The organism is Lachnoclostridium sp. An14, assembly GCF_002160755.1.
Taxonomy (GTDB): Bacteria; Bacillota; Clostridia; order Lachnospirales; family Lachnospiraceae; genus Lachnoclostridium_A.
The window spans coordinates 1-57,671 of the sequence record NZ_NFLE01000015.1; the positions used below are offsets into that span (position 1 = coordinate 1).

At 56.5% G+C, this 57,671-nt stretch carries 48 protein-coding genes and 1 pseudogene (1 of these 49 running past the window's edge); 41 read left to right on the forward strand and 8 right to left on the reverse strand.

The features are described from left to right. Window positions 1-68 precede the first annotated feature (68 nt). From B5E84_RS10045 to glf, 16 genes are all read left to right on the forward strand, one after another. Window positions 69-1,460: a vWA domain-containing protein gene (locus tag B5E84_RS10045; protein WP_087222288.1), complete on the forward strand. Its 1,392-nt coding sequence runs from the start codon at window positions 69-71 to the stop codon at window positions 1,458-1,460. Further along, window positions 1,457-2,956 (forward strand): ATP-binding protein, encoded by a 1,500-nt coding sequence (locus tag B5E84_RS10050; RefSeq protein WP_087222290.1) that lies wholly within the window; start codon window positions 1,457-1,459, stop codon window positions 2,954-2,956. Before B5E84_RS10045 ends, B5E84_RS10050 begins: the two co-directional genes overlap by 4 nt. A gap of 28 nt (window positions 2,957-2,984) precedes the next feature. Beyond that, a complete protein-coding gene (locus tag B5E84_RS10055) occupies window positions 2,985-3,728 on the forward strand; it encodes a zinc ribbon domain-containing protein (protein ID WP_087222292.1) in 744 nt (247 codons plus the stop codon). After that, entirely contained in the window at window positions 3,725-4,507 is a 783-nt protein-coding gene (locus tag B5E84_RS10060; RefSeq protein WP_087222294.1) for an MBL fold metallo-hydrolase, read from the forward strand. Before B5E84_RS10055 ends, B5E84_RS10060 begins: the two co-directional genes overlap by 4 nt. Before the next feature lie 112 nt (window positions 4,508-4,619). Next, the gene (locus tag B5E84_RS10065; RefSeq protein ID WP_087222296.1) at window positions 4,620-5,900 is read left to right on the forward strand and encodes a dihydroorotase; all 1,281 of its coding nucleotides are present in this window, start codon (window positions 4,620-4,622) and stop codon (window positions 5,898-5,900) included. Next, entirely contained in the window at window positions 5,875-6,564 is a 690-nt protein-coding gene (locus B5E84_RS10070; RefSeq protein WP_087222298.1) for a YjjG family noncanonical pyrimidine nucleotidase, read from the forward strand. The genes B5E84_RS10065 and B5E84_RS10070 overlap by 26 nt, the downstream gene beginning before the upstream one ends. A gap of 131 nt (window positions 6,565-6,695) precedes the next feature. After that, entirely contained in the window at window positions 6,696-7,580 is an 885-nt protein-coding gene (locus B5E84_RS10075) for an amino acid ABC transporter substrate-binding protein (RefSeq protein ID WP_087222300.1), read from the forward strand. A gap of 113 nt (window positions 7,581-7,693) precedes the next feature. Continuing rightward, window positions 7,694-8,338, forward strand: coding sequence for an amino acid ABC transporter permease (locus B5E84_RS10080; protein WP_204248572.1), 645 nt, complete (start codon window positions 7,694-7,696; stop codon window positions 8,336-8,338). A 10-nt stretch (window positions 8,339-8,348) separates the two neighbouring features. After that, window positions 8,349-9,122, forward strand: coding sequence for an amino acid ABC transporter ATP-binding protein (locus B5E84_RS10085; protein WP_087222302.1), 774 nt, complete (start codon window positions 8,349-8,351; stop codon window positions 9,120-9,122). Window positions 9,123-9,551: 429 nt separating this feature from the next. Then, window positions 9,552-11,534, forward strand: a complete 1,983-nt coding sequence (locus B5E84_RS10090) for a sodium-translocating pyrophosphatase (protein ID WP_087222304.1) — start codon at window positions 9,552-9,554, stop codon at window positions 11,532-11,534. A gap of 440 nt (window positions 11,535-11,974) precedes the next feature. After that, a complete protein-coding gene (locus B5E84_RS10095; protein WP_087222306.1) occupies window positions 11,975-12,151 on the forward strand; it encodes a ribbon-helix-helix domain-containing protein in 177 nt (58 codons plus the stop codon). A gap of 335 nt (window positions 12,152-12,486) precedes the next feature. Then, window positions 12,487-13,380 (forward strand): glucose-1-phosphate thymidylyltransferase RfbA, encoded by an 894-nt coding sequence (rfbA, locus tag B5E84_RS10100; RefSeq protein ID WP_087222308.1) that lies wholly within the window; start codon window positions 12,487-12,489, stop codon window positions 13,378-13,380. A 69-nt stretch (window positions 13,381-13,449) separates the two neighbouring features. After that, window positions 13,450-14,472, forward strand: coding sequence for a dTDP-glucose 4,6-dehydratase (gene rfbB, locus B5E84_RS10105; RefSeq protein WP_087222311.1), 1,023 nt, complete (start codon window positions 13,450-13,452; stop codon window positions 14,470-14,472). Further along, a complete protein-coding gene (rfbD, locus tag B5E84_RS10110; RefSeq protein ID WP_087222313.1) occupies window positions 14,472-15,314 on the forward strand; it encodes a dTDP-4-dehydrorhamnose reductase in 843 nt (280 codons plus the stop codon). Before rfbB ends, rfbD begins: the two co-directional genes overlap by 1 nt. A gap of 16 nt (window positions 15,315-15,330) precedes the next feature. Further along, window positions 15,331-16,689 carry a phosphoglucosamine mutase gene (gene glmM / locus B5E84_RS10115; RefSeq protein ID WP_087222315.1) on the forward strand — a complete coding sequence of 453 codons (1,359 nt, stop codon included), beginning with the start codon at window positions 15,331-15,333 and terminating at the stop codon, window positions 16,687-16,689. 111 nt (window positions 16,690-16,800) lie between these two features. Continuing rightward, window positions 16,801-17,901: a UDP-galactopyranose mutase gene (glf, locus tag B5E84_RS10120; protein WP_087222317.1), complete on the forward strand. Its 1,101-nt coding sequence runs from the start codon at window positions 16,801-16,803 to the stop codon at window positions 17,899-17,901. A 321-nt stretch (window positions 17,902-18,222) separates the two neighbouring features. Here glf and B5E84_RS10125 read toward each other — a convergent pair whose 3' ends face one another. Together B5E84_RS10125 and B5E84_RS10130 are read right to left on the reverse strand one after the other, a co-directional pair. Continuing rightward, window positions 18,223-20,037 (reverse strand): aminotransferase class I/II-fold pyridoxal phosphate-dependent enzyme, encoded by a 1,815-nt coding sequence (locus B5E84_RS10125; protein ID WP_087222319.1) that lies wholly within the window; start codon window positions 20,035-20,037, stop codon window positions 18,223-18,225. 92 nt (window positions 20,038-20,129) lie between these two features. Next, window positions 20,130-21,050, reverse strand: a complete 921-nt coding sequence (locus tag B5E84_RS10130; RefSeq protein WP_087222321.1) for a glycosyltransferase — start codon at window positions 21,048-21,050, stop codon at window positions 20,130-20,132. A 277-nt stretch (window positions 21,051-21,327) separates the two neighbouring features. Between B5E84_RS10130 and B5E84_RS10135 the strand changes: the two genes are divergently transcribed. Then, window positions 21,328-22,812, forward strand: a complete 1,485-nt coding sequence (locus tag B5E84_RS10135; protein ID WP_087222323.1) for an oligosaccharide flippase family protein — start codon at window positions 21,328-21,330, stop codon at window positions 22,810-22,812. A gap of 1 nt (window position 22,813) precedes the next feature. Next, window positions 22,814-23,710 carry a LicD family protein gene (locus B5E84_RS10140; RefSeq protein ID WP_162612843.1) on the forward strand — a complete coding sequence of 299 codons (897 nt, stop codon included), beginning with the start codon at window positions 22,814-22,816 and terminating at the stop codon, window positions 23,708-23,710. A 67-nt stretch (window positions 23,711-23,777) separates the two neighbouring features. Here B5E84_RS10140 and B5E84_RS10145 read toward each other — a convergent pair whose 3' ends face one another. Further along, window positions 23,778-25,337: a BCCT family transporter gene (locus tag B5E84_RS10145; RefSeq protein WP_204248570.1), complete on the reverse strand. Its 1,560-nt coding sequence runs from the start codon at window positions 25,335-25,337 to the stop codon at window positions 23,778-23,780. 128 nt (window positions 25,338-25,465) lie between these two features. Here B5E84_RS10145 and B5E84_RS10150 point away from each other — a divergent pair, with 128 nt between their 5' ends. Further along, window positions 25,466-26,068: a hypothetical protein gene (locus tag B5E84_RS10150; RefSeq protein ID WP_087222327.1), complete on the forward strand. Its 603-nt coding sequence runs from the start codon at window positions 25,466-25,468 to the stop codon at window positions 26,066-26,068. Window positions 26,069-26,079: 11 nt separating this feature from the next. Continuing rightward, entirely contained in the window at window positions 26,080-27,081 is a 1,002-nt protein-coding gene (locus B5E84_RS10155) for a ComEC/Rec2 family competence protein (RefSeq protein WP_087222328.1), read from the forward strand. 173 nt (window positions 27,082-27,254) lie between these two features. On the opposite strand, the gene B5E84_RS10160 is transcribed toward B5E84_RS10155, so the two are convergent. Next, entirely contained in the window at window positions 27,255-28,235 is a 981-nt protein-coding gene (locus B5E84_RS10160; protein ID WP_087222330.1) for a zinc dependent phospholipase C family protein, read from the reverse strand. Window positions 28,236-28,330: 95 nt separating this feature from the next. Here B5E84_RS10160 and B5E84_RS10165 point away from each other — a divergent pair, with 95 nt between their 5' ends. From B5E84_RS10165 to B5E84_RS21400, 6 genes and pseudogenes are all read left to right on the forward strand, one after another. Then, window positions 28,331-29,737, forward strand: coding sequence for an alanine/glycine:cation symporter family protein (locus tag B5E84_RS10165; RefSeq protein ID WP_087222332.1), 1,407 nt, complete (start codon window positions 28,331-28,333; stop codon window positions 29,735-29,737). A 262-nt stretch (window positions 29,738-29,999) separates the two neighbouring features. Next, window positions 30,000-30,926: a calcium/sodium antiporter gene (locus B5E84_RS10170; RefSeq protein WP_087222441.1), complete on the forward strand. Its 927-nt coding sequence runs from the start codon at window positions 30,000-30,002 to the stop codon at window positions 30,924-30,926. A 429-nt stretch (window positions 30,927-31,355) separates the two neighbouring features. Beyond that, entirely contained in the window at window positions 31,356-31,784 is a 429-nt protein-coding gene (locus B5E84_RS10175) for a protease complex subunit PrcB family protein (RefSeq protein WP_087222334.1), read from the forward strand. Window positions 31,785-32,039: 255 nt separating this feature from the next. Then, entirely contained in the window at window positions 32,040-32,915 is an 876-nt protein-coding gene (locus B5E84_RS10180) for a tRNA 2-thiocytidine biosynthesis TtcA family protein (protein WP_087222336.1), read from the forward strand. Between the two features lie 57 nt (window positions 32,916-32,972). Then, a complete protein-coding gene (locus B5E84_RS10185) occupies window positions 32,973-34,538 on the forward strand; it encodes a DUF3794 and LysM peptidoglycan-binding domain-containing protein (RefSeq protein WP_087222338.1) in 1,566 nt (521 codons plus the stop codon). 299 nt (window positions 34,539-34,837) lie between these two features. Next, window positions 34,838-35,074: pseudogene (locus B5E84_RS21400) on the forward strand (GIY-YIG nuclease family protein); the annotation flags it as partial. An 887-nt stretch (window positions 35,075-35,961) separates the two neighbouring features. Here the strand turns inward: B5E84_RS21400 and trhA are convergent. After that, window positions 35,962-36,612, reverse strand: coding sequence for a PAQR family membrane homeostasis protein TrhA (gene trhA, locus B5E84_RS10195; RefSeq protein WP_087222340.1), 651 nt, complete (start codon window positions 36,610-36,612; stop codon window positions 35,962-35,964). Window positions 36,613-36,724: 112 nt separating this feature from the next. On the opposite strand from trhA, the gene B5E84_RS10200 reads away from it, so the two are divergent. From B5E84_RS10200 to B5E84_RS10255, 12 genes are all read left to right on the forward strand, one after another. Continuing rightward, a complete protein-coding gene (locus tag B5E84_RS10200; protein ID WP_087222342.1) occupies window positions 36,725-37,495 on the forward strand; it encodes an RluA family pseudouridine synthase in 771 nt (256 codons plus the stop codon). 133 nt (window positions 37,496-37,628) lie between these two features. Further along, a complete protein-coding gene (locus B5E84_RS10205; protein WP_087222344.1) occupies window positions 37,629-38,729 on the forward strand; it encodes an AI-2E family transporter in 1,101 nt (366 codons plus the stop codon). A 199-nt stretch (window positions 38,730-38,928) separates the two neighbouring features. Continuing rightward, complete coding sequence (locus B5E84_RS10210; RefSeq protein WP_087222346.1) at window positions 38,929-39,447, forward strand: peptidylprolyl isomerase; 519 nt, start codon at window positions 38,929-38,931, stop codon at window positions 39,445-39,447. Between the two features lie 11 nt (window positions 39,448-39,458). After that, window positions 39,459-40,169, forward strand: coding sequence for a GNAT family N-acetyltransferase (locus B5E84_RS10215; protein WP_087222348.1), 711 nt, complete (start codon window positions 39,459-39,461; stop codon window positions 40,167-40,169). Window positions 40,170-40,345: 176 nt separating this feature from the next. Next, on the forward strand, window positions 40,346-41,251 hold the full coding sequence (ispE, locus tag B5E84_RS10220) for a 4-(cytidine 5'-diphospho)-2-C-methyl-D-erythritol kinase (protein ID WP_087222350.1): 906 nt from the start codon (window positions 40,346-40,348) through the stop codon (window positions 41,249-41,251). After that, window positions 41,241-41,921 carry a GntR family transcriptional regulator gene (locus B5E84_RS10225; RefSeq protein ID WP_087222352.1) on the forward strand — a complete coding sequence of 227 codons (681 nt, stop codon included), beginning with the start codon at window positions 41,241-41,243 and terminating at the stop codon, window positions 41,919-41,921. Before ispE ends, B5E84_RS10225 begins: the two co-directional genes overlap by 11 nt. Beyond that, on the forward strand, window positions 41,918-42,115 hold the full coding sequence (locus tag B5E84_RS10230) for a hypothetical protein (protein ID WP_087222354.1): 198 nt from the start codon (window positions 41,918-41,920) through the stop codon (window positions 42,113-42,115). Before B5E84_RS10225 ends, B5E84_RS10230 begins: the two co-directional genes overlap by 4 nt. A 307-nt stretch (window positions 42,116-42,422) precedes the next feature. Then, window positions 42,423-43,043, forward strand: coding sequence for a TetR/AcrR family transcriptional regulator (locus B5E84_RS10235; protein WP_087222356.1), 621 nt, complete (start codon window positions 42,423-42,425; stop codon window positions 43,041-43,043). Window positions 43,044-43,054: 11 nt separating this feature from the next. Further along, complete coding sequence (locus tag B5E84_RS10240) at window positions 43,055-44,152, forward strand: efflux RND transporter periplasmic adaptor subunit (RefSeq protein WP_087222358.1); 1,098 nt, start codon at window positions 43,055-43,057, stop codon at window positions 44,150-44,152. 15 nt (window positions 44,153-44,167) lie between these two features. Next, entirely contained in the window at window positions 44,168-47,209 is a 3,042-nt protein-coding gene (locus B5E84_RS10245) for an efflux RND transporter permease subunit (protein ID WP_087222360.1), read from the forward strand. Window positions 47,210-47,221: 12 nt separating this feature from the next. After that, on the forward strand, window positions 47,222-48,394 hold the full coding sequence (locus tag B5E84_RS10250; protein WP_087222362.1) for a TolC family protein: 1,173 nt from the start codon (window positions 47,222-47,224) through the stop codon (window positions 48,392-48,394). 14 nt (window positions 48,395-48,408) lie between these two features. Further along, on the forward strand, window positions 48,409-49,584 hold the full coding sequence (locus tag B5E84_RS10255) for a TolC family protein (RefSeq protein WP_087222364.1): 1,176 nt from the start codon (window positions 48,409-48,411) through the stop codon (window positions 49,582-49,584). 276 nt (window positions 49,585-49,860) lie between these two features. Here the strand turns inward: B5E84_RS10255 and B5E84_RS10260 are convergent, their stop codons facing one another. Next, entirely contained in the window at window positions 49,861-50,340 is a 480-nt protein-coding gene (locus B5E84_RS10260; RefSeq protein ID WP_087222366.1) for a flavodoxin, read from the reverse strand. Window positions 50,341-50,951: 611 nt separating this feature from the next. On the opposite strand from B5E84_RS10260, the gene adhE reads away from it, so the two are divergent. From adhE to nhaC, 3 genes are all read left to right on the forward strand, one after another. Then, on the forward strand, window positions 50,952-53,564 hold the full coding sequence (adhE, locus tag B5E84_RS10270) for a bifunctional acetaldehyde-CoA/alcohol dehydrogenase (protein ID WP_087222370.1): 2,613 nt from the start codon (window positions 50,952-50,954) through the stop codon (window positions 53,562-53,564). A 27-nt stretch (window positions 53,565-53,591) separates the two neighbouring features. Next, the gene (locus B5E84_RS10275; RefSeq protein ID WP_087222372.1) at window positions 53,592-54,344 is read left to right on the forward strand and encodes a phosphotransferase family protein; all 753 of its coding nucleotides are present in this window, start codon (window positions 53,592-53,594) and stop codon (window positions 54,342-54,344) included. A gap of 381 nt (window positions 54,345-54,725) precedes the next feature. Then, window positions 54,726-56,126, forward strand: coding sequence for a Na+/H+ antiporter NhaC (nhaC, locus tag B5E84_RS10285; protein ID WP_087222376.1), 1,401 nt, complete (start codon window positions 54,726-54,728; stop codon window positions 56,124-56,126). A gap of 93 nt (window positions 56,127-56,219) precedes the next feature. On the opposite strand, the gene B5E84_RS10290 is transcribed toward nhaC, so the two are convergent. Then, window positions 56,220-57,407, reverse strand: a complete 1,188-nt coding sequence (locus B5E84_RS10290) for a M20 family metallopeptidase (protein WP_087222378.1) — start codon at window positions 57,405-57,407, stop codon at window positions 56,220-56,222. 34 nt (window positions 57,408-57,441) lie between these two features. Beyond that, window positions 57,442-57,671: the end of a YfcC family protein gene (locus B5E84_RS10295; RefSeq protein ID WP_242963342.1), read on the reverse strand. 1,168 nt of this gene lie beyond the right edge of the window; the window shows 230 of its 1,398 coding nt (coding positions 1,169-1,398); its start codon lies off the right edge, out of view — the gene reads right to left on this strand; the stop codon is at window positions 57,442-57,444.

Consider the following 57,671-nt stretch of genomic DNA (forward strand, 5'->3'; position numbering starts at 1 on the left):
ACCCCTCAGCGGGCCCACAGAGCCGCCCCCATTTTACGGCCCTCACCACCCCAAAAAGGAGCATCAACATGATCGACCCAACAAGACACCGCCAGCTGGAGGAGCTGGATGTCGTTTCCATCTGTGTGGAGATTCTCTCCGACGCGAGAAACGAATTATATATGAATATGAGATTTCTGGACGTGGCGTTAAGCAGCCTCTATTTTCAGGCGGATCCGGCCTGCGCCGGCGTGGGAACGGACGGATATGGCATTTATTACCATCCGGAGTACCTGATGGGATTGTACCGTCGCGGCCGGGTACACGTAAACAGGGCGTATCTTCACATGGTCCTTCACTGCCTGTTCTGCCACATGGACACCAGAGGAAAGCGGGCGGAGGACTACTGGAACCTGGCCTGTGACATTGCCATGGAGTCCATCATAGATGGAATGTATCAGAAGTGCGTCCACATCTCGCCCACACCTTTCCGCCGGGAAATCTATCTGCGGCTGGGAAAGCGGCTGAAGGTGCTGACGGCAGAGGGCATTTACCGGGAACTCCAGGCCATGGAGTTAAACGAGCAGCAGTATATGAGACTAGCGTCCGAGTTTATCGTGGACGACCACCGCTATTGGAAAGAAGAAAAGCGCAGCCCTAACCAGCAGCCCAGGAAAAATAAATGGGACAAGAACCGGGAGCAGATGCAGACCAATATGGAGACCTTTGCCAAGGAAAATTCTAACGACAACGGAGACCTTCTGGAGCAGGTCCGGGCAGAAAACCGCCAGCGATACGACTACAAACGGTTTCTTCGCAAGTTTGCGGTGCTGAAGGAGGAACTCCAGGCAGATCCCGATTCCTTTGACTACGTGTTCTACACCTACGGATTAGAGCTGTACGGAAATATGCCCCTCATTGAACCCCAGGAGACCAGGGAAGTTTACCGGGTAGAGGATTTTGTGGTGGTGATCGACACCTCCATGTCCTGCTCCGGCGAGCTGGTGCGGCGTTTCCTGGAGGAAACCTACTCCGTTCTCTGCGAATCGGAGAGCTATTTTACGAAAATAAACGTCCACATCATCCAGTGCGACGAAAAGATACAGGACGACCATGTGGTGACCAGCCGGGAGGAAATGGCGGAGTACATGGAGCATTTCACCATCCGCGGCTTTGGCGGGACAGATTTCCGTCCGGCGTTTGAGTATGTGAACGCCCTGATCCACATGGGGCGGTTCCACAAGCTGAAGGGCCTCATCTATTTCACCGACGGAGAGGGAATTTTCCCGGTGAAACGGCCGCCCTACGACACTGCATTTGTGTTTATCAAGGATAATTATACAGATATTTCCGTTCCACCCTGGGCCATCAAGCTGATTCTGGAGCCTGGGGATCTGGAACCGGAGCCGGAGGATGCCCTGGGCGAGGATTGGGGCGGACAGACGCTCTGGACAGAGGGCGGAGAAAGGGAAATGACATGAATATCAAACGAGCGAAACAGGAAATCAAAAATACCATTCAGGCCTATCTGCTGAAGGATGAATTTGGCCGCTACGTGATTCCGGCCATCCGCCAGCGCCCGGTGCTGCTCATCGGCGCTCCCGGCATCGGAAAGACCCAGGTGATGGAGCAGATTGCCAGAGAATGCGGCGTAGGGCTGGTGGCTTACACCATCACCCATCACACCCGGCAAAGCGCCGTGGGCCTGCCCTTCATCTCCAAAAAGAAATACGGCGGCCGGGAGTATTCTGTGACCGAGTACACCATGAGCGAGATTGTGGCCTCCATTTACAATAAAATCGAGGAGACCGGCTTAAAGGAGGGCATCCTTTTCATCGACGAAATCAACTGCGTGTCGGAGACCCTGGCGCCCACCATGCTCCAGTTTCTCCAGTGCAAAACCTTCGGAAACCACAAAATCCCGGAGGGCTGGCTCATCGCCGCCGCCGGAAACCCGCCGGAGTACAACAAATCCGTCCGGGAATTCGACATCGTCACCCTGGACCGTCTGAAACTCATCCAGGTGGAGCCGGATTTTGCCGTGTGGAAAGAATATGCCCTGGAGGAGTCCATTCACCCCGCCATCGTCTCCTACTTAAGCGTCAAGGAGCAGAATTTCTGCCGCATTGAGACTACGGTGGACGGAAAGCTGTTTGCCACCCCCAGAGGCTGGGAGGATTTATCCAGGCTCATCGAGGTCTACGAGCGCCTGGGAATGACGGTGGACCGGGACGTGATCGTCCAGTACATCCAGTTTCCGGCCATTGCCAAGGACTTTGCCAACTATCTGGAGCTCTACTATAAATATGAGAACGATTACCAGGTGGACGCCATTCTCCGGGGGCAGATCCGGGAGGAGCTGTGCGAAAAGGTGGCCCGCGCCCCCTTTGACGAGAAACTGAGCGTAATCAGCCTTCTGCTCACCCGCCTGGGAAATGAGTTTAAGGACGTGTCCGCCCAGGAAAGACATCTGGAGCTGCTCTTAGAAAACTTAAAAACCTACTCCCAGCAGGATGGAAACGGGCCGGAGCGCTTGGCGACTGTGTTAGACCATCTGACGGCGGAGCGGGAGGAGAAAAAGAGGGCGGAGCTTTTGAGCCGCCGGGAGGACGAGCGGTATCTGCGGGCCATAGCCGTTTTGGAGGGCTACGGAAAGGAAATCCGAAACCGGGGCTTGCGGGAAACAGAGGAAACCTGGGACGCCGTAAAGGAGCTGTTTGCCGCGGAGCGGGAGCGCTATGAGAATCTGTGGGACGAGGCCGGGGAAATGCTGGAACACGGCTTTGACTTCATGGAGGCGGCCTTCGGGGACGGACAGGAAATGGTTATCTTCGTCACCAATTTAAACACCAGCTACCACTGCGTTCGGTTTTTACAGGAATACGAATGCGAGCGGTATTATCAGTACAATAAGAAGCTCCTCTTTGAGGATCGGGAGGGAGAGCTTCGGAAACGGATCTCCGCGGTGCTAGACTGACCTGCGGCGAACCGGAAGGAGGAGGACTATGATATTTATTGGAGGAATTGGCCACGGACAGAAGGAAATCCCCTACGGCCAGCCGGCGGCGCTCTGCGCCATCTGCGGCGGCTACGGGAGATACCAGGTGATCATGGCCTATACGTATTTCAGCTTTTTCTTTATCCCGCTGTTTAAATGGAACCGGCGGTATTACGTGAAAACCACCTGCTGCGGCTCCCTCTACGAGCTGGACCCGGAGGTGGGAAAGGCGCTGGCGAGGGGAGAACAGATGGAGATCCGCCAGGAGCATCTCCACCTGCTGCAGCGCAGCGGCCAGAATTTCCGCGGAGAGTACGGCTACGGCGGAAATACCGGCAGCCCCTACGCCGGAACTGCGGGAACCGCCGGAGCAGGAAACAGCACAAATGAAACTGGCGGCTCCGTCATCTCCGCCCAGTACCCGGATCCCAATGGGGAAAATGGAGGGGAAATGCCTCCGGCGGCATTTGGCGGCGGCGTCCCTGACGGAACCGCTCCGAACGAAACCGGTGTCCCCGGCGCCCGCGACAATGTTCCCACACCCCAGGCCGGCCCGGCGCCCCAGGGAAATTCCCCTGTGTTCCCCGGCGCCCCTGACGCCCGCGCCCTGAAAGCCATCTACGGCGAAAATTTCCGGATGCGTTCCTGCCCCAGCTGCGGCTACCAGTTCATTGACCAGGAAAAAGAGTTTGTATTCTGTCCGAAGTGCGGAAACTCCCTGGAGAGGAAAAAACAGGAGGAGGAATCATGACCATCACTTACATCCACCACAGCGGCTTTCTGGCAGAACTGCCCCAGGCCAGCCTGCTGTTTGACTATTACACCGGTGACCTGCCCCAGGCGGACGGGGAAAAGCCCCTGTTTGTCTTCGCCAGCCACCGCCACGGAGACCATTTTTCCGAGGCCATTTTCCACCTTCCGGATCGTTTTAAAGACGTCCGCTACGTGATTTCCAATGACATCTGGGAGCGGCGGGTGCCCGCGGAAAAGCGGCAGAAGGCCTTATTTCTGGCTCCTGGCGAGGAGCGGGACATCGAGCTTTCCGGAAAACCGGAGGCCGCGGGCATTTCCGGCCAGCCGGAGACAGAGCCGGCCGCCGTTTCTCCCGTCCTTCGCGTCCACACCTTCCGCTCCACCGACGAGGGCGTGGCCTTTCTCGTGGACTGCGGCGGGACGGTGATCTACCACGCGGGAGATTTAAACAACTGGACCTGGAAAGGGGAACCGGATTCCTGGAACCATTCCATGGCGGCAAATTACCACCGGGAGCTGAAAAAAATCCGGGAGGTTTTGGACGGCTGGGGGAAGGAGATCGACATCGCCTTCGTGCCTTTGGACGGCCGCCTGGAAGAAAATTTTTACCTGGGACTGGATGATTTCATGAGACAGGTGGGGGCGAAACGCGTATTTCCCATGCACTGCTGGGACGATTACAGTGTGATTGGAGCATTAAAATCCATGCCGGAGAGCGAGCCTTACCGGGAGCGGATTGTGAGGATAACGGGAGACGGGGACAGCTTTGAGCTGTGACGCCGCCGGCGCTGCCGGAACCCCCGTTTATCATACAGGAAAAACCATAGCTAAAATCATAGCCAGGAAACGTGAAAACGGCCAAGGGCCGTCTGCGGAAAGGAGAATTCACATGATTTTAATCAAAGGAAGTAAAGCGGTAGACCCGAAAACGGGGACGGAGCGGATTGCGGACGTTCTCATCAAGGATGGAAAGATCGCGAAAATCGCCGGTCACATCGAGCCGGAAGGGGAGATGACCGTCATCCGCGCCGCCGGGCTCACGCTCGCCCCCGGACTCATTGACGTGCACGTACATTTCCGGGATCCCGGCCTCACCTACAAAGAGGACATCCAGACCGGCGCCGCCGCTGCCAAACGGGGCGGCTACACCACCGTGATCACCATGGCGAACACCAAACCGGCGGCGGACACCCCGGAGACGGTGTCCTACATCCTGGAGGAGGGAAAAAAGACCGGCATCCACGTACTCCCCGCCGCCGCTGTGAGCAAGGGCTTAAAGGGAGAGGAAATGACCGACATGGAGGCATTAAAGGAGGCAGGAGCCGTGGGGTTCACCGATGACGGAATCCCGCTGATGGACGGAAAGCTGGTGATGGAGGCTATGGAGACGGCCGCCCGCCTGGACGTTCCCTTAAGCTTCCACGAGGAAGACCCCTGTTTCATCCGGGAAAACGGCATTAACCACGGCAAAGTTTCCGAGAAACTGGGGATCTACGGCTCCCCGGCGGTGGCAGAGGACAGCCTGGTGGCCAGAGACTGCATGATCGCCCTCCACACGGGAGCCTCCGTAAACATCCAGCACATCAGCTCTGCCAAATCCGTGGCCATGGTGCGGGCCGCCAAAAAGATGGGGGCCGACGTGTGGGCGGAGGTGACGCCCCACCATTTCACCCTGACGGAGGACGCCGTGACGGAGTACGGCACCCTGGCGAAGATGAATCCGCCCCTGCGCACGGAGGCAGACCGGAGAGCGCTCATCGAGGGCTTAAAGGACGGCACCATTGACATGATCGCCACGGATCACGCCCCACACAGCGCGGAGGAAAAGGAAAAGCCTTTGACGCAGGCCCCCAGCGGCATTATCGGACTGGAGACGGCCCTGGCCTTAGGGATCACCCAGCTGGTGAGAACGGGCGAGCTGACCATCGCCCAGCTCATGGAAAAAATGAGTTTCAACCCCGCCTGCCTCTACCGCCTGGATAAGGGCTGGCTGACGGAGGGCGAGGACGCCGACCTGGTGCTGTTTGACGAGAACGAGGAGTGGACCGTGGGAAACTACGCCTCCAAGGCCTCCAACTGTCCCTTTACCGGCTGGAAACTCTATGGAAAGGTGAAATACACTATCTGTGACGGGGAGATTGTATATGAAGATGAAAGCGCTGCTCATTGACATTGACGGCACGCTGTTGGATTTCCGGCAGGCGGAAATCCGGGGGATCAGCGCCGTTCTGGAGCACTACGGAATCGCGCCTGACGGGGAAAAAACGAAACGGTATCACGACTTAAACCAGCGTTTCTGGCAGAAGTATGAGCGGGGAGAGATCACCAGGAGGGAGATCGGCATTCTGCGCTATCCGGCGTACTTTGAGGAGCTGGGCCTGGATGTGAAGGTGGATCCGGCAGTCTGCGAGCGCCTTTATGAGGGGGCGGTGGAAGGCCTTCTGATCGTCATCGACGGGGCGGAGGAAATGCTTCGCTACTTGTCGTCCAGATACCTTCTCTACGCCGCCTCCAACGGCTACTCCAAGATGCAGCGGGACCGGCTTGAGAGGGCCGGCCTGCTCCCCTATTTTCGGGATCTGTTCATCTCCGAGGACACAGGCAGCCAGAAACCTCAGAAGGAGTATTTTGACTACTGCTTTGCCAGGATGCCCCAGGACATCCACCGGGACGAGGTGATGATCATCGGCGACGGGCTGAGCTCCGATATGGCCGGAGGAAACCGCGCCGGCATCCATACCTGCTGGTACAACGCCTACGGCGAAACCAACGAGGCGGGAGTTTCCATTGACGTGGAAATCCACTCCCTGGAGGAGATTCCAAAAATTTTATAATTCTCATGAATTTCTGCTTTACAAAAACACTTTAGTATGCTACCATGGTAACACAAAAACAAAAAGGAAAGCAGCGGCCTGGTGGGGGAAACTGATTTTCAGTCCAGGCCATTTATGAGGAGGATAAGATTATGAAGAAAAAAGTGGTTGCAGCAGCGGTGATGATGGCGGCAGTGATGGCCGCGGCGGGCTGCGGAAATGGTTCCACAGGTAGCACGACGGCGGCGGACACCACGGCAGCCGACACGGCGGCGGATACGGAGGCCGCAGAGGAGGAGAGCTCCGAGGAGACGGACGGCCAGGAGGCGGAGGCCGCGGCGGACGGCACCTTTGTGGTAGGCTTTGACGCGGATCTTCCGCCTATGGGATTTAAGGCTGAGGACGGCTCCTACACCGGCTTTGACCTGGATCTGGCAAAGGAAGTGGCAAATCGTCTGGGGCTGGAGTTTGTGGCCCAGCCGATTCTGTGGGACGCCAAGGATATGGAGTTGGACAACGGCACCATCGACTGCGTATGGAATGGCTTTACCATCACCGGCCGTGAGGATCAGTACACCTGGACAGACCCGTATATGGATAACGCTCAGGTATTTGTAGTGATGGCGGATTCGGGCATTTCCAGCCTGGAGGATCTGGCGGGAAAGGTCGTGGAGGTGCAGGTGGATTCCGCGGCGGAGACGGCGTTAAATGAGATGACGGACTTAAAGGCCAGCCTTGGCAGCGTGGAGACGACGCCGAACTATAACCAGGCCATCATGGATCTGGAGATGGGCGCCGTGGACGCGGTGGGAATGGACAGCGTGGTAGCGAACTACCTGCTGACTCAGAGAGGAACGGACGCGGTGATTTTAGACGACGCCCTTTCTTCCGAGGAGTACGCCGTAGGCTTTAAATTAGGAAACACGGAGCTGCGGGACCAGGTACAGGCAGCTTTGGAGGAGATGGCCGCCGACGGCACCATGGCAGAGATTTCTGAGGAGTGGTTCGGCAGCGACATCACCACCATCGGAAAATAATCTGGAACCTGACAATAAAAGAAAAAGCAGACAGATAGGCGGCCCATGGAGCCGCCTGTCCGTGTGACAGGGAGATTTAATTTATGGAACAGACAATGAACTGGTTTGCGGAGATGGCCGCCATGCTGCCCCAGCTGTTTGACGGAATGATGGTGACGGTGCAGATATTTGTGGTGACGCTGGTATTCTCCCTGCCTCTGGGGCTGTTGGTATCCTTTGGAAGAATGGCGAAAAATCCGGTGATCCGCTGGATTACCAAGGCGTACATTTCCGTTATGCGGGGAACGCCGCTCATGCTTCAGCTCTTTATCGTATATTTTGGGCCGTACTACATTTTCGGCATCCGCGTTACGAACGACTACCGGCTTTGGGCTGTATTTATCGGCTTTGTGGTCAATTACGCGGCGTATTTCGCGGAAATCTACCGCAGCGGCATCCAGTCCATGCCCGCCGGGCAGTACGAGGCGGCAAAGCTTTTGGGCTACAGCCGTTTTCAGACCTTTTTCAAGATCATTTTCCCTCAGGTGGTGAAACGCATTCTGCCGTCCGTCACCAACGAGGTGATCACTCTTGTAAAAGACACGTCGCTGGCGTTTACCATCAGCGTGATTGAAATGTTCACCGTCGCCAAGCAGCTGGCGTCCGCTCAGGCGGCAATGACGCCGTTCGTGGCCGCGGGGATTTTCTATTATGTGTTCAACCTGCTGGTGGCCCTGGTGATGGAGCATTTTGAAAAGAAACTGTCATACTATCAATAGGAGGCCGGATATGTATCTGCTGGAAATGAAACACATTCAGAAAAAATTTGAGAATCTTCCGGTGTTGAAGGACATTTCCCTGTCCGTGTCAGAGGGGGAAATCGTCTCCATCATCGGCCCGTCCGGCTCCGGAAAATCCACGCTGCTGCGGTGCGCCACCATGCTGGAGACCATTGACAGCGGCGAGATCGCGTATCTGGGGGAAAAAGCCGCCTGGACAGACGCAGGAAACGGCCGCGCCGTCTACGCCAAACGGGATAAACTGAAGGAGATTCAGAAAAGCTATGGCCTGGTGTTCCAGAGCTTTAACCTGTTCCCCCATTTTTCCGTGATTAAGAACATCACCGACGCGCCCATACACGTACAGAAAAAGAGCAGAGAGGACGCGTACCGGGAAGGCATGGAGCTGTTGAAAAAGATGGGGCTGGAGGATAAGGCGGACGCCTATCCCTGTCAGCTGTCCGGCGGCCAGTGCCAGAGAGTGGCCATCGCCCGTGCCCTGGCCTTAAGCCCCAAGGTGCTGTTTTTTGACGAGCCCACCTCCGCCCTGGATCCTGAGCTCACCGGTGAGGTGCTGAAGGTGATCCGCTCTTTGGCGGATCTGGACATCACCATGGTGATTGTGACCCACGAGATGGCCTTTGCCAGGGACATCTCCGACCGGGTGATTTTCATGGCGGACGGCGTCATCGTGGAGGAAGGGGCGCCGGAGGCGGTATTTTCCTCTGCCAACGAGAGAACCCAGGCGTTTCTTGGACGGTATGGGGAGATGTTGGGGAAGTAAACGATCTGGAAATGAAGGTTTGTGTGCCGGCCCGGCGGGGCCGGCTTATTCTTATTTAACAGGAAACTGCGTTTCCTGTTAAATAAGAATGCTCCGTAAGGAGGTGCACTCCGCGGGGAGGAATATAGCTGCTGACGCAGCCCCGCTCCGGCGCGAGTGTGCGCCAAGCGCACACTTTTTATGTAGAAAACTGGCTGTTTTCCCATCCGTCCTCCAGCCTGTGAGGCCGCTCCAGCTCCCATTCTTACACTATAAACCCCGCCATTCTTTCCTCCCGTCCCCCCTCAAATCTTTCCGCCATCTTTTGCATAAAAATCTAATTTTCAAAAAATAATACACAATATTGACGAATAGATAGAAAAAGGAGTAATATAACCTTATAGAGATACCGCCGCAGGCCGGCGGTTGGATTTCAGGAGGTGAGCATTTATGAGGACACTGATGTGGCTTGCTCCGGCAGCGGGGGCGGCGGCTCTGCTCTTTGCTCTCACTCTTGCCATGAGCGTGAGACGGCAGGCTGTTGGCAATGACCGGATGAAAGAGATTTCCGGGGCGATCAAGGAGGGGGCGCAGGCGTTTCTGCGGGCGGAGTACCGCCTTCTGGTATTTTTTGTGCTCATTTTGTTCGTGCTGATTGGGGTGGGCATCGGAAACTGGGTGACGGCGGTGTGCTTTCTCGTGGGAGCGGCATTTTCCACCCTGGCCGGGTATATCGGGATGCAGGTGGCCACGGATGCCAACGTGCGCACGGCAAACGGCGCCATGGAAGGCGGAATGGCCCGCGCCCTGGGCATCGCCTATAAAGGCGGAGCCGTCATGGGAATGTGCGTGGTCGGCCTGGGGCTTTTAGGCGCCAGCGTCATTTACCTGGTGACGGGAAGTGTGGATGTGCTCACAGGCTACAGCCTGGGCGCGTCGTCCATCGCCCTCTTTGCCCGTGTGGGCGGAGGCATTTACACCAAGGCCGCCGATGTGGGAGCGGACCTGGTGGGAAAGGTGGAGGCGGGAATCCCGGAGGACGATCCCAGAAACCCGGCCGTCATTGCGGACAACGTGGGGGACAACGTAGGCGATGTGGCCGGTATGGGCGCCGACCTGTTTGAGTCCTACGTGGGCTCCATCGTGTCGGCGGTGACTCTGGGCGTGGTGGCCTGGCAGGCGGAGGGCGCGTTCTTCCCCCTGCTGCTGGCAGCGGCCGGAATCGCCGCGTCCATGGTGGGAACCATGTTTGTTCGCGGAAAAGAGGGAGGCGACCCCCAGAAGGCGCTGAATCTGGGCAGCTACGTGGCCTACGTGATCGTAATTATCGTGTCCTTTGGATTGAGCGGCCTGCTGTTTGGAAGGATGCAGGAGGCGTTGGCAGTGGTGTCCGGCCTGGCGGTGGGATTTATCATCGGGCAGCTGACGGAAATCTACACCTCCGACAAATACGGCTCCGTAAAACGGATTGCTGAGCAGTCGGAAACCGGCTCCGCCACCAATATTATTTCCGGTCTGGCGGTGGGCATGAAATCCACGGTAGCCCCCATTTTATTTATCGCGGCAGGCATTTTGGCGGCCTACACGGCGGCCGGCCTGTACGGGATTGCCCTGGCGGCGGTGGGAATGCTGGCCACCACCGGTAGCACCATCGCGGTGGACGCCTACGGCCCCATCGCGGACAACGCGGGAGGAATCGCGGAGATGTCCGGCCTGGATGAACGGGTCCGCGCCGTCACGGATAAGCTGGACAGTGTGGGGAACACCACAGCCGCGGTAGGAAAAGGCTTTGCCATCGGTTCCGCGGCCCTGACAGCATTGGCCCTGTTTGTGTCCTATGCCCAGGCGGTGGGCCTGACCTCCATTGACATCCTAAATCCTAAGGTGATCATCGGTTTGTTTATCGGAGGAATGCTGCCGTTTCTGTTTTCTGCCATCACCATGGAATCCGTGTCCAAGGCGGCTTACCGCATGATTGAGGAGGTGCGGAGACAGTTCCGGGAGAATCCCGGCATCTTAAAGGGGGAGAGCCGTCCGGACTACACCTCCTGTGTGGACATTTCCACCACAGCGGCCCTGCGGGAAATGCTGGTGCCGGGAGTGATTGCTGTGGCGGCGCCTATTGTCATGGGCGTGGTTCTGGGGACGGACGCCCTGGGCGGCCTGCTGGCGGGGGCTCTGGTGACGGGAGTGCTCATGGCTATTTTCATGGCAAACGCAGGCGGCGCCTGGGACAACGCGAAGAAATATATTGAAGGCGGAACCCACGGAGGAAAAGGCAGCCCGTCCCACAAGGCGGCTGTGGTGGGCGATACGGTGGGAGATCCCTTTAAGGATACCTCCGGCCCGTCCATCAATATTCTGATCAAACTGATGACCATTGTGTCCCTGGTGTTCGCGCCCCTGTTTCTGGCGGTGGGCCCGCTGTTTTAGACGGGGAAAGCGGCCGTGACAGATGAAAAGCGGCTGGGAATCAAACGCCGCCGGAGAGGACAAAGCAGCCTTGACCGGCGGCGTTTTCTGCGCCGGAGTGCGGGAAAGGGAAAACCGCCGGCGGAAGAAACCGGGACAGTGCAGGGACAATCTGTTCAAAACGAAAATTAGGGCTTGATTTCATGTAATACACAAAGTATAATGGTAAAAACAGAGTAAATGGACATGACCGCTAACGCGGTCATCACAAATCATGAAAGCCAGATGGTTTCACGCCTGCGGCGTTCCCGCCATCTGCCGACGGTATTCGAAATCCGGGCTATCGCCCTACTTTCTCATACCGTCTTGCCCGTCTGATGCCGATATATCTGTGCGCGCGAGCGCGCCCATCTATATCGCCGCCATCCGGGGCTTTCAAAGTAAAAGAGGGAGGTGCTGAGGTGGCAAAGACGGGACGGCCCAAGGGCACGAATAACAAAGAGGTGACCTGTTCCCTTCGGATGGACGTGGAGACGAAGAAACGTCTGGAGGCGTATTGCAGGAAGAAGAATATTCTGAAATCAGAGGCCATGCGCCGGGCGATCAATCTGCTGACCATGGGAGCGGAGGAGATCTGACCAGAGCAGGCCGGGAACCCTTATTTTCCTTGAATTTTCGCGGGTTCTATAGTATAGTCTATTTGTTGTTGTGACGTTTTTCGCTGAAATTCCTTCGGGATGCAATTAACAGATACCAGGGTCAAAAGGTCGGAAATCCGATGCAAGCTTGCTTGCAAGAGGGTTTTGACCTTGGGTATCAAAGGGGTCAAAATACCTTTTGCCCCCAACATCTTAATAATAAAATAATAGATAATTAAAGTATATCCTGAACGGATGCGGTATGATAATAGGAAAAACGGGAATTTTACCAAAAAAGCCATATTTATCAAGATAACCATACGGAGGTACACAATATGAAGGGAATCATTCTGGCCGGAGGATCCGGAACGAGACTTTACCCGCTGACGAAGGTGACGTCCAAGCAGCTTCTCCCCATCTATGACAAACCCATGATCTACTACCCCCTGTCCGTGCTGATGGACGCGGGGATCCGGGAGATACTGATTATTTCCACGCCGGAGGATACGCCCCGGTTTGAGGCGCTTTTGGGAGACGGCAGCCAGTTTGGCATCCAGCTCTCTTACGCCGTGCAGCCCAGCCCCGACGGCCTGGCCCAGGCGTTCATCATCGGCGAGGAGTTTATCGGCGATGACCACGTGGCCATGATCCTGGGGGACAATATTTTCCAGGGCCAGGGCTTAAAGAAACGGCTGCGGGCCGCCGCTGCCAAGGAAGTAGGCGCCACGGTGTTCGGCTACTACGTGGACGATCCGGAGCGGTTCGGAATCGTGGAGTTTGACAAGGACGGAAAGGCCATTTCCATCGAGGAAAAGCCGGAGCATCCCAAGTCCAACTACTGCGTCACCGGCCTCTATTTCTATGACAATAAGGTAGTGGAGTACGCCAAGGCGTTAAAGCCCTCTGCCAGAGGAGAGCTGGAGATCACCGACTTAAACCGGATCTATCTGGAAAACGGCGAGCTGGACGTGACCCTTTTAGGCCAGGGCTTTACCTGGCTGGATACAGGCACCCACGAGTCCCTGGTGGAAGCCACTAATTTCGTAAAGACCGTGGAGACCCACCAGCACAGAAAGATTGCCTGCCTGGAGGAAATCGGCTACTTAAACGGCTGGATTACGAAGGAACAGGTGATGGAGGCCTACGAGGTACTGAAAAAGAACCAGTACGGAAAGTACTTAAAGGACGTGCTGGACGGAAAATACGTGGACAAGCTGGCCAAGGACTGATCCCGGAGCCGGAAGAATAATGAGAGAAATGCCGGCCGAACGGGCGGCAGAGACATTAGGAGGAAAATAATGAAGATCGTAGTGACAGGCGGAGCCGGTTTCATCGGCGCGAATTTTGTGATTCACATGGTAAAGAAGTACCCGGAGCACCAGATCATCAATCTGGACCTGCTGACGTACGCGGGAAACCTGGAGAACCTGACCGAGGTGGAGAACGCCCCCAATTATAAGTTCATTAAAGGAGACATCGCCGACCGGAAATTCATTTTCAACTTATTTGAGACGGAGAAACCGGACATCATCGTAAACTTCGCGGCGGAGAGCCACGTGGACCGCTCCATCGAGGATCCGGAGAGCTTTGTGCGTACCAACGTGATGGGAACGACCACCCTCTTAGACGCCTGCAAGGAGTTTGGAATTAAGAGATTCCACCAGGTATCCACCGACGAGGTGTACGGAGACCTGCCCTTAGACCGTCCGGACTTATTCTTCACGGAGGAGACGCCGCTGCACACGTCCAGCCCCTATTCTTCCTCCAAGGCCAGCGCCGATTTATTTGTGATGGCGTACCACCGCACCTTTGGAATCCCGGTGACCATTTCCCGCTGTTCCAATAACTACGGCCCCTACCAGTTCCCGGAGAAACTGATTCCCCTGATCATCAGCCGCGCCCTGGCAGACGAGGAGCTGCCGGTATACGGAACGGGAGAGAATGTGCGTGACTGGCTGCACGTATCCGACCACTGCGTGGCCATCGACTTAATCCTGGAGAAGGGAAAAGTGGGCGAGGTGTACAACATCGGCGGCCACAATGAGAGGACGAACCTGGAGGTGGTAAAGACCATCCTCCGCGCCCTGGACAAGCCGGAGAGCTTAATCAAGTTTGTAAAGGACCGTCCCGGCCACGACAGACGCTACGCCATCGACCCGACGAAGATGGAGACGGAGCTGGGGTGGAAACCGCAGTACGTGTTTGACACGGGCATGAAACAGACGATCCAGTGGTATCTGGACAACAAGGAGTGGTGGGAGCACATCATCAACGGTGAGTACACCAACTATTTTGAGAAGATGTATGGAGAGCGGTTATAATGAAAATTCTGGTAACGGGAGTCAATGGCCAGCTGGGTCATGACGTGATGAATGAGCTGGCAAAGCGCGGCATTGAGGGCGTGGGCACGGACGTGGACAACATGGATGTGACCGACGCGGCCGCCTGCCAGCGGGTAATAAAAGAAGTGGGACCTGATGCGGTGATGCACTGCGCCGCATATACTGCAGTAGACGCAGCGGAGGAGAATGTGGACCTATGCCGCCGGATCAACGCCGACGGCACCAGAAACATCGCGGCGGTGTGCAAGGAACTGGACATTCCCATGATGTACATCAGCACGGACTACGTGTTTGACGGACAGGGGACCAGGCCCTGGGAGCCGGATGACGAGCGCCATCCCCTGAACGTGTACGGCCAGACCAAGTACGAGGGCGAGCTGGCGGTGGAGGAGCTTTTGGAGAAGTATTTCACCATCCGCATTGCCTGGGTATTCGGCGTAAACGGAAAGAACTTTATCAAGACCATGCTGCGTCTGGGCAAGGAGAGAGGAAAGGTCAGCGTGGTAAACGACCAGATCGGCTCTCCCACCTATACCTATGACCTGGCAAGGCTTTTGGTGGATATGATCCTCACGGACAAATACGGCCGCTACCACGCCACCAACGAGGGGCTGTGCAGCTGGTACGAGTTTGCCTGCGAGATCTTTAAAAAAGCAGGTATGGACGACGTGCAGGTGACCCCGGTGACCAGCGCGGAGTTTCCCGCCAAGGCGGCCAGACCCAGCAACAGCCGTATGAGCAAGGAAAAGCTGACGGAGAACGGCTTTGAGCGCCTGCCGTCCTGGCAGGACGCGCTGGAGCGGTACTTGAAACTGATTTAAAAGGAGTGACAGGAGCATGGGCAAGTATTTTGGAACAGATGGTTTCCGCGGGGAAGCCAATGTGGATCTGACGGTGGAGCACGCCTACAAGGTAGGCCGTTTCCTGGGATGGTACTACGGAAAGCGGAATCCGGATGAAAAATGCCGCATTGTGATCGGCAAGGATACGAGGCGGAGCAGCTATATGTTTGAGTATTCCCTGGTGGCCGGGCTGACGGCATCGGGGGCGGACGCGTATCTGCTCCATGTGACCACGACCCCCAGCGTGTCCTACGTGGTGCGCACGGAAGGGTTCCACTGCGGCATCATGATTTCCGCCAGCCACAACCCCTACTATGACAACGGCATCAAGGTGATCAACGAGAGGGGAGAAAAGCTGGAGGAAAGCGTGATCGAGGAGATCGAGCGGTATCTGGATGGGGAGACGGAGGAAATCCCCTTCGCCACGAAAGATGCCATCGGAAAGACCGTGGATTTTGCCGCCGGCAGAAACCGCTACATCGGCTATCTGATCTCCATTGCCACCCGCTCCTTTAAAAACCGGAAGGTGGCCTTGGACTGCGCCAACGGCAGCGCCTCGGCCATCGCCAAGAGCGTGTTCGACGCCCTGGGGGCAGAGACCCACGTGATCAACAACGAGCCCAACGGCTTAAATATCAATACGGACTGCGGCTCCACCCACATCGGCGGATTACAGAAGTACGTGGTGGAGCAGGGCTGCGACGTGGGCTTTGCCTACGACGGAGACGCGGACCGTTGCTTGGCCGTAGACCGGAACGGAAACCTGGTGGACGGCGACCTGATCATGTACATATGCGGAAAGTACATGAAGGCCCAGGGCGCCCTGGTGGGAAACAAGATCGTGACTACGGTGATGTCCAACTTCGGCCTTTACAAAGCCCTTGACCGGGAAGGCATCGGCTACGAGAAAACGGCGGTGGGCGACAAATACGTCTACGAGAACATGGCCCAGAACGGCTACTGCCTGGGCGGAGAACAGTCCGGCCACATCATTTTCAGCAAGAATGCCACCACGGGAGACGGAATCCTCACCTCCATCAAGGTGATGGAAGTGATGCTGGAGAAGAAACAGCCCTTAGACCAGCTGGCGTCAGAGGTGGAGATCTATCCTCAGGTGCTTAAAAATGTGCGGGTGAAGGATAAGAAGGAGGCCCAGGACGACGCCGATGTGCAGGCAGAGGTGGCAAAGGTGACGGAGTCCCTGGGGGACAACGGCCGGATCCTTCTGCGCCAGTCCGGAACGGAGCCGGTGGTGCGGGTGATGGTGGAGGCCCCGGATCACGAGACCTGTGAAAGGTATGTGGATCAGGTGATCGAGGTCATGAGGAAAAACGGCCATATTATAGAAAAATAAAGGAAATGCAGACAGGCGGCCAGGTAGCTTTCATATCCGGCCGCCATAGCTTTACAGAATATACTTGGAAGGACCGGACGGCCAGGCCGTTCGGGAAAGGAATCAGTGACAATGAAGAAGTATGATTACGTGCTGGTGGGAGCCGGGCTCTACAGCGGCGTATTTGCCTATCTGGCGGGAAAACAGGGGAAGAAGTGCCTGGTGGTGGAGCGCCGGGACCACATGGGCGGAAATGTGTACTGCGAGGACATCGAGGGCATCCATGTGCACAAGTACGGGGCCCACATTTTCCACACCAGCAACCGCAAAGTGTGGGATTTCGTAAACAGCCTGGCGGATTTCAACCGCTATACCAACAGTCCCGTGGCCAATTTCAAAGGGCAGATGTACAATATGCCCTTCAATATGAATACCTTCAGCAAAATGTGGGGCATTTCCACCCCGGCGCAGGCGAAGGCCATCATCGAGCAGCAGCGCAGCGGAATCCAGGGAGAGCCGAAAAACCTGGAGGAGCAGGCCATTAGCCTGGTGGGCATCGACATTTACCGGAAACTGGTGAAGGGCTACACGGAGAAACAGTGGGGCCGGGAGTGCCGCGACCTGCCGGCCTTTATCATCAAGCGCCTGCCGGTGCGCTACACCTACGACAACAACTATTTCAACGACCTCTACCAGGGAATCCCCATCGGCGGCTACAATGTGATTGTGGACAAGCTCTTTGAGGGCTGCGACGTGGAGCTGGGAAAGGATTACCTGAAGGATAAGGAATATTACGACAGCCTGGGAGAAAAGGTGGTGTATACCGGAACCATCGACGAGTATTTCGGGTTCTGCTTTGGGAAACTGGAGTACCGGAGCCTGCGGTTTGAGACGGAGGTGAAGGACACGGACAACTACCAGGGCGTGGCCGTGGTGAACTACACGGACCGGGAGACGCCTTATACCAGAATCATCGAGCACAAGCACTTCGAGTTCGGCACCCAGGAGAAAACGGTGATCACCAGGGAGTATCCTGTGGACTGGAAAGAGGGCATGGAGCCTTATTATCCGGTAAACGACGAGAAAAACCAGGAGCTTTACCGGCAGTACGAGGAGCTGGCGAAAAAGGAAAGCCAGGTGATCTTCGGCGGCCGCCTGGGAGAGTACCGGTACTACGATATGGACAAGGTGATTGAGTCGGCAATGAACGCGGCGGAGCGGGAGCTGGTGTAAGAGAAAATCGGTGTAAGAAAACCAAAAGACGCGAAAAACGAGCGGATGGGAAATGCCGCTCGTTTTTTGTATAGTTGTGTCACAGAAAAAATACCCCCCCTGCTATGCAGGGGGGCTGCTTGACCTTTTGACACCCTAGTCATTGCCTCAAAAACTCCCTTATTGAAATTAATCTGCTGTTTTATAGTATTTTAAATATTAGTAAATCGTAACCAAGTAAATTTGTAAAAATTATTGACCATTGCTTGTATGTCTGGGGCATCCCCAGTGCAAGCCACCGACTAAGCCGGTGGTCTTGACTACGTCATATAGTCACTTGAATTACTGCTGCGCCAAAAGTTCCCTCAAGGCAGCGCACAGAAGGGCGTCGTCCTCCCGGTTGCGGACGGCGACGCGCACGTACTGGCAGTCTCCGGGGAGCTTGGAGGAGAGATCCTTGATAAACAGGTTGTAGCGGTTTAACAGCAGTTCCGTGAGCTGCCGGGAGGTCATGCCTGTGATCTCCGCCATAAGGTAGTCCGCCTGGGAGGGGATGACCCGGATGCCGGGGATTTTCGCCAGCTCATTGGCGAACCATTCCCGTTCTTCCTTCAGCCGGATCAGGGATGCGGCGTAGTCCTTGCGGTATTTTTCCTCAATCTGGAGGTAGAACTCCGCCAGGGAGTTGATATTCCAGATGGAAACCTCCTTTTTGATTTCCGAGATCAGATCACGGTCCCCGCTGGCGGCGATGCCGAGGCGCAGGCCGGGAACGCCGTAGGACTTGGAGATGCTCTTGATCACGATCAGGTGGGGATTGGCGTCTAAGAGCTCCTCGCAGAGGATGGTGGCGTTCTCCTCAGACGCGAAATCCACAAAGGATTCGTCCACAATCAGCCGGATTCCCGCCGATTTTGTCCACTGGATCAGCCGGAGAATGTCCTCTCTGGGGATGTAGTTTCCAGTGGGGTTGTCCGGGTTTATAATTACCAGATGTTTGATGCCCTTGTCTTCAAAGAAACGGATGATGTCACCGGCCCCGTACCGGAAGTCCGGGTGCTGGGTCTGGAAGACCACCAGGTCCTCCGCCCGGTAGCGGTTGGAATATTCCTCGAAGGTGGGGCGGATGACGCCCATTTTTCCGTCCGTCTGCTCCAGAATGACTTTTATCAGCTCCGCGGCGCCGTTTCCGGGGACGATCTGATCCTGGCGCAGGCCGAAGTTTCTGGCGGCCAGGAGGGAGTTTACGTACATTCCCGACGGGTACTGGCATACCAGGCTGTCAAAATTGGCCTTCATCTCGTCCAGCATTTTCCGGGGCGGGTAGTAGCAGTTGATCAGATAGCAGAAATCCACCATTTTCGGATAGCGCCAGTAGCCGCCGTACCGTCTCTGAATCAGGGGCAGACGGGCATTGTCCTCCGCAAAGAGGGATTCGGCGATGTCCAGATCCTGAATGTCGTCGATCTCATACCATTTTTGGCTGTCGTCCAGGCGCTTGGCCTTGATGCCGGGATGGTCCAGCATGACGATCACCTTTAACACCTGCTCATAGTATTCGTTGTTCCCCAGGGCCTTGGTATAGGCTTCTAAGAAGGGGACGTAGTGGGTGACGGAAAAATCTTTGCTGAATTTATATAAGTTCACGGTTTTATAGTAGTCGGCTGTGTCGGTGAAGGAGAACTTGCTCCCGGGAATCATGGCCTCAATGTCGTCGTTTTCCGACAGTTTCACGCAGGTGCCGTCCATCCAGGACTCGTATTTTGCCACCAGGGCCAGGCTTTCCCGCGGATCCTCCACCAGGCAGCGGATCACGGAATCCTCAAAGATGATGTCGGACTCTAAAAGCAGGGTGTCCTCCGCCGTCAGGTATTCGCTGGCCAGGGCCAGGGAGTAAATGTTGTTGGTCTTATCGTAAATAGGGTTGTCGATGAAACAGATGGGAGTCTTTACGTCCAGGGACGCGATGTGATCCCGCAGTTTCTGCCCCTCGTATCCGGTCACAATGACGATTCTGGAAAGGTTCAGACCGTCTAACTGCCCCAGAGTGCGGTTGATGAGGGGGACGCCGTTTACCTTTACCATACATTTGGTGTTGTTCTGGGTGAGCTGCTTTAAGCGTTTGCCCATGCCCGCGGCTAAGATGATTGCTTGCATTGCTTGGTTCTCCTTTATGGGAATACTTTATGGAAATACAGTTTTTGTGGAAAATACGGTCTTTATGGAGATAATGGGATCGTCGCGTCCGTTTATGAAAATCCCGATCCCGGCGGATAGCGCCGGTCCATGCCCCCCAGCGGTTTGCCGGTTTCTCCCAACACGTCCAGATAAATCCGCCTGCGGTAGCGCCGTTCCGCCCTGCGGCTGCCGGTGAGCAGGAGAACGGAGTCGATGACAATGTGGGCCCAGTGGTTCAGACGGATGTAGGCCATATAGATGGCGGGGGCGGAGGAATAGGTGCGCCCGATGTCCATGGCGTTGCGGAACCCGTAGAAATTTTTCCAGCAGGTGACCGGAGCCTTGGAGGGCGGCGTGGTCTTGTGGTTTAACTCCGCCCGGCAAACGTTTAAAATCCGGGACCGTTTTCGGAAACGAAGGCAGTATTCCGTGTCGTCAAACCAGATGAAATAGTCCGCTCTCGGAAGGCCGATTTCCCGGATCAGCCCGCAGTTTAGCACCAGCCCGCAGAAGGTGCTCACGTCGTAGAGGAACGTCTCGTCCCGGTAAGTCTCCTCCGGCACAGGGGCATAGGTCATCAGGCACCGGTTTTTCAGGATACGCCGGTGGGAGGTGTCGATGGCCCCCGCCGTCCGCACCGTCCCGGAGTAGGCCAGGTACGAATGGGAGCCGATGGCCTTTCCGATTTCTTCCATATAGGTGGGGGCGATCATGGCGTCGTCGTCGATGATCAGCACCCAGTCGCAGTCCCCCGCGGACAGTACCTCAAGCCCCTTGGAAAAGCCGCCGGCCCCGCCGATGTTTTCCGGCAGGTGCAGGACGGAGAGGGCGGGGTTTTCCAGGCTGTCTAAGTATTCCCCGGTGCCGTCGGTGCTGTGGTTGTCTACCACCAGGACGCGGTGGAAGGGCACAGTCTGGGAAAAGACGCATTCCAGGCATTCCTTTAACAGGGACAGACGGTTGTAGGTCACGATAATTGCTCCGAATTTCACGGCAGTTCCTCCTGATTTTGTCTATCCAGATTATAAGCGATTTGAATTTAGATGTCAAACGGGACGGCGGGAGCGGATGGATCGGGATGGCGGGAGAGAAGAACCGGGACGGCGGAAACGAGGGAACCGAGATGGCGGGAGCGAAAGAACCGGAACGGCGGAAACGAAAGACCTGCGGACGCCGCTGAAGGGGCGTGCTTCCCGTTGCGCCCAGGTATGAATTATGATAAAATCGACGTTGACAAAATGAAGGAAAATAAAGAAACGGGAGACAGAGATGTTTGCCAGAAAGAAACGCAACGAAACCGGCGTGGAAACGCCCAGCATACGGGAAAATTACACATACAACCTGATCTACCAGGTGCTGACGCTGCTGACCCCCTTTGTGACGACGCCCTATATCGCCAGAGTGCTGGGGAGCGAGGGCGTGGGGATTCAGAGCTATACGGCCTCGGTGGTGCAGTATTTCTCCATTCTGGCGGCCCTGGGGACGGCCTCCTACGGGCAGCGGGAGATCGCCAGGCACCGGGACAGCAGGGAGGAGAGAAGTCAGGTATTCTGGGAGATCGAGCTGCTCTGCGCATCGACCACGGCCCTGTGCCTGGTGGTGTGGATGGGCGTGATCGCCTTTTCCAGGGAATACGCGCCCTACTACGGGGCCCTGACCATGACCCTCGCGGCAGTGGCCTTTGACGTCTCCTGGTTTTTCGGGGGGATGGAGCAATACCGCCTGATCGTGATCCGCAACACGGCGATCAAGCTGGCGGGGATCGCCCTCATGTTCCTGTTTGTAAAGGACAGCGGCGACCTGCTTTTGTACATCGCCCTGCTGGCGGCCACCGGCCTTTTGGGAAATATTTCCATGTGGGGATACCTGCGGAAATTTGTAAGCCCCGTTTCCCTCTCGAAGCTGCGGGTGCGCAGGCATTTAAAGGAAGTGCTGGTGTATTTTATCCCCACCATCGCCACGTCGGTGTACACCATTCTGGACAAGACCATGATCGGCTGGTTTTCCGGCAGCAGCAAATCCCAGAACGGGTACTACGAGTACGCCACCGGCTTTGTCAATATGGCAAAGATCCTGATCATTTCCTTCAACGCGGTGATGTCCGCCAGAATGTCCTATCTGTTTGCCAGGGACAAGGGAGAGGAAATCCGGGAGCGGATCGGCGGATCCGTGGATTTTGTGCTCCTTTTGGGACTTCCCATCACCTTCGGGCTGGCGGGGATCGCTGACAAGTTTGTGCCCTGGTTTCTGGGAGATCAGTACGGGCCGGTGGCCTGGCTTTTAAAGCTGTGCAGCCCGCTGGTGCTCATTGTGGGGTTCAGCGACTGCATGGGGAGCCAGATTCTCACCCCCAGCGGGCAGCGGGCCAGGAGCGCGAAGGTGATCGTGGCCGGTGCCTGCGTCAACGCCTGTCTTAATCTGGTGCTGATCCCCCATTTCCAGGCCGCCGGGGCCGCCGCCGCGTCCATTTTGGCGGAAACGCTGATCACCGGCCTCTATTTCCGGCTCTGCCGGGGCTATATCCGTCCGGCGATGCTGGTTCGTTACGGCTGGAAACGGCTGGCGGCTGCCGTGGTGATGTTGGGGGCGGTGCTGGCGTTGGGAAATGGGATGGGCGCCGGGCCGCTCACCACCTTCACCCAGATCGGCGCCGGCGGGCTGGTGTATTTCGCGGTGCTGCTTTTGCTGCGGGACGGGACGGTTCTGGGACAGCTGCGGATGGCAGTGATCAAATTTATGGGGTATGGTGGTTGATATGGAGGAGAGAGAGTTTTACCGGGAGGAAGTGCGCTGCGGCTACACTGTGACGGAAAAAATGAAGAAGGTGTGGGCGGTGCAGCTGGCCATGCTGGACGAGGTGGAGCGGATCTGCGGGAAATACGGCCTCAAATATTTCGCCGACAGCGGCACCCTCATCGGGGCCGTCCGGGACAGGGGCTACATTCCCTGGGACGACGACATCGACCTGGTGATGCTGCGGGAGGACTATAACCGGTTTATGAGCGTGGCCCCTGCGGAGCTGAAAGAAGGGCTGGCGCTCCAGACGGCTTACACGGAAAAAAATTACCTGCGGGGCCATGCCCAGATCCGGGACAGCCGGACGACGGGGTTTAACAGCGAGGACGAAAAGGCCGGGTATAACTGCGGGATTTTCATAGACATTTTCCCCCTGGACGGGATGCCGGACGGGAAACTGGCGGCGAAATGGTGGGCGTTCCAGGTGAAATTTGCCTGGACGGTGCTCTACACCTGGTACCGCTATGACTATTATGAGAATAAAACGGCCGCCGGGCGGCTGATCTACGGAATCGGGAGAATGCTAAAGATTCCTATGAAACGGGCGTACCGCGGCTATGAGCGCCTGTGCAGCCGGTATTCCGGAAAGGCCACCAGACGGGTCTGCGATACGGTGTTTATCCGCCAGTTGGAGAAGAATACGTGGGAACGGAACTGGTTTGACCGGGCGGTGTATCTGCCCTTTGAAAATAGGAGGATCCCGGCGCCGGAAGGCTACGACGGCAGGCTGCGGGCGGAATACGGGGACTACATGAAACCGGCCCAGGCGCCCACGCTCCACGGCGGGCTGGTGTTGGAGCCGGAGATCCGGTATGAGGAGTATTTTGCCGGGAAAAGAGGCAGGGGGAATACGTAATAGGAAGAAGAACGGGAATGAAGAAGGGCACAGCCGGTTTTGGCTGTGCCCCTGTCTGTTCCAATTTCTATTTCTCCCCTTCCTCCAAATACCTCCCCGCGTCCCGGAAGAAACTGGCGATGATTAGCACGATCACAAACCCGATGGGGAAGGCGGCGATGATGGATACCGTCTGCAGGTTTGCCATGGAGCTGTCGGAGAAAATCAGGGCTACCGGCAGCAGCATGAGCAGCAGGGACCAGAACAGCTTTACCCGCCGGTCCGGCTCCTCCTCCCCGTCCAGCTTTTTGTAGGAATAGGCGGAGGCCACTACCGCCAGAGCGTCGAAGGACGTGGCGTAGAAGGTAATCATGGTCAGGGCCAGCAAAATCAGCACGAAAGCCGGAAACGGCAGGGTCTCCAGGATGGCCAGAATGGACTGGTACAGATCCCCGGAGGCGGCGTACTGGGCCAATATGTTCAGTTTCCCCTTCATTTCCAGGGCCAGGCCGTAGTTTCCCAGCACGATGAAGGAAGTAAAGGTGCCTGCCAGCCCCCAGAAATACCCGCCGAGGATGGTCTGGCGGATGGTCCGCCCCTTGCTGATGGAGCCGATGAAAAATGGGGCGGCCACGCACCACACCATCCAGTAGGCCCAGTAGAAAATAGTCCAGTTCTGGGGGAAGGACGAGGTGCGCAGGGCGTCCGTCCAGGTGGACATGGTTAAGAAGTTCTGGGCCAGGGAACCGAGGGCGGAAAAGCCCGTTTCCACAATGTATTTGGCCTCGCCGCCGCCTAAGAACACATAGAGCAGCAGGATGAAAAACAGGTAAACGCAGGAGGCCGCCAGTTTTGCGATTCCGTGCATCCCGAAGTAAATGGCCGTGGTGTAGGTGATACAGGTCACCAGCAGGATGACCACTGTCAGCAGGTTGCTCTGAGGAATGTGGAGCACGTGGCTGATGGCCAGGGAGAGCAGGGGCGTCGCCAGGGAAAAGGTGGTGGCCGTCCCGGCTAACAGGGCAAACAGCGCCAGCAGGTCAATGAGGCGTCCGGCCAGCCCGTCGGTGTGAGCGCCTAAAATAGGGCGGCAGGCCTCAGAGTATTTCTGGCGGTTCCGTTTCCGCACGTGGAGCATGAACCCGAAGGCCACTGCCAGGGTCACGTAAAAACTCCAGGGAATGGGCCCCCAGTGAAACAAAGGGAACACAGATGCCCAGTCCTGGGCACCGCCCAGCTCCTCAATGTGAGGCTCGGAGGCGTAGAGCATCCACTCGCAGAGGGAGTAAAACAGGATGTCAGCCGCCAACCCGGAGGTAAACATCATGGAACCCCATTTAAAATTGGAGTAGAGGGGCTTTTCTAAATTTCCCAGGCGGATGGCGCCGTATTTGGAAAAGGCGATATAAAGGGAGCAGAAAAACACTCCCAGGCCAATCATCAGATAGTAGACCCCAAAGGTGTCCCCCAGGAAGAACCGGATGGATTCCAGGGTGCGGGATGACGCCTCCGGTGTGATTAAAAACAGGGCGCACAGCAGCAGCACGCAGGCGAAAGGGATCAGCGTGGCTGGCCAGTCCAGACGTTTTGACAGCATAACAGCCTCCTTTTTGTTCAAAAAAGTAATTTTATAAAATATATTGAACATATTAACACCGGATACTGGAAAAATCAAGGGGCAAATGTGAAGATTTTCTGACTTTTTTTGAAAACCCCTATAAAAAAAACGGGACATCCGATATAATACTAGAGCAGAAAAAAGGAGGAACAGATAAAATGAAGAAAGTACTGATTGCCATAGGATGTGCAGCACTCTTAAGCGGATGTACGCAGAGCAATATCGTGAAACCGGAAAACGGTTCCGTCGTTCCGGAGACAGGAGTAATCGAGGGAATCCAGATCGACTGGGCGCAGGTGCAGGAAGAACTGGACGATCAGTTTGTAGGCTCTGAGGATTATCCCTATGGAGTGAATATAGATTTCTACGTGGAGGACGAGAATGCCTACGTCATGACCACCGTAGAGGACGGCGTGAGCAAGGAGGAGGCGGCCAGATACGCGTCCGCTGTAATCCGGGGCATTAATGACAGCGTCGCCATGCAGGATTTTTCCTATAAGAATGACGGCAGCAGCTTTTATGGAAAATTTTCCGATGAGAATGTGGTGTGGATCTATGTGATGCCGGAGAGCACCGTGGACGACGAGAGCACCTGGCTGGTGGACGACGCCATCATTCCCGGAAGACAGCGTCTGGTAGAGCCGAATTATACCTCCGCGGAATGGGAGACGGCCTCCTGGGACGACGGCACCGCTGATTTCGCTGCCGGCCTGTCCATGGATGATATGACGGAAGATTCCGCGGACGCGGCAGCAGAGTAAGGAGAACCGCGATGAAGGGATGCAGGATTTACGGGGCAATTCTGGCCACGCTGTGCCTGCTGCTCCTGACCGGGATCCGCGGGGGAGAGAGCTATAACCTCCCTGACGGGCTGGAAATACGAAAAAGTGGAATCGAGCTGGTGGACATCGAAGGGGAAACCGGGGCGGCGGAGACGGCAGAGCCTGAGGAAGAACCGTTTTTAGGCGGGGCAAAGCTGATGCTTTTGGCCAACCAGAGCGCCAGCCAGATGCTCTCCTCCGTCATTCAGACAAAAGACGGGGGCGTGATCGTAGTGGACGGCGGCACACCGGCGGATGCCCCCCATCTCATTGAGGTGGTGCAGTCCATGGGCGGCCGGGTAAATGCGTGGCTCATCACCCACCTTCACAATGACCACGTGGGGGCCCTGACCACCATTCTTAACATGGAGCAGCCGCCTCTGGAGATCGACGGAATCTACTATTCCATCGTCACCGAGGACTGGTACTATGAAAATGACCCCACCAGGGCAGATACGGCGGCCGCCTTCATAGCGGCCATCCAGAGAGTGCCGGAGGAGAAACGCCACGACGACATCCGCAAGGGAACCACGATCCAGGTGGCTGACGCCACCGTGACGGTGATGAACAAGCGGTATCTGTTTCAAAACGACAGCGGGAACAATGCCTCTGTGGCCTACACCGTCTGTGTAAACGGCAGATACATCGTATTTTTAGGAGATATGGGACAGGAAGCCGGCGCCCGGCTTTTAAAGGACTGGAACCCCCAGGATTTGAAATGTGACATCATCCAGATGGCCCACCACGGCCAGGGCGGAGTGGACGAGGATTTCTACCGGGTGATGAGGCCGAAGATCTGTCTCTGGCCCACCCCTCAGTGGCTCTGGGACAATGACAACGGAGGCGGCCCCGGCAGCGGGAAGTGGCAGACGGCCACCACCAGGAAGTGGATGGAGGATCTGGGCGTGACGGAACACTACTGCATCAAGGACGGCGACCAGACCATACTGTGACCGGGTGAAATGGAAAAATAAGAATCAGGACCATAAAGACAGGGCAGACGGCCGGGAAAACCGTCTGCCCTGTTTTGCGCACTCCGCGCGGAAAAAATGTCTGCTGGCGCAGCCGCGCTCCGGCGCCCCACTTTTTGTATGTTCCGCACATTTTCCGGCAGCGCCTGGAAAAATCAGTCTTTTACGATCAGCCCGCTGTGGTAGGAATGGTTTCCCAGCTCCTTTAACAGCAGATGGAAATCCTGCTCCTCCAGGGGTACCTGGGAGGTGAGGGATTTGTTTAGCAGGTAGTACACCAGGTCGCATTTTCCCAGGGCCTGGTAAAACAGGTCGGGGAAGGTGGCTTTGGAGGCTAAGGACTTGTCCCAGGGGTTGCACCAGGTCTCTCGGTCCAGGTTCAGGCATTTCCGGGGATTGGACACCTCGTCCGTCACCAGCTTGGTGGAGGCGATGGGGTTTTTCAGGAAAATAGACTCCACAAACTCAATGCTATTCTTTTTCCGGCCGGACTTGTCCGCCAGGGTGCGGCAACCAAACCGCAGGGCCAGGATGGAGCGGTGGACCATGCGGGGCGTCACCTGGAAATTGTTCCGGTAGGTGATGGGATAGTAGGTCTCGTTGATGCAGGCGGACAGGAAACGAGAGATAAACTGGATCTCCTGACCGTTTAAACAGATAGTGGCCGCCTGGTTAAACTGGGACGGTTTCTTTTTTTTGTACTTTTTCAGCAGCAGGGCGTCAATGTCGTTTTCCAGGGAGGCGTGCTGGCCGTGGTGGTGGGTGGACGGGTTATTCACGTCGTAGCCGATCCGCCCGTACACGTAGGGATGGCAGATGGAGTCCCCCACATAGTGGCAGATGTAACCGGCCAGGTAGGAAAGCCCCTGCTCCCGCTGCTGCCGGGAGGTAAGCCTGGAAAGGTGAGTCAGATAGCAACGGAAAAAATCATTTACGTGGTGCTCGTGCATATAGGAGCCCACATTCCGGTAGTCCCGGTGACGGAGAATGGGGATGTTGTAAAAAAACATATCCGGTCCCTGAAGACCCAGCTGATAGAGCCAGCGGTATTTGGCAATGATGTGCTTGAGCGGCTGGTACTTCATATCGTTGTAAGCTTTCATACCCATTATGTAGTGAGTGGTAAAGCCTGGCATAAGATCCCTCGTTTCTGATATTTGTTCTTAGGAATAAGTATACCACACCCATTCATAAAATGCGATAGAAAAGCGATGGAAAGAAGGGCGCGGAAATGATGGAGAGGCTGCAGGAGCTGGTCTGGGGGCCGTGGATGCTGGCGGCGTTTCTGGGGATCGGAGTGTACCTGACGGTGAGGAGCGGGCTGTTCCAGCTGCGGAGGTTTCCCCTGTGGTGGAGAGCGACGGGAGGCAGCCTCTGGAACGGGACAAACCGGAATCAAACGGCGGAAACCGGCGGGATCACCACCTTTCAGACGGCCTGCACGGCCCTGGCGGCCACCATCGGCACCGGAAACATCGTGGGGGTGGCCACTGCCCTGACCGCCGGAGGGCCGGGAGCTATTTTCTGGATGTGGGTGTCGGCGGCCATCGGGATGATGACGGCTTACGGGGAAACCTACCTGGGCGTCCGCTACCGCAGGCGGGAGGGGAAAATGTGGGTCAGCGGCCCCATGGTGTATTTGGAGGACCGGCTGCACCTTCCGGCTCTGGGGCTTTTATACAGCTTTCTCTGCATGATGTCTTCCCTGGGGATGGGCAGCATGGTACAGGCCAATTCCGTGTCGGAGACGGCGGCGTACAGCTTTTCCGTGCCCCCCTTTTTGTCGGCGGTGGCGGTCACAGTTCTGGTGGGATTGGTGGTTTCCGGGGGGACAAAGCGGATTGCCGCCGTTTCCGGAAAGCTGATGCCGGCGGCATCCGGTATTTATATTCTGTTCTCCCTGATGGTGATTTTCTCCTGCTTTGACCGTCTGCCGCAGGTGTTTGCGGCCATCTGGAGCTCGGCCTTTGAACCGGCAGCGGCAGCCGGGGGAGCGGCGGGGTATCTGGTGAGCCGCAGCGTGCGCTACGGCGTTTCCAGAGGCGTATTTTCCAACGAGGCGGGGCTGGGGACGCTGGCCATTCTTCACGGGGCGGCGGACGAGGAGGAGAGCGGGGGTGGGGTGGAACCGCGGAAACGGCCTCCCGCCGTCTCTCTCGCCCAAAAACAGGGGATGTGGGCCATGTTTGAGGTGTTTTTTGACACCATTGTGATCTGTACCCTGACGGCCCTGGTGATCCTGCTGGTGACGGCGGAGTACGGCGGTGGCGGCTACGACGGGGCGGCCCTGACGGCCTACTGTTTCTCCAGACGGCTGGGGGCGGCCGGGGAGTACCTGGTGTCCGCCTCCATGATCGTGTTCGCCTTTGCCACCATGGTGGCCTGGTCTTACATGGGAAAGCAGGCGTTTCTCTATCTGTTTTCCAGGACGCCTTTTTCCGGCAGGGCGGGGGAGCGGATTTACCTGATTTTATATCTGAACGCCATCTTTCTGGGATGTCTGGCCAGGCTGGAAACGGTGTGGCAGCTTTCTGACATCTGGAACGGGCTGATGGCCCTGCCGAATCTGGCGGCCTTGTATCTGCTGCGGCGGGAGGTGGCAGCCAGCATTCCTGAAAAATTTAAAACCATTCCTTGACAGGCGGCTGGTTTTTCAGTATACTTTTTCTTTGATGAAAGGGAGTAGCTTCCATTGAAAAATGTCATGTATTGCCGTCATCACAGTTAGAGATAACTCGGTGTACATATAATAAGCGAGACTTTGATCACACTTTTTGTGTGGCGGAGGCTCGCTTTTTGTGTCATAGGAAACGCAGTTTCCTATGACGCAAAGGCCTCCGGCGGTGTCCTCCGCCGGATAACGAGGGGAAAATACCAAGGGAGGAAGAAGAAACATGGGAATGGTGTATCTGTGGCTGATTGTAGGTTTTGTGCTTCTGATTAAGGGAGCGGATTTCTTTGTGGAGGGCAGCTCGTCTGTGGCGAAACTGCTGCGGGTGCCCAGCGTGATCATCGGGCTGACGGTGGTGGCCTTCGGAACCAGCGCGCCGGAGCTGGCGGTGAGCGTGACCGCCGCCCTGAACCACAACAACGGGATCGCTGTGGGAAACGTGATCGGCTCCAATATTTTCAATCTGCTGGTGGTGACCGGCTTAAGCTGCATGGTGATGGCCCTGCCGGCAGATAAGAAGATCATGAACTGGGATTTCCTGTATTCCATTGTCATCGCCGTGGCGCTGCTGGCCATGATCGCCTTTGACCGGAGTATGGGAAGAATCGACGGAGTGATTCTGATGGTTCTGTTTGCCTATTTCCTTTACGTGACCATCCGAGCCGCTTTGAGCGGGCGGGCGGGGGCTGAGGAGGAGATCGAGGTGCTGTCGCCCCTGAAAAGCGCGGTGTTTATCATCGGAGGGCTGATCGCCATTGTGATGGGGGGAGATCTGGTGGTGGACAGCGCCAGCAGCATCGCGGCGGCCTTCGGACTGACGGAAAACCTGATCGGCCTCACCATCGTAGCTATGGGAACCTCCCTTCCGGAGCTGGTGACCAGCATGGTGGCGGCTAAAAAGGGAGAAAACGGCCTGGCCCTGGGAAATGTGATCGGCTCCAATATCTTCAATATCCTGCTGATCTTAGGCGTTTCCTCCGTGCTCAGCCCCATCCGGGTGACGGTGTTCTCCTCCTATGACCTGATCTGCCTGATTTTGTTCAGCTGCGTGTGCTGGGTGATGGGAAAGAGAAAGATGAAATACACCAGATTTCACGGGATTTTGATGGTGGCAATGTATGCGGGGTATATGATTTATATTATTATGCGGGCGTAATTGTGCCGGCGCGGGTATCGGCGTCCGGAGAACAGACGGTGTGAGAAATATGCGGGCGTGCGTCAGGCACGCCCGTTTTGCGGCAGTATAGGAAACACCGTAAATCAGAAAAATGGGAAACGTCCCCAAGCGCTGCGAAACGACGAAAAAATCCGGGAGGCTCGCGCCGCCCGGATTCATATTATAAAAAAGGGAGGAGAGCTGATAAAATCAGCTCAAGTATTATGAAAAAAATCTTGTAATTCATAGCAGCTCTCGCTGTCTATGGTTGTAGTATAGACAGTAAACATGAAGAAAAAATGTTGATTGTGTAAATGGTTTTTAAATATATTTTGAACAAAATATGAACAACCGCTCGACAAAAGGGGCGGTCATATCCATCCTGCGGCCTGCATAGAATAGTAGTAATCTGAAAATGGGAGGTTGCGGATGAGACGGATATGGAACGGGAAACTGGCGCTGGTGGCCGTCCTTGCGCTGTGGGTGCTGCTGGCGCGGTTTGTCACCGGCTGCACACAGAACACGGCCCCGGAAAAGCTGCGGGATCTGGATTTCACGGTGGTGGGGGACAGTGAAGTGCCGGCGGAGCTGCAGGGGATCATCGCGGAGAAAAAGGCGGCGCCCTTTAAACTGACCTACACGGACGGGCAGAATCTCTATATTGTGCAGGGATACGGAGAGCAGGAGACAGGGGGCTACAGCATCGCGGTGCATCAGCTGTACCTGACGGAGGGCTCCATCGTGTTCCAGGCGGAGCTTATGGGCCCGCAGAAGGGAGAGGACGGCGGCACGGAAACATCCTATCCCTACATTGTGATCAAAACAGAATTTCTGGAGGAACCGGTGGTATTCCAGTAGCGGCATAAGGGGCGCAGACCCGGAGGAGGAGCTTCGGATCTGCGCGTTTTTTATGCTCACTCCGCGCAGAGGAAACTGGCTGTCACCGCAGCCGCGCTCCGGCGCGAGTGTGCGCTGTTGCGCACACTTTTCCATGCCCACTCCGCCCCCTGTCCCCATTCCCGCAACTTCCCTCTGGCGCAATCATCGAATATGATATATGATAGGAAACAGACAGAAAACCAGAAAAACTGAACCAATAGGAGAGAACAAGCGATGAAGACCCCCTGTCAGAGAATCGAGAGCAGCATTATCAAGAAGTTTCGCAAGGAAATCTGGAGGCCCTTCGTCCGGGGGATGCAGGAGTTTCAGATGGTGAAGGCCGGGGACCGGGTGGCCGTGTGCATTTCCGGGGGAAAGGATTCCATGCTGTTAGCCAAGTGTATGCAGGAAATCCTGCGCCACGGGAACGTGGAGTTTGAGCTGAAATTCCTGGTGATGGACCCGGGCTACCATCCGGACAACCGGCGGATGATCGAGGAAAACGCCAGGCTGATGGAGATTCCCATCGAGATAATGGAATCCGACATTTTTGACGCGGTAGTGGACGTGGAGGACAACCCCTGCTACCTCTGCGCCAGGATGCGCCGCGGGTTCCTCTACGCCAACGCCAAACGCTTAGGCTGCAACAAGATCGCCCTGGGCCACCACTTCAACGACGTGGTGGAGACCACCCTCATGGGAATTTTATACGGCGGCCAGTTCAACACCATGATGCCAAAGCTCCACAGCACCAATTTTCCGGGGATGGAGCTGATCCGCCCCCTGTACTACGTGCGGGAGGAGGACATCCTGGCCTGGAAGGACTACAACGGGCTGCGGTTTTTGCAGTGCGCCTGCCGGTTTACGGAGCAGATCGCCAAGGAGCGGGCGGCGGCTGGGGACGCGGCAAACGCTGCCGACATTGTCCACACGTCGAAACGCCAGGAGGTCAAGGAGCTGATCGCGGCCCTGAAACGGACCAATCCCAGCGTGGAGAACAATATTTTAAAGAGCGCGGAAAACGTAAATCTGGACATCTGCCTGGGGTACGTTTCCGGAGGCGTCCGCCATCATTTCATGGACCGCTACGAGACAGGCAGCGGCACATAAAAGCCGGTCCGGCGGCATAGACTTTCTTATAAAAATAAATAAGGAAGGTATGCCAACATGGAACTGGTGAAGAAAAATATCCGCATGAACCGTTGGAAAAACCATGCGGCCACCCAGCTGACCCTGGATGACGATTTTATCGTGCCGGACACGATGGATGACATGGAACAGGTGGTCCTGGACACGGGCAGCATACAGATCGAGGCCTCCAGAGTCCAGGGGGAGAAAGTGATCATCAAGGGAAAGCTGGATTTTAAGGTGCTTTACCGGAAGGAGGGCGGCGGCCTGCAGGCCCTGGGCGGTTCCATCCCCTTTGAGGAGACGGTGAACGTGCCGGGGCTGACGGAGCACGACTATGTAAACGTCACCTGGGAGCTGGACGACTTAAACGCCGGCATGATCAATTCCAGAAAAATGAACGTAAAAGCCCTGGTGACCTTAAACGTGCAGGTAGAGAGCATTTTTGACGCGGTGGCCGCCGTGGACGTGGCTCTTTCCGGAAACGGGGAGGACACGGAGGCCCTGCGGGAGGAGCTGGACGTGGCGGGGATCGCCGTCCGCAAAAAGGACACCTACCGGGTGAAGGAAAGCATTTCCCTCTCCGGAAACAAGCCCAATATGGAGAAAATCCTCTGGAGCGAGGTGCGCCTGGCGGGGACGTCCAGCAGGCCGGGAGACGGCACCATACATATTGACGGGGAACTGGCGGTGTTTGTGATCTACGCCTCCGAGGGCGAGGGGACGCCGGTGCAGTGGCTGGAGGAGAGCATTCCCTTTTCCGGCGAGCTGGAGGTGACGGGATGCAGGGAGGACATGATCCCCGTGGTGTCCATGCGCCTGGTTCACCGGGAGGTGGAGGCAAAACCGGACTACGATGGGGAAATGCGGGAGCTGGAGCTGGACGCGGTGGTAGAGCTGGATATGAAACTCTACGAGGAAGAACGAATCCAGCTTTTGAGCGACCTCTATTCCACCAACCGGGAGCTTTTGCCGGAGACGGGGGAGGTGTGCTTTGACCAGATCCTGACGAAAAATCTGTGCAAATGCAAGATCAGCGAAAAAATGGAGATCAGCCGCCACGACAGGATCCTGCAGATCTGCCACAGCGAGGGCGCAGTCAAAATCGACGAGGTGGAGGTAAAGGACGACACTCTCCACATCGACGGGGTGCTGGAAGTGCAGCTTTTATACCTCACCGACGACGACAGCCAGCCCATTCAGTCGGTGACGGAGGTGGCCCCCTTCCACCAGGCGGTGGAGGCGAAGGGGATCGACGAAAACAGCATTTACCAGTTAAACGCCAGCCTGGACAATATGTCGGCGGTGATGCTGGGGGGAAGCATGGTGGAGCTGCGGGCGGTGGTCAACCTGGATCTGCTGGTGCTGCAGCCGGTCTGCCGCCAGGTGATCACCGGCGTGGACGTCCAGCCCCTGGATGTGGAAAAGCTCCAGAGGCTGCCGGGGATTGTGGGCTATATCGTCCAGCCTGGGGATTCCCTGTGGAAAATCGCGAAAAAATTTCACACCACGGTGGATAACGTGATGGAGACCAACGGGCTGACCTCCGACCTGATCATGCCGGGGGAAAAGCTGATCCTGGTAAAGGAAATCGCCCAGGGGTAAGTCTGCCGCACCAACCGGGCCTCCCCCGCATATGATAGATTATGAATGTTTCCCGGGATTGCGAGAGCACGCAGTGCGAAGCAATCCGGAACATCTGAAGCTTTCTTAGCGGCGGGACGGCCCGCCGGCAGACACTGCACCCGGCCGGTGCTTTATATAGATCGGGACGTCCCATTTGCGGGGTGGACCGGGCGGCTGCGGCCAGCAAGAGACCGCTGCCGTTTACATAGCGTGTAGTGTCTGCGGGGAGGAAAAAGGCCAGTTGGCCCTGGGGTCAGGGCGGGAGGAGACAGGTACAGATGAGCAATTATACATATCTGATGAAGTGCGCGGACGGCACCCTCTACTGCGGTTGGACAAACTGTCTGGAGCGGCGGCTTGAGGCCCACAACAGCGGAAAAGGAGCCAAATACACCAGGAGCCGCCGCCCGGTGGCCTTAGCCTACTGGGAACGGTTTGCCACGAAGGAGGAGGCCATGAGCCGGGAGCAAGCCATCAAGCGGCTGGGGAGAAAGGAAAAGGAGAAATTGATTCAAATGGGAATTGAGAGACGAAAGGAAACGGCCGCCCACATCAACCGGCTGGGAGCGTTCTGCGGGATGCGGGACGTGCCGGAGCTGACGGGACGTGCCTTAAAGGAGCGGTACGGCTTTTCCCAGGCCGATGTGATGGTGCTGTTTGGCGGCAGCATCCTTAGCGGCGGGGACGCGCTGGCTCAGGCCATGAAGGAGGGAGCGGCCAGGCGCTACGTGATCGTGGGCGGTGCCGGCCACACTACAGAGACCCTCCGCCGCCGGATGAAGGAGGAGCTGCCTGGGCTTAAAACCGCCGGAAAGTCGGAGGCGGAGCTGTTTGCCGCCTACATAAAGGAAAAGTACGGCCTGGAGGCGGATGCCCTGGAGTGCTATTCCACCAACTGCGGAAACAATATTACCTATCTGCTGGAGCTTTTGCGGGAACGGGAGTTTCCCCATGAGACGGTGATCCTCTGCCAGGATGCCACTATGCAGAGGCGGATGGACGCGGGGATGCGCCTGGCGGCCCCGGCGGGAACGGTGATTGTCAATTACGCGGCCTACCGGGCGGAGGTGGAGGAGGACGGCAGTCTCTCTTTCCGGCAGCCGCCTGCGGGGATGTGGGAGATGGAGCGGTATATCAGCCTGCTTTTAGGGGAGATCCCCCGCTTGACCGACGATGAAAACGGTTACGGCCCCCGCGGAAAGGGCTTTATCGCCCATGTGGAGGTCCCGGAGGATGTGAGGGCGTCCTTTGAGGCGCTGAAACAGGAATTTCCCGACCTGGTGCGGGAGGCGAACCCGGCTTTCTCCGCGCCGAAACCGTCTGCACCGCAGGAAATCCCCCTTTCCTGAGACGCAAAAATGGCAGACAGGAGAGCATTCTCCCATCTGCCCCATATCTGCCGTCAGGCCACGAACTGGTACATGACGATGTAGTGGCACAGGCTCCCGCCCATGACAAAGAGGTGGAAAATCTCATGGGAGCCGAAGTTTTTATGCCTGGAATTAAAGATCGGCAGCTTTAAGGCGTAGATCACGCCGCCGATGGTGTAGATTACGCCGCCCGCCAAAAGCCAGCCAAAGGCCGCCCCGGGCAGAGCCTGGATAATCTTCTGCATGGCCAGCACGCACACCCAGCCCATGGAGATGTAGATCAGGGAGGAAAACCACTTGGGACAGGTGACCCACAGGGCCTTGATCAGGATCCCGGCGGCGGCGATGGCCCACACCAGGGACAGCAGGTGCCAGCCGGTGGAATCCCCCAGCACAATCAGGCACACCGGCGTGTAGGTGCCGGCGATGAGCACGAAAATCATCATATGGTCGATCTTTTTCAAAATCTTGTTCACTCTGGGGGAAATATCCAGGGTGTGGTAAACGGTGCTGGCGGCGTACAGCAGGATCATGCTGACGATAAAGATCGCCAGAGCTGCCACATGGAGCCGTCCTGGCTCGGCAGCCGCCTTGACCAGCAGCGGAAACGCGGCGAAAAAGGCGAGAACCATCCCGATGAAGTGTGTGATGGCGCTGCCTGGGTCTTTGAGATGGAATTTCATAGAAAACGCCTCCTTAGAAAGAACAACTACATAATGTAGTAATGAAAACTACGTACAATGTTTTTATATACTATACATCCGTAACCATGGAATGTCAAGGAGAAATCAGCTCATGCTCAACATTTTATTTGAAGATCAAAGCATTATTGTGGCGGAAAAGCCCGCCGGACTGGAGTCCCAGGCCACCAGAAAACTGGAGCCGGACATGGTCAGCGAGATCAAAAAACATATCCACAAATTATCCACGGCCCGTTCTGGAAAAACGGAGGAACCTTACGTAGGAGTTATCCACAGGCTGGACAAGCCCGTAGGGGGAATCATGGTGTACGCCAAGACGAAAGAGGCCGCGGCATCTTTAAGTAAGCAGGTTCAGGACCGGTCCATGAAAAAAACCTATCTGTCCATCATATGTGGAAAACCTGTGGATAATGTGGGTAACTTTGTGGATTTTCTGTTGAAAGATGAGAAAAACAATTATTCACGGGTTGTGGATAAGGGGACAGCCGGGGCAAAACGGGCCGAGCTGCGCTATAAAACCCTCAGCCATGGCCTGCTGGACGGAACGGAGGTGTCCCTGGTGGAGGTGGAACTGCTCACCGGGCGCCATCATCAGATCCGGGTCCAGTTTTCCTCCCGTGGGCTGCCCCTCTGGGGGGATGAAAAGTACGGAGTCCCAAAGGATGGGGAACCCGGCGCACCCGCATCCATTCCGGGAAACCTGGAAATCCCCGGCCGCAGTCGCCGGTTTCGCAGGCCGGAACCGCTGGCCCTCTACGCCTGCCGCCTGGAATTCTTCCATCCGGTTACCGGAGAGCGGATGAGCTTTTCTGGCCGTCCCGCGGCCGGGGCCTTCCGGCGCTATGAGGAGCGGGAAACCGTGTAAAAAAAATTACGCCCCCAGCGCTCCCATATTTTCGACAAAATCCGCTGAAAAAATAAGGAAGCATATTTTCCTGCCCGCCGTTTCATACTAGAGACTGTACAAAGGAAGTACAAATCAGAAACAGGTGGGAGCCATGGTCAGACCGAGCAAGAAACTGAAGAAGATTTTTTTGATTGTGGGAATTACGGGAGTGGTTTATGCAGGGTTTAAGTACCTGCTCCCTCTCGTAGTTCCTTTTTTGGCTGCCTATATCGTGGCTCTGGGGTTAAAGCCGTCGGCCCACTGGCTCCACCGCCGCCTGCGGATCCGTTTCCACGGGCGGGAATGGCGTCTTCCTGTGGGAGTGATCGGCGGAGCAGAGCTTCTGGTCGTGACGGCGGTGCTGGGGGCGCTGGCCTACTGGGGCCTGTGGAAACTCTGCCGGGAGGCGGCCCTTTTGTCGGAGCGGCTGCCGGACTGGATCGCGGCCCTGGATGTGTGGCTCACCGGAAGGTGCCACAGCATGGAAGAATTTCTAAGCCTTCGCCCTGGCTGCCTGGTGCAGCTGGCGAGAGAGCTTTTGTCTGGTTTAAGAGGCAGCTTAAAACAGGCGACCATGCCCTTTCTCATGGAAAACTCCATGGCGGTGCTGGAGTGGGCCGTTCAGTTTATGGTGGTCAGTGTGCTGTTTTTCCTGGCGGCCATTCTCTCCCTGGAGGAGATGGAGGATTTGAAACGGCGGAGGGACAGCTCCATTTTCTGGAGAGAGTACGCCATGATCGGGGAGCGGCTGGCCACGGCGGGCAGAGCCTATTTAAAGACCCAGGGCATGGCCCTGATTCTCACCATCCTGGTGTGCATGGCCGGCCTGTGGCTGCTGGGGAACCCTTATTATATTATGCTGGGAATCGTCATTGGGATTCTGGATGCCCTGCCGGTTCTGGGCACAGGCACGATTTTCATTCCCTGGGCTGTGTTTGCCGCCGCCGGAGGGCGCTGGGGCCAGGCCGCCGGGCTGGCGGCGATCTACGTGGTCTGCTATTTCCTGCGGGAGTTTATGGAGGCCAGGATCATGGGAAATGAAATCGGCCTCACGCCGCTGGAATCCCTGACGGCCATCTATGTGGGCTGGCAGCTGTTCGGGTTTCTGGGCTTTATCCTGGGGCCCATCGGCCTGATTCTCATCGAGGATCTGGTGGAGGCGGCGGAGCGGTCCTGGACAGGGCGGGACGGGCCCGCCGCCCGGGAAGAATGAATGGCAGGGCGTGTCTTTCGCGGGGAAACCGGCGGCTGCCTCTGCGTTTTGCCGGGAGTGTACGCGGCCGCGCTCCGGCGGGAGGCGCACGGTTGCGGCACGGCTGCGCACACTTTTTAGTTGTGCGCCGCCTTCCAGGATGGTATACTGGACAGGAAAGCGAAAGCAGAATATCCATTCAGGAAAGGAAGAATTGAACATGGCAAACCCGATTGTTACCATTGAAATGGAAAACGGAGACGTGATGAAGGCGGAGCTGTACCCGGAAATCGCTCCCAACACGGTAAATAACTTTATCAGCCTGGTGAAGAAAGGCTACTACGACGGCCTGATCTTCCACCGGGTGATCAGCGGCTTTATGATCCAGGGCGGATGCCCCCAGGGCACGGGCATGGGCGGCCCCGGCTACACCATCAAGGGAGAGTTTTCCCAGAACGGGTTCCCGAACCCCTTAAAGCACACGGAGGGCGTACTCTCCATGGCCAGAGCCATGCACCCGGACAGCGCCGGATCCCAGTTCTTCATCATGCACAAGACCTCTCCCCATCTGGACGGCGCCTACGCGGCCTTCGGAAAGGTGACGGAGGGCATGGACGTGGTGAATAAGATCGCGGATGTCCGCACAGATTACAGCGACCGTCCCATGAAGGAGCAGAAGATCGCCAAAATGACAGTGGAGACCTTCGGCGTGGACTATCCGGAGCCGGAGAAAGCGTAAGGAATGAGCATATGCGGGAAGAACGGACAGTAACAGTGGATGGAATGCCCTGCACGGTCGTGATTTCTGACGAGAAGGAGGCCCTTCTGGCCGCGGACGCGGCCGGGAGGGCCTCCGTTGCCCTGTGGAGGGAAGGCGGGGAGTTTCTGCCCGCCGCCTTCGCGATAGAGCGGCCGGAGGACGCGGATGAGGAGTTTTTAGAGCGGGTGGCCAGGAGGAAACTGGGCCTGCCCTGGGTGATCGCCGGGACAGAGCGGCTGATCCTGCGGGAGTTTGGGGAAGGAGATTTTGAGGAAATGGCGGCGGCGGCAGAGGATTCGGACGGCCTCGGCCCGGACGCCGCTGTCTTTCAAAACCGGGAAACCTTCTTAGCCTATATCCGCCGCCAATACCCCTTTTTCCAGTTCGGCATCTGGGCGGCGGTGGAGCGGGAGAGCGGCCGGATCGTGGGGCGGCTGGGCTTTGGCCTGCCGGAGGACGGCAGAGAGGGTCTGGAGCTGGGCTACCACATTTTCGCCCCCTGGCGGGGGCGGGGCTACGGAAAGGAGGGCTGCAAAGCGGCCCTGGAATGGCAGAAACGGGAGCTTGGCCTCCCGGTGTACGCCAGAATTCACCGGGAAAATACCGCGTCCCAGCGCCTGGCCGCCTCCCTGGGCTTTGTGCGGGAGCGGGAGCCGGATCTGGAGAATGAAGGAGATATTTTACATTATAAAATGCCATAGGGCGTTTCCCATTTAACCCGCCGGATTGCCCCAGCCCTCTTTTTTCGTGCCATTTGGGAAAAAAGCCCTGCAAAAACCGCGAAAAACCGTCAAATAGGGTCTTGTGCTTTCGAAATAGTTGGGATATAATATATTGTATACAAAATAATGAACAAATACAATCGGGTGGTGTGCCTATGATAAAGCATATGGGTCTGAAAGCCCACGGAAAGATCAACCTGGGCCTGGATGTGCTCCGCAGACGGGAGGACGGCTATCACGAGGTGAAGATGGTGATGCAGACCGTAGGGCTGTTTGACAGCGTGGATCTGCGGATCAATGGCCGTGGCGGAATCCATGTTGAAACAAATTTGAGTTATCTCCCCAACAATGAAAACAATCTGGTGTGGAAGGCGGCGAACCTTCTGATGGAGGAATTCGGCATCCGCGAAGGCGTGGAAATCCGTCTCAGAAAGTTCATCCCCGTGTCGGCGGGCATGGCCGGCGGCAGCAGCGACGCGGCGGCGGTGCTCTTTGGACTGAACCGGATGTTCGGCCTGGGGCTGGACATGGAAGAATTGAAAAAACGAGGCGTAAAGCTGGGGGCGGACGTGCCCTACTGCCTGATGCGCGGGACGGCTCTCTCCGAGGGAATCGGGGAAATCTTAACGCCCCTGCCGCCGGTTCCCCAGTGCCGCGTCCTGCTGGCAAAGCCCAACATCAATGTTTCCACGAAATGGGTCTATGAAAACCTCCACGCCAACGACCTGCGGCCGGAGGACCATCCGGACATCGACGGCCTGGTAGACGCCATCCGGGCAGGAGATTTGAGGGAAATGGCGGGGAAATTCGGAAATGTGCTGGAGCTGGTGACGGAAAAGCGCTATCCCGTCATCGGGGACATCAAGCAGGCTATGCTCCGGTGCGGCGCCATAAACGCCATGATGAGCGGCAGCGGCCCCACGGTGTTCGGTCTGTTTGAGAATGAGTCCGATGCCAAGAAAGCCTACTGGACGCTGCGCAATGGCCGCCTGTCCAGGCGGGTCAGACAGGTCTATCTCACCAATTTTTTCAACAACAGGGAGGTTTCCAATGGATTATAATTTAAAGGTTACGATGAATGAATATCTGCCTCTGCGGGACGTGGTGTTCAACACCCTGCGCCAGGCGATCTTAAAGGGAGAGCTGGAGCCGGGCGAGCGGCTGATGGAGATTCAGCTGGCGGAGCGCCTGGGCGTGAGCCGCACCCCCATCCGGGAGGCGATCCGGAAACTGGAGCTGGAGGGATTGGTGTTAATGATCCCCAGAAAGGGAGCGGAGGTGGCCAAAATCTCCGCCAGAAGCCTGCGGGACGTGCTGGAGGTGCGCCGCGCCCTGGAGGAGCTGGCCATTGAGCTGGCCTGCCAGAGGATGACGGAGGAGGATTTAGGCGAGCTGCAGAAGGCCCAGGACGAGTTTAAAAAGGCCATTGCCGACGGGGATGCCATGAGGATCGCGGAGACAGACGAGCACTACCACGACGTGATCTACAGCGGCACCCAGAACGCCAAACTGATTCAGATGCTAAACAACCTGCGGGAGCAGATGTACCGCTACCGCCTGGAGTACATCAAGGACGCGGATAAGAGGAAGATCCTGATTCTGGAGCATGAGCGTGTGTTAAAGGCCATCCGGGACCGGAAGGTGGCCGAGGCCAAGGAGGCCATGAGAGAGCACATCGACAATCAGGAAATCACGGTGGCGAGAAACATCACGGAGAAGGAGAACGGATGACGTTTAAGGAGAGATACCTGGCGGGCGAGATCCCATTTGAGGACATCGACCTGTACATAGAGGAGTGGAACGAGAGCGACGACGAGCGACGCCTGGCAGAATTTCTGGGCCTGAACGCCGACGAGGAGGACGTCTGGGTGGATGACAGCGACGAGGCCTTAAAGGAGATGCTGGACCGCCAGAAACAGGCGTGACCGCGGCCATAGGCGGAAAATTTTAGACGTTGTCAGATACAATGTGGAAATTGCTGCGGATATAAAAATTGCGGAAATCATTTGCTGCGCGGACAGACCGGCGGCCCCGGGAGAGAATATGGGGCCGCGCCGGCCTGTCCGTTTTTTGCGTCCCGGGAAACCGCGTTCCCGGTGCCGTTTCCCATATATTAAAAAACTGTAAAATTTCCAGCGGCCGTATTGACAAGGTGACAGGGTGTCACTATAATGAGTGACAGGTTGTCACCTGGGGTGGCAAAATGAACCTTAACAGAAAGGACGGGAGAGAATGCCAACGGAACGGTTTTACAGGCTGCCGGAGGAGAAAAAGATGTCCATTCTCCTGGCCGCGGTGGATGAATTCAGCAGAGTTCCCTTTGACCGCGTGTCCATCAACCAGATTATCAAGAAGGCAGAAATTTCCAGAGGAAGTTTCTATACATATTTTGAAGATAAAACGGATGTACTTCGTTATATCTTTCAGGATACAAAGACTCAGTACCTGGAGTTCTGCAAGCAGAGCCTTCTGAAAAACCACGGTGATTTCTGGAAGATGATGGAGGACATTTTTCGTCAGATCCTGTATCGGGAGTACACGGGCCGCCTGGCGGGGCTGTTTAAGAATGTGATGGCTTACGCAGAGGCGGAAAGCTTCATAAAAGACATTCTGAGAGGCTGCGAAGGCGGAGAGAAAATGGATGAATGGATCTATGAGCATATGGACAAAAGCAGCATGAGGCTGACCTCGCCGGAGGACTTTCATGAAATGATGGAGTGCTGTATGCTGATCCTGCTGATCGCGTTCGCGCAGAAGTACAAGGACAACATGGAGCTGGAGCTGATCAGGAGATCATTTTTCCGGAAAATGGATATGTTAAAATACGGAGTATTGGAGCACAAGGAGAATTAGAGGAGGATATTATGAAAACAAGTGCAAAAATCATCACCGGAGTGGTAATAGTGGGAGTGCTGGCTGCCATGGTGCTGCCCAGGTATCTGAAAAAAGAGGAGCTGGCAGATCCGGCCACGGTGCCGGTGGTCCGGGCGGAGCAGCCGTCCACAGGGAGTATTACCCTGTACCGGGAGCTGACGGGAACGGTGGAGCCGTCCGACATGGTATCGGTGGTTCCGAAGCTGGCGGGAGAGGTCAAAGAGGTCTACGTAAAGGCCGGGGATCACGTCCAGCAGGGCCAGGCGATTTTGACCATTGACAATAAACAGCTGGACAGCGCCAGAATCACCATGGAAACGGCTCAGGTATCCATGAACGACGCCCAGACCAATCTGGCCAGAATGCAGGCCCTTTACGCCAGCGGAGACATTTCCGCCCAGGCCTTTGAGCAGGTGCAGTCGGCGGCGTCCCAGGCCCAGCTTCAGTATGAGGCGGCAAAGTTAAATTATGACACCCAGGCAGAGTACACCACCATCACAGCGCCCATCGCCGGTGTGGTGGAGAGCTGCAGCGTGGAGGTACACGACCTCATTTCCCAGCAGGCGCCGGTGTGCGTCATTTCCGGCGGCGAGGGCATGATGGTAAAATTTGCCGTGCCGGAGAAGATCGCGGCTGTTATCTCCCTAGGAGACCCCATCCAGGTGGAAAAGGGAGGCAGCCAGTATGACGGAACCATCACCGAGGTGAGCTCCATGGTAGACGCCGCCACCGGCCTGTTTTCCGTGAAAGGCACGCTGCCGGGAGCCCAGGGGCTGGCTACGGGAACGACGGTAAAGCTGTCCGTAGTGTCCGAGGAGGCGGTCAATGTGATGACGGTGCCGGTGGACACGGTTTATTATGAGGGCGGCGACGCTTACGTTTATACATATGAAGACGGAATCATCCACAAGGTTCCGGTGGAAGTGGGAATCTACGATTCCGAAAAGGCAGAGATCCTCTCCGGCCTGAACGGAGACGATATGGTCCTGACCACCTGGAACTCCGAGCTGCGGGACGGAGCGGCAGCGGCGCTGGAGGGCGAGACCCAGACAGACGTACAGGAAACGACAGCCGCGGAGCAGCAGTAAGGAGGACAGTGACCTATGGGATTGACAAAAGCAGTATTAAAACGGCCAGTCACCACCGTGCTGGTGGTCCTGTGCCTGATCGTCTTCGGTATTACCTCGGTGTTCTCCTCTAAAATGGAGCTGACGCCGGAAATGAATATGTCCATGATGGTAGTCAGCGCGATCTACGCCGGGGCCAGCCCGGAGGACGTGGCAGAGCTGGTGACGAAGCCCATCGAGGACGAGGTGGGAACCTTAAACGGTATCAACAGCACCACCTCCATGTCAGCGGAAAATATGTCCCTGGTGCTTTTGGAGTACGAATACGGCACCGACATGGATAAAGCCTATAACGACTTAAAGAAAAAGATGGATAACCTGGATCTGCCGGACGACGTGGAAGTGCCTTCCATCATGGAATTTAACTTCAACGATACGGCCAGCATGATGCTTTCCATTAACAATTCAGAAGCAACGAACCTTTATAATTACGTAAACAACGAGCTGGTGCCGGAGCTGGAAAAGCTCTCCTCCGTGGCCAGCATTGATGTGAGCGGCGGTCAGGAGCAGTACATTCAGGTGGAAGTGATTCCGGAGAAACTGAATCAGTACCATCTGACCATGAACAGCCTGGTGACGGCCCTGGCCAGCTCCAGCCTGTCCTATCCGGCCGGCTCCACAGAGGTGGGCAGCCAGGATCTCTCCGTGACCACGGGAATGTCCTTTGACACGGTGGACAGCTTAAAGACCATCCCCATCACAGTGGGGAGCGGCGACATCATCTATCTGGAGGATGTGGCCAATATCGGCTACACTTTGGAGGACGCCTCCGGCATCGGCCGCTACAACGGCCAGGACACCATGACCCTTTCCATTAAGAAACAGCAGGAGAGCAGCGCCGTGGAGATGTCAGAGGATGTGACCAGAGCCATTAATAACCTGACGGCGACCACTCCCGGCCTGGAGGCGGTCACCATTTATGACGCCAGCGAGAACATTGAGGAATCCCTTTCCTCCGTTTACCAGACCATGATCATGGCCATTATCATTTCCATGGTGATCATCTTCCTGTTTTTCGGAGAGATCAAGGCATCCCTCATCGTAGGTACGTCCATCCCGATCTCCATCCTGGCGTCCCTGATCCTGATGAATCTTATGGGATTCAGCCTGAACGTGATCACCCTGGGCAGCCTGGTGCTGGGCGTCGGCATGATGGTGGATAACTCCATCGTAGTGCTGGAGAGCTGTTTCAGGGCCACGGACAACGTAGGCTTTAAGGAGTACCGGGAGGCGGCTTTAAACGGCGCCGGCGTGGTGATCAACTCCATCATCGGCTCCACCGCCACCACCTGCGTGGTATTCCTGCCCCTGGCCTTCTTACAGGGAATGTCCGGGCAGATGTTTAAGCCCTTGGGCTTTACCATCGTGTTCTGTATGGTGGCGTCCCTGATTTCGGCCATGACCATCGTGCCCCTGTGCTACATGATGTACCGGCCCAGAGAAAAACAGAGCGCTCCGTTATCCCGCCCGGTAAAGCTCCTTCAGGACGGCTACCGGAACATTATGGAAAAGCTCCTTCCGAAGAAGAAAACGGTTATGTTTACTTCCCTGGCCCTGCTGGTATTTTCCCTTTTCCTGGCTACGAAACTGGGATTTGAGCTGATGCCCTCCGTGGATCAGGGACAGATTTCCATCAGCGTGGATATGCGGCCGGGCCTGACCTTAGAAAAGGCGGACGGCCTGCTGAAACAGATTGAGGACTACATCGTTCAGGATGAAAACCTGGATTCCTACAGCCTGTCCTACGGCGGTTCCGGCCTGGGCAGCCTGTCCGGCTCCTCAGCGTCCATTTCCGCCTACTTAAAGGATGACCGCACCATGGAGACGAAGGATGTGGCCAGAGCGTGGAAACGCCATCTGACCGGCCTTCCGGACTGCAGCGTGACGGTGGAGGAGTCTTCCACCACCAGCATGATGACAAACAGCGCCGATTCCGTGGATTTCATCCTGGAGAGTACCCAGTATGACGAGCTGAAAGAGGTTTCCGATCAGATTGTGGAGGCGATGAACGGGCGGGAGGATGTGACCAATGTCCACTCCAGCCTGGAAAACTCCGCCCCCATCGTAAAGATCAACGTGGATCCGGTAAAGGCCACGGCCGAGGGGCTGTCCGCGGCTCAGGTGGGTTCCACCGTAAACATGATGCTTTCCGGCGTGGAGGCCACCACCCTGGAGGTAAACGGCGAGGATGTAAGCGTCATGGTGGAGTATCCGAAGGACGACTATAAGACCATCGACCAGGTAAAGGGCATCGTGCTCACAAACGCCTATGGGCAGAGCGTGCCCCTGACAGATGTGGCGGACGTGGTATTTGAGGACAGTCCGCAGACCATCACCCGTGCCGACAAGCAGTATCAGGTGACCATCACCGCGGATTATACCGATAAGGCCGCGGCGGATAAGACAGCGGCGAAACAGACCCTGACCAGGGAGGTTGTGGATCCCAGCATGACGGCCAATATTTCCATAGCTCAGAACGCTGTGGATGAGATGATGATTGAGGAGTTTACGGCTTTGATTCAGGCCATCGCCATCGCCATTTTCCTGGTATTCGTGGTTATGGCGGCCCAGTTCGAGTCGCCGAAGTTCTCCGTCATGGTAATGACCACCATCCCGTTCTCCCTGATCGGTTCCTTCGGGTTCCTGTATCTGGCGGACGTAAAGATCAGTATGCCGTCCCTGTTAGGTTTCCTGATGTTAGTGGGAACGGTGGTAAACAACGGTATTCTCTACGTGGATACGGTAAACCAGTACCGGAGAGAAATGGATATGAATACGGCGTTAATTGAGGCGGGAGCCACCAGACTTCGTCCCATCCTCATGACTACCCTGACCACGGTGATCGCCATGATCCCCATGGCGATGGCATACGGACAGAGCGGAGAGATGATGCAGGGCCTGGCCCTGGTAAACGTAGGCGGCCTTGGCGCATCCACAGTGCTGGCGCTCCTGATGCTGCCGATCTACTATTCTGTGATGAATAAAAAGAAGAAACAAGAAGTTTGGAACGATGATTAAGGAGGAAATGAAATGAGAGGAAAACGCGACGGACGGTCCGGGCTGTGCTGCCTTGCCATGGCGGCAGCCCTGGCAGCCGGGGCGCCGGTGAATGTGCTGGCGGCCAGCCCGGAGTTTGCCAGGACGGCCGAGGAGTGGGCCACGATCCGAGACAACACTCTGGAATACGGGGAAATCCCCGATCTGATTCACGAGTACAACTCCACCGTTCAGAATAACCTGGTGTCCTACGAGGACTACAAGGGCAAGGACGCCAACGAGATCGCTAACGACTACCGGGACGCGGCGGAGGAGCTCTACGCCAGCATTGAGTGGCCGTCGTCCGACGATGCCGGATACGCCATGCTCTACTCCGCCGCGGAGTCGGCCCAGGCTCAGGCCAAGCAGATGGAGAAGATGGCCGACGACAACATTTCCGACGGCATGATTATCAAGTGGCAGTACGATCAGGCGGAGGCGGCCCTTGCCAGCACGGCTCAGAACCTGATGAACCAGTATTACCAGCTCCAGGAGAATTTAAAGACCGCCCAGTCCGGCAAAGAGCTGGCGGAGGCGTCCTATAATTCCACCGTGACCCGCCAGAGCCTGGGAATGGCCACCGCCAACGAGGTCCTCACCGCTCAGGAGGCGGTAAAGACGGCGGAGGCGGGGATCATCACCATCGAGAGCAGCATCCAGTCGGTAAAGAAGAACCTTCAGGTGATGACCGGCTGGGCCTACAACGCGGAGCCGGAGATCGCCCAGATGCCGGAGGTGAACGTAACCCGCATTGACGCCATGAACCCGGAGACAGATCTGGCAAAAGCCCTGGAGACCAACTACACTCTGATGATCGACAAGCGGAAACTGGAAAACTCCAACGATTCCGCCAACCGTCAGATTCAGCAGCAGACCATTGGAAACGACGAGCAGAAGATCGCGGCCGGCCTGTCCGACCTGTACAATGACGTGCTCCAGGCCAGAGACGCCTACAGCCAGGCGAAAACCGCCCTGGAGCTGGAGGAATCCAATATGGCTGTCGCCCAGAAGAAATATGAGCTGGGGATGATCGGCCGCCTGGAATACCTTCAGGCCCAGAACAGCTATGTGGGCAAGCAGGCTGATTTCCGGATCAAGGAGCTGTCTTTGCAGGGCTCCATGGATGCCTATGACTGGGCCCTCAAGGGCAATCTGGCCCTGAGCTAGGAAGGAGGCCGCGTATGAGACGAAACCGATTGTATGCCTGCTGTCTGGGGCTGGCGGCGGCTATGGCCATTTCCTCCCCGGCGGCGGCCCTGGCGGCCTCCCTTTCCGACTACGACGAGGCCACCCAGGAAAAGCTTTTGGACAATACTCTGGAGTACGGGGAGATCCGTGCCCTGGTGTCCATCTATAACCCCAGTATGAAGCAGGCGCAGCTCACCATGGACGACTCCCTGGCTGTCTACCGAAACGGCATGACGGAGTACAAGGACCGGGCGGCGGAGCTGCGCCGGGAGGCGGATAAGGCGGAGGACGAGGGAGATCTTCAGACCTACATGACCTATGAAATGAACGCCGCAATCCTGGTGCAGATCGCCAACCAGTACAAGGACGTGATCGAGCAGTCAGAGCGGATGTCCACCCAGAGGAGCATTGTCTCCGCGGAAGATATGCTCACCAGGGGCGTGCAGCAGATGGTGCAGGGCTACGTCCAGCTGGACCAGGGCTGCAAAGTGGCGGCGAAGGCCGTGGAGATGGCGGAGGCGGCCTACAACTCTACCGTGACCCAGCAGAGCCTGGGGATGGCCACAGAGGCAGATGTGAAATCCGCCGCCAACAGCCTGGAATCGGCCAAAGCCAGCTTAAAGGCCGCCGAGGACAACCGCGCCAGCCTGCGCAGCAGCATTTGCCTCATGACAGGCTGGAACTATGACGCGGACATTGAGATCGGTGCGGTGCCTGTGCCGGATCTGGATGCCATCGCCGCCCTGGATCTGGCCGCCGACACGGAAAAGGCCGTGAACAACAACTATGAGCTGATCTCCATCCGCCACCAGGGACGGGCAGGCAGCACCGTCAAGCAGGATATGCGGGACCGGAACTTAAGCGACGCGGAGACGGCGGTGAGGATTTCCATGGAAAGCCTCTATGAGACTCTCCGGCAGCAGGTGATCACCTGGGAGGGAGCGGACGCCTCCTGGCAGGCCGCTAAAAAGGACCGCGCCGCCCTGGATCAGAAATACCAGTTAGGTATGATCGGCCGTCTGGAGTACCTTCAGGGCGAGCTCGCTTACCTCCAGGCCGAAAGCGCCAAGCTTTCCGCGGACATCAGCCTGCAGAAGGCGTATGAGGATTATCTGTGGCAGGTGAAGGGAGTCAGCGTCGGAGGAACGCAGAACAGCGGACAGAATTGAGATAGGAATAAGGGACAGAAATAAGGGATACAAATAAGGGACAGATACCGGGGGAATTTTGGTATCTGTCCCTGTTTTTATTGTAGTAGGAAACTGACGGCTGGCCCAGCCGTGCTCCGGCGCGGGTGGCGCTGCAGCGCACACTTTTCATCATGGGAAATAGCGTTTTCTATGGCCGTGGCATAAAAGCCTCCGGCGCGGGCGCCTTCCTCGCGCAGGAAGTGGCTGCTGACGCCTCCGCGCCCAGCGCCGGTGTACGCGCCCGCGGGCTTTTGATCACACGCCCAGACTCTCCACCCACTTCGCCAGGCCGTCCCTGGTCTGCCTGCCGTTTAACAGCTTTCCATCCCGGATCACCGCGCCGGGGCAGACTGGCTGCAGATCCTTGGCGATGTGCCCCAGGCCGCTGCTGCCGGAGGTGGCGAACAGGAAAATGGTTTTTCCGGCGAAATCCCCGCTTTCCAGGAAGGTCTTTATAATGGTGGGAGCGGTGTACCACCAGATGGGAAAGCCCAGGAAAATCACGTCGTAGTCCCGCACATCCGGTATGTCCCCGGCGATAGCGGGGCGGGAATCCGGATCCTTCATCTCCACGCTGCTGCGGCTGTTCTGATCCATCCAGTTTAAATCCGCGTCTGTGTAGGGCGTCTCCGGCCGGATTTCATAAAGGTCCGCGCCGGCGGCCTCCGCCAGAGTCTTTGCCACCCCGGCGGTCACGCCGCTGGCGGAAAAATAAGCAACCAGTTTCTTTGACATAAGATCGTCTCCCTTCTATAGTAAATATCTCCATGCCTTTATTATAAAACGGAACCCGGCTGCTGTCCAATGCCTCTGCCGCCTGACCGGCCATGCGTCCCCCGCATACCAACAAGGCGCAGAGCAGTGGAAACACCCCCTTCCGGTGCCTTGAAAATTGCCTTAAAATCGTTAAAAATGTAACAATAATACGGCATTTTCCAGACAAAATTATCCTTAAATAAGTTAAAAACATCTCAAAATCCCGCCCGAAACGCTAAAAAAATCTTCCGCAATCCCTTATAATTCCCCTGTTTTTCCCCTTACGTTCCCCATTTCCTCTCCTTCCTGCCCCATTCATTCCATCCCTCATCCCTCCGTTTTCCTGTAAAAAATCCCTCAAATCCCCCATTTTTACCCGCCCCACCCGCCGCGGCAGACAGGATTTTCACCGGCGGCACAAATAGAAAAAGGTAAAAATAGCCAAAGGAACCCCTGGAATGGGGAAAAATATCCACATTACTGATAATTGACATTTTTTTAACATTAGACTATAATGAAATCGTTAAATAAATAACGAAAACAAATCAGGAAAGTTACTCGAAACCAATAAAAATGTAGGAGGATGAATCATGGCAAAGGAAAAGGCAGTACAGGTACCAGAAATCATCGACAACGTGGACGCTCTGATCGCGAAGATGAAAGCGATGAGAGAGGCTCAGAAGGTCTTTGCGACGTACACCCAGGAGCAGGTGGATAAGATCTTCTTTGAGGCTGCGAAGGCAGCAAACCAGATGCGGATCCCGCTGGCCAAGATGGCAGTGGAGGAGACCGGCATGGGCGTGGTGGAAGACAAGATCATCAAGAACCACTACGCGGCAGAGTACATTTACAACGCTTACAAGGAGACGAAGACCTGCGGTGTCATCGAGGAGGACAAAGCCTTCGGAATCAAGAAGGTTGCGGAGCCCCTGGGCCTGATCGCGGCGGTTATCCCCACCACGAACCCCACCTCCACGGCGATCTTCAAGAGCCTGATTGCCTTAAAGACGAGAAACGCCATCATCATTTCCCCCCATCCCCGCGCGAAGAACTGCACCATCGCAGCGGCGAAGGTGGTTCTGGACGCAGCGGTGAAGGCCGGCGCTCCCGAGGGCATCATCGGCTGGATCGACGTTCCGTCCCTGGAGCTGACCAATGAGGTTATGAGAGGTTCTGACACCATCCTGGCCACCGGCGGCCCCGGCATGGTAAAGGCTGCTTACTCCTCCGGAAAACCGGCTCTCGGCGTAGGCGCAGGAAATACCCCGGTTATCATCGACGAGACGGCAGACGTGAAACTGGCTGTAAACTCCATCATCCACTCCAAGACCTTTGACAACGGCATGATCTGCGCCTCTGAGCAGTCCGTGACCGTGCTGGCTCCCGTATACGACGCGGTGAAGAAGGAGTTCCAGGAGAGAGGATGCTACTTCTTAAAGGCTGACGAGCTGGATAAGGTGAGAAAGACCATCATCATCAACGGCGCGTTAAACGCCAAGATCGTAGGACAGTCCGCCCACAAGATCGCGGCTCTGGCCGGTGTAAATGTTCCGGAGGCCACGAAGATCCTGATCGGCGAGGTAGAGTCTGTGGACATTTCCGAGGAGTTCGCCCACGAGAAACTGTCTCCCGTACTGGCTATGTACAAGGCGAAGGACTTCGACGAGGCCATCGCGAAGGCAGAGAGACTGGTTGCGGACGGCGGTTACGGCCACACCTCCTCCCTGTACATCAATATCAATGAGACAGAGAAGATGGCAAAGCACGCGGCTGCTATGAAGACCTGCCGTATTCTTGTAAATACTCCGTCCTCTCAGGGCGGCATCGGAGACCTCTACAACTTCAAGCTGGCTCCGTCCTTAACCCTTGGCTGCGGCTCCTGGGGCGGCAACTCCGTTTCCGAGAACGTAGGCATCAAGCATTTGCTGAACATCAAGACAGTGGCGGAGAGGAGAGAGAATATGCTGTGGTTCAGAGCGCCTCAGAAGGTATACTTTAAGAAAGGCTGTATGCCGGTTGCATTAAACGAGCTGAGAGATGTGCTTGGAAAGAAACGTGCCTTCCTGGTAACAGACAGTTTCTTATATATGAACGGATACACGAAACCGATCACCGACAAGCTGGATGAGCTGGGAATCGTTTACACCACCTTCTCCGACGTTCAGCCCGACCCGACCCTGGCAAACGCCCAGGCTGGCGCAAAGGCTATGGACGCCTTCAAGCCGGACGTGATCATCGCTCTGGGCGGCGGTTCCGCTATGGACGCGGCCAAGATCATGTGGGTAATGTACGAGCATCCGGAAGTAGACTTCCAGGATATGGCAATGCGTTTCATGGACATCCGGAAACGTGTATACACCTTCCCGAAGATGGGAGAGAAGGCCTACTTTGTAGCCATCCCCACCTCCTCCGGTACGGGTTCTGAGGTAACTCCCTTCGCCGTTATCACCGACCAGGAGACCGGCGTAAAATATCCGCTGGCTGACTACGAGCTTCTGCCGAACATGGCAATCGTGGACACCGACAACATGATGAGCCAGCCCAAGGGCTTAACCAGCGCGTCCGGCGTAGACGTTCTGACCCACGCTCTGGAGGCATACGCGTCCGTGATGGCGACAGACTACACCGACGGCCTGGCATTAAAGGCGATGAAGAACGTATTTGACTACCTGCCCACCTGCTACAACGACGGCAGCAACGTGCAGGCCCGCCAGAAGATGGCAGACGCCTCCTGCATGGCCGGTATGGCATTTGCCAACGCCTTCCTGGGACTGTGCCACTCCATGGCTCACAAGTTAGGCGCTTACCACCACCTGCCCCACGGCGTTGCCAACGCCCTGCTGATCTCCCTGATCGTAGAGTACAACTCCGCTGAGGTTCCGACGAAGATGGGTACCTTCCCGCAGTATGAGTATCCGCACACCAAGGCGAGATACGCCGAGTGCGCGCGGTTCTGCGGCATCCAGGCGAAGGATGACGACGAGGCTGTGAAGAAACTCATCGAGAAGATCGAGGAGTTAAAGAAGGCAGTTGGAATCAAGGCCACCATCAAGGACTACGGCGTGGATGAGAAATATTTCCTTGACACTCTGGATGAAATGGTAGAAAATGCTTTTGACGACCAGTGTACCGGTGCGAACCCGAGATACCCGCTGATGAGCGAGATCAAGGATATGTACCTGAAAGCTTACTACGGCAAATAAATAAGGAGAAGGAAAGGAGATAGCAAAATGAAAACGGATAAGATTCTTGCTACACGGACCCACAAGGTAATTTACCAGGTTGGAGACAAGGTTTGGAAGGTTTTTGATACCAATTATCCCAAGACAGACGTGCTCAACGAGGCATTAAACCAGGCCAGAGTTGAGGAGACGGGCCTGCCGATCCCGAAGGTGCACGGCGTTACCGTGACTGAGGATGGAAACTGGGCCATCATTTCCGACTACATTGAGGGGGAGACCTTAGCCGAGAAGATGGCAAAGGAGCCGGAGAACGTAGAGAAGTACATGAAGGAGTTTGTGGAGATCCAGCTGGAGATCCATGACAAGACCGCTCCCCTGTTAAATAAGATGAAGGACAAAATGAGCGGCCGCATCAACAGCTTAAAGGCTGTAAACGCCACCACCCGCTACGAGTTAAGCACCCGTCTGGAGAGTATGCCCAAGCATAAGAAGGTGCTCCACGGCGACTTTAACCCCACCAACGTGGTGATTGGACAGGATGGAACGTACTACATTCTCGACTGGTCCCATGCCACCCAGGGAAACGCGTCTGCTGACGCGGCTACCACCTATCTGCTCCTGACCCTTCAGGATCCGAAACTGGCGGAGATGTACATGAACCTGTTCTGCGATATGAGCGACACCGCGAAACAGTATGTGCAGAGATGGCTGCCCATCGTGGCTGCCTCCCGTCTGACCAAGGCGATTCCGGAGGAGAAAGAGCTCCTGGAGAAATGGCTTGACGTGGTAGAGTACGAATAAATTAGCCTGATTTAAAATCCTACATAGATAAGCAGACCCCGGAGCGCGGCCCGAGAGGACGCGTTTCCGGGGAAACTGTGTTTATGCCGCGGGAAGAAACGGCGTTCCTGTGACACAAAGACCCTCGAAGGCGGCGTGTTTTGCCTGGAGGGAAATGGCTGCTGACGCAGCCGCGCTGCGGCGCGTGGATACGTTTCCGCGCGCATTTTTTAGGGGCTTTAGCTCTGACGCGGGAAAGCGGGAAAGCTGGAAAGCGGGAAAGAGGGACAGGCCGTTTCCGGCGGGGAACGTCCGCGGCGGGGAGATTTCCGGGCACATAGGAAACCATGCGTCCGGGGAACATCCGCGGGAGGAAATTCTGGCAGAAATGAGAGGGAAAAGATGAACGAGACGAAACAGAAAACACTAAATGGCTGGCAGTCGGCGCTGCTGCTGGTCTTTATTATCATATCCGTGGCGGTATGCGTGGGAATGAAGGTGGGCGGGCCCATGATCGGCCTGTTCTTCTCCTGGCTGATTATATACGGGTTCTGCGTGGTGTTCCGGATTGATTACAAATACGTAAATCAGGGGGCTTTTGAGGCCCTGAAGGTGGTGCTGCCTACCATGGCCATCCTTATGGCCATCGGCGTGCTCATTGGCTCCTGGATGCAGTCGGGAACCATACCGACCATTATTGTGTACGGCTTAAAGGCCATTAACCCCACCTTCCTGCTCACCTTTACGCTGCTGTTTACGGCAGTGCTCAGCATGGTGACCGGCACCTCCTACGGCTCCGCGGGCAGCGCGGGAGTGGCGATGATGGCCATTGGAAACGCCATGGGATTAAATCCCGGCATGGTGGCGGGGGCGGTGATCTGCGGCGCCATGTTTGGAGACAAGCTGAGCCCATTTTCTGATACGACGAACCTGGCTCCTGCGGTGGCGGGGGCGAAACTGGGAGATCACGTAAAGAGTATGCTGTGGACCACGGTGCCGCCTATGGTGATCAGCATTGTGATCTTTACGGTATTGGGAATCAGTCAGACCAGCGGCGGCTACGATCCCGGCGATCTGAACGTGTATGTGGACTACCTGGAGGGGAGTTTCCATATCGGGCTTGTCACCCTGCTGCCGGCGGCGCTTATCATTGTGCTGTTGTTATTCCGGGTGGGGGCCTTTGAGGCCCTGGGAATCGGCGCTGTGGCCGGAGCGGCGGTGGCCATGGCAGTGCAGGGAAATTCCCTTCGGTCCGTGCTCAGCGTGGCCTATAACGGCTTTTCCAGCGATACGGACATCGCCGTGTTAAAGGCCATTTTAAACCGCGGCGGAATGAGCAGTATGCTTCAGTACGTGGCCATCATCACCTTCGCCGTGGGAATGGGCGGAATGTTAGACCGGTTGGGCGTGCTGGACAAGGTGCTGTCCCTGTTTACCAAGCGGATCCGCAGCGACGGCTCCCTGGTGCTGGCGACCCTGCTGGTGGGCTATGTGACCAGCCTGGTGAGTTCCTCCAGCCCCATGTCCCATGTGCTCACGGGACGGCTGATGCTGCCTCTCTTTCAGGAGAGGAACATCGAGCCCAGAATCCTTTCCCGCTGCCTGGAGGACAGCGGCACGCTGGCAGGCCCCATGATTCCCTGGCACGGGTACGGGATCTATATGGCCGGCACCCTGGGAGTGGCCTGGTCCCAGTACATCCTCTTTGTGCCGCTTTTGTGGCTGACGCCTCTGTTTTCCATTTTTTACGGATTTACGGGGATTTCCATTCTCCATACCACGGACGGCAGGAAGGGGAAATAGGGGAACGGATGAGAAAAAGGAGCCGCGCCTCCGGGAAGAAATTCCTGGGGCGCGGCTCCTTTTTCGCTGTCTTTTAAATAATGATTTTGCGGGTTACCGGAATTTTTTCTGGTTTTCTGTGAATTCCGCTTTTACCGCATCCATGAGGGACGGATCCTGGATCAGGTCCAGGGCGGCCCCGGCGATGGATTTGGCGCCGTAGATCACGCAGTTGTGGGCATCCTCCGTCTTTCCGGCGTCAATGAACTCCTGGGAGTGGGAGGAAGTGCCTTCCGGCACGAAGGCCACCCGGATACAGGAGCCGGGAACCTCGTACATCACGTTTCCAAAGTCGGTGGAGCCGGTGCGCTCACGGGGTGGGGAAAGCCTGGGGGCTCCGGCCAGCCTGGCGTTCTCCATAAGGAGCTCGTTGAGCTTTAACACCGGGATCTTGTTGTAGTAGTCAGAGGTCTGTTCCACCTCGTAGGTCACCCCTGCGATGAGGGCAGCTCCCTTGATGATGTCGTGGAAACGGGCCACCACCTTCTCTAAGTTGCTCTTTGAGAAGGAACGGAGGTGGAATTTTCCTACTGCCTCCACGGGAACCACGTTGGCGGGGCCGGGCAGCTGGCTCACGGTGTAGTGCATTCTGGTGTCGTCCGGAACGTGCTCTCTTAAAAACTCAATGCCGTTGAAGGCGATGAGCAGAGCGTCAAAGGCGCTACGGCCCTGCTCCGGCGCCAGGGCCGCGTGGGCCCGTTTGCCGTGGAAGGTGACTTTAAAGGACTGGTCCGCCAGGCATTTTACGTCGGTGCAGGTGGTGGGGGAGCCGTGCATCATGAAGGCCACGTCGATGTCGTGGAAACAGCCGTTTTTAATCATGGTGCATTTGGCCCCCTTCGTCTCCTCTGCCGGGGTACCGTAGACCACCAGGCGGTAAGGGAGACCGGTGCAGGTTTCCTTGATGGCGACGGCAGCGCCTAAGCAGGCCGGGCCCTGCATATGGTGGCCGCAGCCGTGGCCTAAGCCGATGAGGGCATCATACTCGCAGAGGATGCCGATGGAGGGCATATATGTCCCGTCCGCAGCGTCTCCTTTGTTCTCGTATACGGCCCGGAAGGCGGTTTCGTAGCCGCCTACGCCCATTTCCACGGTAAAGCCGTTTTCTTTCAGGTAATCGGTAAGGAGCTTTGCCGCCTCATATTCTTTTCCGTCGTACTCCGGATGGTCGAAGATGTAGTCGGCCATTCCCGTGAGGGTTTCCCGTTTTTCGTCGATGTTTTGAAATAATGCGTCTTTCATACAGGATCCGTCCTTTCCTTATGGAGTGATAGGGTTACATTGGCCCGAAGTTGATGGCCTGGGCGATATAGGTCATAATGCAGGCGGTCACAGCCCAGATTAAGAACAGTTTCCACATGAATTTCATCCAGCGGTCGTAGGGGATGTTTACGGCGCTGATAATGCCCATGAGGGCGGTGGAGTGGGGCAGGATGTAGTTACAGAAACCGTCGCCGAAGTTGAAGGCCAGGACGGTGGTCTGTCTGGTGATTCCCAGAAGGTCGG

Coding starts and splice junctions, on each gene's coding strand:
- B5E84_RS10045 (WP_087222288.1), top strand. CDS start 69: ATGATCGACCCAACAAGACACCGCCAGCTGGAGGAGCTGGATGTCGTT.
- B5E84_RS10050 (WP_087222290.1), top strand. CDS start 1,457: ATGAATATCAAACGAGCGAAACAGGAAATCAAAAATACCATTCAGGCC.
- B5E84_RS10055 (WP_087222292.1), top strand. CDS start 2,985: ATGATATTTATTGGAGGAATTGGCCACGGACAGAAGGAAATCCCCTAC.
- B5E84_RS10060 (WP_087222294.1), top strand. CDS start 3,725: ATGACCATCACTTACATCCACCACAGCGGCTTTCTGGCAGAACTGCCC.
- B5E84_RS10065 (WP_087222296.1), top strand. CDS start 4,620: ATGATTTTAATCAAAGGAAGTAAAGCGGTAGACCCGAAAACGGGGACG.
- B5E84_RS10070 (WP_087222298.1), top strand. CDS start 5,875: ATGAAGATGAAAGCGCTGCTCATTGACATTGACGGCACGCTGTTGGAT.
- B5E84_RS10075 (WP_087222300.1), top strand. CDS start 6,696: ATGAAGAAAAAAGTGGTTGCAGCAGCGGTGATGATGGCGGCAGTGATG.
- B5E84_RS10080 (WP_204248572.1), top strand. CDS start 7,694: ATGGCCGCCATGCTGCCCCAGCTGTTTGACGGAATGATGGTGACGGTG.
- B5E84_RS10085 (WP_087222302.1), top strand. CDS start 8,349: ATGTATCTGCTGGAAATGAAACACATTCAGAAAAAATTTGAGAATCTT.
- B5E84_RS10090 (WP_087222304.1), top strand. CDS start 9,552: ATGAGGACACTGATGTGGCTTGCTCCGGCAGCGGGGGCGGCGGCTCTG.
- rfbA (WP_087222308.1), top strand. CDS start 12,487: ATGAAGGGAATCATTCTGGCCGGAGGATCCGGAACGAGACTTTACCCG.
- rfbB (WP_087222311.1), top strand. CDS start 13,450: ATGAAGATCGTAGTGACAGGCGGAGCCGGTTTCATCGGCGCGAATTTT.
- rfbD (WP_087222313.1), top strand. CDS start 14,472: ATGAAAATTCTGGTAACGGGAGTCAATGGCCAGCTGGGTCATGACGTG.
- glmM (WP_087222315.1), top strand. CDS start 15,331: ATGGGCAAGTATTTTGGAACAGATGGTTTCCGCGGGGAAGCCAATGTG.
- glf (WP_087222317.1), top strand. CDS start 16,801: ATGAAGAAGTATGATTACGTGCTGGTGGGAGCCGGGCTCTACAGCGGC.
- B5E84_RS10125 (WP_087222319.1), bottom strand. CDS start 20,037: ATGCAAGCAATCATCTTAGCCGCGGGCATGGGCAAACGCTTAAAGCAG.
- B5E84_RS10135 (WP_087222323.1), top strand. CDS start 21,328: ATGTTTGCCAGAAAGAAACGCAACGAAACCGGCGTGGAAACGCCCAGC.
- B5E84_RS10140 (WP_162612843.1), top strand. CDS start 22,814: ATGGAGGAGAGAGAGTTTTACCGGGAGGAAGTGCGCTGCGGCTACACT.
- B5E84_RS10145 (WP_204248570.1), bottom strand. CDS start 25,337: ATGTTCAATATATTTTATAAAATTACTTTTTTGAACAAAAAGGAGGCT.
- B5E84_RS10150 (WP_087222327.1), top strand. CDS start 25,466: ATGAAGAAAGTACTGATTGCCATAGGATGTGCAGCACTCTTAAGCGGA.
- B5E84_RS10155 (WP_087222328.1), top strand. CDS start 26,080: ATGAAGGGATGCAGGATTTACGGGGCAATTCTGGCCACGCTGTGCCTG.
- B5E84_RS10160 (WP_087222330.1), bottom strand. CDS start 28,235: ATGCCAGGCTTTACCACTCACTACATAATGGGTATGAAAGCTTACAAC.
- B5E84_RS10165 (WP_087222332.1), top strand. CDS start 28,331: ATGATGGAGAGGCTGCAGGAGCTGGTCTGGGGGCCGTGGATGCTGGCG.
- B5E84_RS10170 (WP_087222441.1), top strand. CDS start 30,000: ATGGTGTATCTGTGGCTGATTGTAGGTTTTGTGCTTCTGATTAAGGGA.
- B5E84_RS10175 (WP_087222334.1), top strand. CDS start 31,356: ATGAGACGGATATGGAACGGGAAACTGGCGCTGGTGGCCGTCCTTGCG.
- B5E84_RS10180 (WP_087222336.1), top strand. CDS start 32,040: ATGAAGACCCCCTGTCAGAGAATCGAGAGCAGCATTATCAAGAAGTTT.
- B5E84_RS10185 (WP_087222338.1), top strand. CDS start 32,973: ATGGAACTGGTGAAGAAAAATATCCGCATGAACCGTTGGAAAAACCAT.
- trhA (WP_087222340.1), bottom strand. CDS start 36,612: ATGAAATTCCATCTCAAAGACCCAGGCAGCGCCATCACACACTTCATC.
- B5E84_RS10200 (WP_087222342.1), top strand. CDS start 36,725: ATGCTCAACATTTTATTTGAAGATCAAAGCATTATTGTGGCGGAAAAG.
- B5E84_RS10205 (WP_087222344.1), top strand. CDS start 37,629: ATGGTCAGACCGAGCAAGAAACTGAAGAAGATTTTTTTGATTGTGGGA.
- B5E84_RS10210 (WP_087222346.1), top strand. CDS start 38,929: ATGGCAAACCCGATTGTTACCATTGAAATGGAAAACGGAGACGTGATG.
- B5E84_RS10215 (WP_087222348.1), top strand. CDS start 39,459: ATGCGGGAAGAACGGACAGTAACAGTGGATGGAATGCCCTGCACGGTC.
- ispE (WP_087222350.1), top strand. CDS start 40,346: ATGATAAAGCATATGGGTCTGAAAGCCCACGGAAAGATCAACCTGGGC.
- B5E84_RS10225 (WP_087222352.1), top strand. CDS start 41,241: ATGGATTATAATTTAAAGGTTACGATGAATGAATATCTGCCTCTGCGG.
- B5E84_RS10230 (WP_087222354.1), top strand. CDS start 41,918: ATGACGTTTAAGGAGAGATACCTGGCGGGCGAGATCCCATTTGAGGAC.
- B5E84_RS10235 (WP_087222356.1), top strand. CDS start 42,423: ATGCCAACGGAACGGTTTTACAGGCTGCCGGAGGAGAAAAAGATGTCC.
- B5E84_RS10240 (WP_087222358.1), top strand. CDS start 43,055: ATGAAAACAAGTGCAAAAATCATCACCGGAGTGGTAATAGTGGGAGTG.
- B5E84_RS10245 (WP_087222360.1), top strand. CDS start 44,168: ATGGGATTGACAAAAGCAGTATTAAAACGGCCAGTCACCACCGTGCTG.
- B5E84_RS10250 (WP_087222362.1), top strand. CDS start 47,222: ATGAGAGGAAAACGCGACGGACGGTCCGGGCTGTGCTGCCTTGCCATG.
- B5E84_RS10255 (WP_087222364.1), top strand. CDS start 48,409: ATGAGACGAAACCGATTGTATGCCTGCTGTCTGGGGCTGGCGGCGGCT.
- B5E84_RS10260 (WP_087222366.1), bottom strand. CDS start 50,340: ATGTCAAAGAAACTGGTTGCTTATTTTTCCGCCAGCGGCGTGACCGCC.
- adhE (WP_087222370.1), top strand. CDS start 50,952: ATGGCAAAGGAAAAGGCAGTACAGGTACCAGAAATCATCGACAACGTG.
- B5E84_RS10275 (WP_087222372.1), top strand. CDS start 53,592: ATGAAAACGGATAAGATTCTTGCTACACGGACCCACAAGGTAATTTAC.
- nhaC (WP_087222376.1), top strand. CDS start 54,726: ATGAACGAGACGAAACAGAAAACACTAAATGGCTGGCAGTCGGCGCTG.
- B5E84_RS10290 (WP_087222378.1), bottom strand. CDS start 57,407: ATGAAAGACGCATTATTTCAAAACATCGACGAAAAACGGGAAACCCTC.